Annotated in this window: 55 protein-coding genes, 1 tRNA gene and 4 pseudogenes (1 of these 60 only partly in view); 45 read left to right on the forward strand and 15 right to left on the reverse strand. The window is 52.3% G+C overall.

All coding sequences use genetic code 11. The annotated features are described in order from the left end of the window. The 6 genes from J5069_RS13100 to J5069_RS13125 all read left to right on the forward strand — a co-directional run. Window positions 1-534: the 3' portion of an ABC transporter permease gene (locus J5069_RS13100; protein ID WP_195313864.1), read on the forward strand. The gene continues 240 nt to the left of window position 1, outside the view; 534 of the gene's 774 nt are visible here — the last part of the coding sequence; the start codon falls outside the window, past its left edge; its stop codon occupies window positions 532-534. Beyond that, a complete protein-coding gene (locus J5069_RS13105; RefSeq protein ID WP_264644289.1) occupies window positions 534-1,319 on the forward strand; it encodes an ABC transporter ATP-binding protein in 786 nt (261 codons plus the stop codon). The genes J5069_RS13100 and J5069_RS13105 overlap by 1 nt, the downstream gene beginning before the upstream one ends. Window positions 1,320-1,493: 174 nt before the next feature. Continuing rightward, entirely contained in the window at window positions 1,494-3,038 is a 1,545-nt protein-coding gene (hutH, locus tag J5069_RS13110; RefSeq protein WP_264644290.1) for a histidine ammonia-lyase, read from the forward strand. Window positions 3,039-3,083: 45 nt separating this feature from the next. After that, window positions 3,084-4,772 carry a urocanate hydratase gene (gene hutU, locus J5069_RS13115; protein WP_264644291.1) on the forward strand — a complete coding sequence of 563 codons (1,689 nt, stop codon included), beginning with the start codon at window positions 3,084-3,086 and terminating at the stop codon, window positions 4,770-4,772. Window positions 4,773-4,795: 23 nt separating this feature from the next. Further along, complete coding sequence (hisC, locus tag J5069_RS13120; protein WP_264644292.1) at window positions 4,796-5,908, forward strand: histidinol-phosphate transaminase; 1,113 nt, start codon at window positions 4,796-4,798, stop codon at window positions 5,906-5,908. Window positions 5,909-5,949: 41 nt separating this feature from the next. Next, complete coding sequence (locus J5069_RS13125) at window positions 5,950-7,032, forward strand: iron-containing alcohol dehydrogenase family protein (RefSeq protein ID WP_264644293.1); 1,083 nt, start codon at window positions 5,950-5,952, stop codon at window positions 7,030-7,032. Between the two features lie 34 nt (window positions 7,033-7,066). On the opposite strand, the gene J5069_RS13130 is transcribed toward J5069_RS13125, so the two are convergent. Together J5069_RS13130 and J5069_RS13135 are read right to left on the reverse strand one after the other, a co-directional pair. Then, window positions 7,067-7,702: a two component system response regulator gene (locus tag J5069_RS13130; protein WP_264644294.1), complete on the reverse strand. Its 636-nt coding sequence runs from the start codon at window positions 7,700-7,702 to the stop codon at window positions 7,067-7,069. A 30-nt stretch (window positions 7,703-7,732) separates the two neighbouring features. Then, complete coding sequence (locus J5069_RS13135) at window positions 7,733-10,495, reverse strand: two component system sensor kinase (protein WP_264644295.1); 2,763 nt, start codon at window positions 10,493-10,495, stop codon at window positions 7,733-7,735. Between the two features lie 179 nt (window positions 10,496-10,674). Between J5069_RS13135 and J5069_RS13140 the strand changes: the two genes are divergently transcribed. The 27 genes from J5069_RS13140 to J5069_RS13270 all read left to right on the forward strand — a co-directional run bounded on the left by J5069_RS13140 (window position 10,675) and on the right by J5069_RS13270 (window position 30,231). Beyond that, window positions 10,675-11,127, forward strand: coding sequence for a pathogenicity island protein (locus tag J5069_RS13140; RefSeq protein ID WP_264644296.1), 453 nt, complete (start codon window positions 10,675-10,677; stop codon window positions 11,125-11,127). Continuing rightward, entirely contained in the window at window positions 11,114-12,589 is a 1,476-nt protein-coding gene (locus J5069_RS13145; protein ID WP_264644297.1) for an EscC/YscC/HrcC family type III secretion system outer membrane ring protein, read from the forward strand. Before J5069_RS13140 ends, J5069_RS13145 begins: the two co-directional genes overlap by 14 nt. Before the next feature lie 7 nt (window positions 12,590-12,596). After that, window positions 12,597-13,784 (forward strand): type III secretion system inner membrane ring subunit SctD, encoded by a 1,188-nt coding sequence (sctD, locus tag J5069_RS13150; protein WP_264644298.1) that lies wholly within the window; start codon window positions 12,597-12,599, stop codon window positions 13,782-13,784. 11 nt (window positions 13,785-13,795) lie between these two features. After that, entirely contained in the window at window positions 13,796-14,038 is a 243-nt protein-coding gene (locus J5069_RS13155) for an EscE/YscE/SsaE family type III secretion system needle protein co-chaperone (protein WP_264628848.1), read from the forward strand. 57 nt (window positions 14,039-14,095) lie between these two features. After that, on the forward strand, window positions 14,096-14,359 hold the full coding sequence (locus J5069_RS13160) for a hypothetical protein (RefSeq protein WP_264628847.1): 264 nt from the start codon (window positions 14,096-14,098) through the stop codon (window positions 14,357-14,359). Between the two features lie 40 nt (window positions 14,360-14,399). Next, window positions 14,400-15,002 carry a hypothetical protein gene (locus J5069_RS13165; protein WP_264644299.1) on the forward strand — a complete coding sequence of 201 codons (603 nt, stop codon included), beginning with the start codon at window positions 14,400-14,402 and terminating at the stop codon, window positions 15,000-15,002. After that, the gene (gene sscA / locus J5069_RS13170; RefSeq protein ID WP_264644300.1) at window positions 14,999-15,463 is read left to right on the forward strand and encodes a CesD/SycD/LcrH family type III secretion system chaperone SscA; all 465 of its coding nucleotides are present in this window, start codon (window positions 14,999-15,001) and stop codon (window positions 15,461-15,463) included. The genes J5069_RS13165 and sscA overlap by 4 nt, the downstream gene beginning before the upstream one ends. Beyond that, a complete protein-coding gene (gene sctE, locus J5069_RS13175; protein ID WP_264644301.1) occupies window positions 15,456-16,895 on the forward strand; it encodes a type III secretion system translocon subunit SctE in 1,440 nt (479 codons plus the stop codon). The genes sscA and sctE overlap by 8 nt, the downstream gene beginning before the upstream one ends. 9 nt (window positions 16,896-16,904) lie before the next feature. After that, the gene (locus J5069_RS13180) at window positions 16,905-17,582 is read left to right on the forward strand and encodes a type III secretion system effector protein (protein WP_264644302.1); all 678 of its coding nucleotides are present in this window, start codon (window positions 16,905-16,907) and stop codon (window positions 17,580-17,582) included. Further along, window positions 17,582-18,016 carry a secreted effector protein gene (locus J5069_RS13185; protein WP_264644303.1) on the forward strand — a complete coding sequence of 145 codons (435 nt, stop codon included), beginning with the start codon at window positions 17,582-17,584 and terminating at the stop codon, window positions 18,014-18,016. The genes J5069_RS13180 and J5069_RS13185 overlap by 1 nt, the downstream gene beginning before the upstream one ends. A 115-nt stretch (window positions 18,017-18,131) precedes the next feature. After that, entirely contained in the window at window positions 18,132-18,347 is a 216-nt protein-coding gene (gene sctF, locus J5069_RS13190) for a type III secretion system needle filament subunit SctF (RefSeq protein WP_264628777.1), read from the forward strand. Next, window positions 18,344-18,595, forward strand: a complete 252-nt coding sequence (locus J5069_RS13195) for an EscG/YscG/SsaH family type III secretion system needle protein co-chaperone (RefSeq protein WP_264644304.1) — start codon at window positions 18,344-18,346, stop codon at window positions 18,593-18,595. Before sctF ends, J5069_RS13195 begins: the two co-directional genes overlap by 4 nt. Window positions 18,596-18,638: 43 nt before the next feature. Beyond that, a complete protein-coding gene (sctI, locus tag J5069_RS13200; protein ID WP_264644305.1) occupies window positions 18,639-18,908 on the forward strand; it encodes a type III secretion system inner rod subunit SctI in 270 nt (89 codons plus the stop codon). Next, window positions 18,905-19,657 carry an EscJ/YscJ/HrcJ family type III secretion inner membrane ring protein SsaJ gene (gene ssaJ / locus J5069_RS13205; protein ID WP_264644306.1) on the forward strand — a complete coding sequence of 251 codons (753 nt, stop codon included), beginning with the start codon at window positions 18,905-18,907 and terminating at the stop codon, window positions 19,655-19,657. The genes sctI and ssaJ overlap by 4 nt, the downstream gene beginning before the upstream one ends. Beyond that, window positions 19,612-20,226 (forward strand): type III secretion system domain-containing protein, encoded by a 615-nt coding sequence (locus J5069_RS13210; RefSeq protein ID WP_264644307.1) that lies wholly within the window; start codon window positions 19,612-19,614, stop codon window positions 20,224-20,226. Before ssaJ ends, J5069_RS13210 begins: the two co-directional genes overlap by 46 nt. Further along, entirely contained in the window at window positions 20,202-20,900 is a 699-nt protein-coding gene (locus J5069_RS13215) for an HrpE/YscL family type III secretion apparatus protein (protein WP_264644308.1), read from the forward strand. Before J5069_RS13210 ends, J5069_RS13215 begins: the two co-directional genes overlap by 25 nt. Continuing rightward, window positions 20,887-21,891, forward strand: coding sequence for a SepL/TyeA/HrpJ family type III secretion system gatekeeper (locus J5069_RS13220; RefSeq protein WP_264644309.1), 1,005 nt, complete (start codon window positions 20,887-20,889; stop codon window positions 21,889-21,891). The genes J5069_RS13215 and J5069_RS13220 overlap by 14 nt, the downstream gene beginning before the upstream one ends. Window positions 21,892-21,947: 56 nt before the next feature. After that, window positions 21,948-22,316, forward strand: coding sequence for a type III secretion system protein SsaM (locus tag J5069_RS13225; protein WP_264644310.1), 369 nt, complete (start codon window positions 21,948-21,950; stop codon window positions 22,314-22,316). After that, window positions 22,301-24,361, forward strand: coding sequence for an EscV/YscV/HrcV family type III secretion system export apparatus protein (locus J5069_RS13230; protein ID WP_413542230.1), 2,061 nt, complete (start codon window positions 22,301-22,303; stop codon window positions 24,359-24,361). Before J5069_RS13225 ends, J5069_RS13230 begins: the two co-directional genes overlap by 16 nt. Further along, window positions 24,348-25,673 carry a FliI/YscN family ATPase gene (locus tag J5069_RS13235; RefSeq protein WP_413542231.1) on the forward strand — a complete coding sequence of 442 codons (1,326 nt, stop codon included), beginning with the start codon at window positions 24,348-24,350 and terminating at the stop codon, window positions 25,671-25,673. Before J5069_RS13230 ends, J5069_RS13235 begins: the two co-directional genes overlap by 14 nt. Next, complete coding sequence (locus J5069_RS13240; RefSeq protein ID WP_264644311.1) at window positions 25,622-26,053, forward strand: hypothetical protein; 432 nt, start codon at window positions 25,622-25,624, stop codon at window positions 26,051-26,053. The genes J5069_RS13235 and J5069_RS13240 overlap by 52 nt, the downstream gene beginning before the upstream one ends. Window positions 26,054-26,063: 10 nt before the next feature. Next, window positions 26,064-26,465 carry a hypothetical protein gene (locus J5069_RS13245; protein ID WP_264644312.1) on the forward strand — a complete coding sequence of 134 codons (402 nt, stop codon included), beginning with the start codon at window positions 26,064-26,066 and terminating at the stop codon, window positions 26,463-26,465. Then, window positions 26,413-27,390, forward strand: a complete 978-nt coding sequence (locus J5069_RS13250; RefSeq protein WP_264644313.1) for a YscQ/HrcQ family type III secretion apparatus protein — start codon at window positions 26,413-26,415, stop codon at window positions 27,388-27,390. Before J5069_RS13245 ends, J5069_RS13250 begins: the two co-directional genes overlap by 53 nt. Before the next feature lie 94 nt (window positions 27,391-27,484). After that, window positions 27,485-28,132, forward strand: coding sequence for a type III secretion system export apparatus subunit SctR (gene sctR / locus J5069_RS13255; RefSeq protein WP_264644314.1), 648 nt, complete (start codon window positions 27,485-27,487; stop codon window positions 28,130-28,132). Beyond that, a complete protein-coding gene (locus J5069_RS13260) occupies window positions 28,129-28,395 on the forward strand; it encodes an EscS/YscS/HrcS family type III secretion system export apparatus protein (RefSeq protein WP_264644315.1) in 267 nt (88 codons plus the stop codon). Before sctR ends, J5069_RS13260 begins: the two co-directional genes overlap by 4 nt. After that, complete coding sequence (locus J5069_RS13265; RefSeq protein WP_264644316.1) at window positions 28,392-29,165, forward strand: EscT/YscT/HrcT family type III secretion system export apparatus protein; 774 nt, start codon at window positions 28,392-28,394, stop codon at window positions 29,163-29,165. The genes J5069_RS13260 and J5069_RS13265 overlap by 4 nt, the downstream gene beginning before the upstream one ends. Then, the gene (locus tag J5069_RS13270) at window positions 29,158-30,231 is read left to right on the forward strand and encodes an EscU/YscU/HrcU family type III secretion system export apparatus switch protein (protein WP_264644317.1); all 1,074 of its coding nucleotides are present in this window, start codon (window positions 29,158-29,160) and stop codon (window positions 30,229-30,231) included. The genes J5069_RS13265 and J5069_RS13270 overlap by 8 nt, the downstream gene beginning before the upstream one ends. A 100-nt stretch (window positions 30,232-30,331) precedes the next feature. On the opposite strand, the gene J5069_RS13275 is transcribed toward J5069_RS13270, so the two are convergent. The 3 genes from J5069_RS13275 to murP form a co-directional block, all read right to left on the reverse strand. Then, window positions 30,332-30,664, reverse strand: coding sequence for a hypothetical protein (locus J5069_RS13275; RefSeq protein ID WP_264644318.1), 333 nt, complete (start codon window positions 30,662-30,664; stop codon window positions 30,332-30,334). 83 nt (window positions 30,665-30,747) lie between these two features. Further along, a complete protein-coding gene (locus J5069_RS13280) occupies window positions 30,748-32,415 on the reverse strand; it encodes a methyl-accepting chemotaxis protein (protein ID WP_264644319.1) in 1,668 nt (555 codons plus the stop codon). 670 nt (window positions 32,416-33,085) lie between these two features. Then, the gene (gene murP, locus J5069_RS13285; RefSeq protein WP_264644320.1) at window positions 33,086-34,537 is read right to left on the reverse strand and encodes a PTS N-acetylmuramic acid transporter subunit IIBC; all 1,452 of its coding nucleotides are present in this window, start codon (window positions 34,535-34,537) and stop codon (window positions 33,086-33,088) included. A 136-nt stretch (window positions 34,538-34,673) separates the two neighbouring features. Between murP and J5069_RS13290 the strand changes: the two genes are divergently transcribed. Next, window positions 34,674-35,612: a cation diffusion facilitator family transporter gene (locus J5069_RS13290; protein WP_264627560.1), complete on the forward strand. Its 939-nt coding sequence runs from the start codon at window positions 34,674-34,676 to the stop codon at window positions 35,610-35,612. A gap of 156 nt (window positions 35,613-35,768) precedes the next feature. Beyond that, window positions 35,769-36,140, forward strand: coding sequence for a hypothetical protein (locus J5069_RS13295; protein ID WP_264627557.1), 372 nt, complete (start codon window positions 35,769-35,771; stop codon window positions 36,138-36,140). A 66-nt stretch (window positions 36,141-36,206) separates the two neighbouring features. Here the strand turns inward: J5069_RS13295 and J5069_RS13300 are convergent, their stop codons facing one another. Together J5069_RS13300 and J5069_RS13305 are read right to left on the reverse strand one after the other, a co-directional pair. Then, the gene (locus J5069_RS13300) at window positions 36,207-36,815 is read right to left on the reverse strand and encodes an ATP-dependent Clp protease proteolytic subunit (RefSeq protein WP_264644321.1); all 609 of its coding nucleotides are present in this window, start codon (window positions 36,813-36,815) and stop codon (window positions 36,207-36,209) included. Window positions 36,816-36,906: 91 nt separating this feature from the next. After that, a pseudogene (locus J5069_RS13305) lies at window positions 36,907-37,110 on the reverse strand (EthD domain-containing protein); the annotation flags it as partial. A gap of 622 nt (window positions 37,111-37,732) precedes the next feature. Between J5069_RS13305 and J5069_RS13310 the strand changes: the two are divergent. Next, window positions 37,733-39,457, forward strand: a complete 1,725-nt coding sequence (locus tag J5069_RS13310) for an ATP-binding cassette domain-containing protein (protein WP_264644322.1) — start codon at window positions 37,733-37,735, stop codon at window positions 39,455-39,457. An 87-nt stretch (window positions 39,458-39,544) separates the two neighbouring features. On the opposite strand, the gene J5069_RS13315 is transcribed toward J5069_RS13310, so the two are convergent. Continuing rightward, window positions 39,545-39,943, reverse strand: a complete 399-nt coding sequence (locus J5069_RS13315; protein WP_264644323.1) for a helix-turn-helix domain-containing protein — start codon at window positions 39,941-39,943, stop codon at window positions 39,545-39,547. 974 nt (window positions 39,944-40,917) lie between these two features. Here J5069_RS13315 and J5069_RS24225 point away from each other — a divergent pair. Beyond that, window positions 40,918-42,264 (forward strand): SbcC/MukB-like Walker B domain-containing protein, encoded by a 1,347-nt coding sequence (locus tag J5069_RS24225; RefSeq protein WP_319801679.1) that lies wholly within the window; start codon window positions 40,918-40,920, stop codon window positions 42,262-42,264. Window position 42,265: 1 nt separating this feature from the next. Continuing rightward, window positions 42,266-43,401, forward strand: a pseudogene (locus J5069_RS24230) (Wadjet anti-phage system protein JetD domain-containing protein). On the opposite strand, the pseudogene J5069_RS13335 reads toward J5069_RS24230, so the two are convergent. Beyond that, a pseudogene (locus J5069_RS13335) lies at window positions 43,379-43,618 on the reverse strand (transposase domain-containing protein); the annotation flags it as partial. The pseudogenes J5069_RS24230 and J5069_RS13335 sit on opposite strands and share 23 nt — an antisense overlap. Before the next feature lie 243 nt (window positions 43,619-43,861). On the opposite strand from J5069_RS13335, the gene abiEi reads away from it, so the two are divergent. Continuing rightward, entirely contained in the window at window positions 43,862-44,407 is a 546-nt protein-coding gene (abiEi, locus tag J5069_RS13340; protein WP_264644385.1) for a type IV toxin-antitoxin system AbiEi family antitoxin, read from the forward strand. After that, complete coding sequence (locus J5069_RS13345) at window positions 44,391-45,308, forward strand: nucleotidyl transferase AbiEii/AbiGii toxin family protein (RefSeq protein WP_264644326.1); 918 nt, start codon at window positions 44,391-44,393, stop codon at window positions 45,306-45,308. The genes abiEi and J5069_RS13345 overlap by 17 nt, the downstream gene beginning before the upstream one ends. Before the next feature lie 32 nt (window positions 45,309-45,340). Here the strand turns inward: J5069_RS13345 and J5069_RS13350 are convergent. Both J5069_RS13350 and J5069_RS13355 read right to left on the reverse strand, forming a co-directional pair. Then, window positions 45,341-45,541, reverse strand: a pseudogene (locus J5069_RS13350) (Arm DNA-binding domain-containing protein); the annotation flags it as partial. A 171-nt stretch (window positions 45,542-45,712) separates the two neighbouring features. Then, window positions 45,713-45,788 (reverse strand) — tRNA-Phe (locus tag J5069_RS13355). 647 nt (window positions 45,789-46,435) lie between these two features. Between J5069_RS13355 and J5069_RS13360 the strand changes: the two genes are divergently transcribed. After that, on the forward strand, window positions 46,436-48,589 hold the full coding sequence (locus tag J5069_RS13360; protein WP_264644327.1) for an ornithine decarboxylase: 2,154 nt from the start codon (window positions 46,436-46,438) through the stop codon (window positions 48,587-48,589). 53 nt (window positions 48,590-48,642) lie between these two features. Here the strand turns inward: J5069_RS13360 and ansP are convergent, their stop codons facing one another. After that, window positions 48,643-50,109, reverse strand: coding sequence for an L-asparagine permease (gene ansP, locus J5069_RS13365; protein ID WP_264644328.1), 1,467 nt, complete (start codon window positions 50,107-50,109; stop codon window positions 48,643-48,645). A gap of 333 nt (window positions 50,110-50,442) precedes the next feature. Between ansP and J5069_RS13370 the strand changes: the two genes are divergently transcribed. Further along, window positions 50,443-51,480: an alpha/beta hydrolase family protein gene (locus J5069_RS13370; protein ID WP_264644329.1), complete on the forward strand. Its 1,038-nt coding sequence runs from the start codon at window positions 50,443-50,445 to the stop codon at window positions 51,478-51,480. Window positions 51,481-51,532: 52 nt separating this feature from the next. Here the strand turns inward: J5069_RS13370 and mltC are convergent, their stop codons facing one another. The 3 genes from mltC to mutY all read right to left on the reverse strand — a co-directional run bounded on the left by mltC (window position 51,533) and on the right by mutY (window position 54,081). After that, on the reverse strand, window positions 51,533-52,606 hold the full coding sequence (mltC, locus tag J5069_RS13375; RefSeq protein ID WP_264644330.1) for a membrane-bound lytic murein transglycosylase MltC: 1,074 nt from the start codon (window positions 52,604-52,606) through the stop codon (window positions 51,533-51,535). A 90-nt stretch (window positions 52,607-52,696) separates the two neighbouring features. Continuing rightward, complete coding sequence (locus J5069_RS13380) at window positions 52,697-52,969, reverse strand: oxidative damage protection protein (RefSeq protein ID WP_264644331.1); 273 nt, start codon at window positions 52,967-52,969, stop codon at window positions 52,697-52,699. Window positions 52,970-52,998: 29 nt separating this feature from the next. Continuing rightward, on the reverse strand, window positions 52,999-54,081 hold the full coding sequence (gene mutY / locus J5069_RS13385) for an A/G-specific adenine glycosylase (RefSeq protein WP_264644332.1): 1,083 nt from the start codon (window positions 54,079-54,081) through the stop codon (window positions 52,999-53,001). 169 nt (window positions 54,082-54,250) lie between these two features. Between mutY and trmB the strand changes: the two genes are divergently transcribed. Genes trmB through J5069_RS13400 form a run of 3 tightly spaced genes read left to right on the forward strand, consistent with a single transcriptional unit; the run spans window position 54,251 to window position 56,055 of the window. Beyond that, window positions 54,251-54,970 carry a tRNA (guanosine(46)-N7)-methyltransferase TrmB gene (gene trmB / locus J5069_RS13390; RefSeq protein WP_264644333.1) on the forward strand — a complete coding sequence of 240 codons (720 nt, stop codon included), beginning with the start codon at window positions 54,251-54,253 and terminating at the stop codon, window positions 54,968-54,970. Beyond that, window positions 54,970-55,317, forward strand: coding sequence for a YggL family protein (locus tag J5069_RS13395; RefSeq protein ID WP_264644334.1), 348 nt, complete (start codon window positions 54,970-54,972; stop codon window positions 55,315-55,317). Before trmB ends, J5069_RS13395 begins: the two co-directional genes overlap by 1 nt. 24 nt (window positions 55,318-55,341) lie before the next feature. After that, complete coding sequence (locus J5069_RS13400) at window positions 55,342-56,055, forward strand: DUF2884 domain-containing protein (protein WP_264644335.1); 714 nt, start codon at window positions 55,342-55,344, stop codon at window positions 56,053-56,055. Window positions 56,056-56,228 lie beyond the last annotated feature (173 nt).

Here is a 56,228-nt window from a genome sequence, read left to right on the forward strand (position 1 = left end):
ATCGGTGTCCCGCTCGGTATTCTGATGGGCGCGTACAAGCTGTGCGAGGCATTTTTCGAACCCTTTGTGTCGTTTTGCCGCTATTTACCCGCATCTGCGTTTATCCCTCTGTTGATCCTGTGGGCAGGCATCGGTGAGATGCAGAAGATTCTGGTGATCTTTATTGGCTCCTTCTTTCAAATCGTGTTGATGGTGGCGGTAGCGGTCGGGGCTGCGCGTCGCGATCTGGTGGAAGCGGCCTACACGCTGGGATGCAGCAACGGTAGCGTGGTGCGACGCGTGCTGATCCCCGGTGCGGCACCGGAAATTGCCGAGCTGCTGCGGCTGGTGCTCGGGTGGGCGTGGACTTACGTGATTGTTGCTGAGCTGATTGGCTCATCGAGTGGTATCGGCCACATGATTGTGGACAGTCAGGCACTGCTGAATACCGGACAGATCATCTTTGGCATTATCGTCATCGGGGTGATTGGCCTGCTGTCGGATTTTCTGTTCAAGGCGATGAACCGACGCCTGTTTTCCTGGAGCTTATTGTAATGTCCTACAGCAAAGTAGCGGTACGTCAGGTCGAGCGCATCTTTACCGGCCCGCGCGGCGAACAGACTCAGGCGCTGTTGCCCGTCGATTATCAGGTACAGGAAAACGACTTCATCACCATTCTCGGGCCGTCCGGATGCGGTAAATCCACCCTGTTGCGCATCATCGCCGGGTTGGATTCGCCGACCAGCGGCGAAGTGTGGCTCGATGGCGCGCTGGTGGAAGGGCCGGGCGCGGATCGCGGAATGGTGTTTCAAAGCTATACGCTGTTTCCCTGGCTGACGGTGGCGCAAAACATCTGCTTTGGTTTGCAGGAGCGCGGCATCAGCAAGGCGCAGCAGCAGGAGCGTTGTGACTACTACATTCATCAGGTTGGCCTGAAAGGCTTTGAGCATCACTATCCGCGCCAGCTTTCTGGCGGCATGCAGCAACGTACCGCGATTGCGCGTGCACTGGCAAACGATCCCAAAGTATTGCTGATGGATGAACCTTTTGGCGCGCTGGATAACCAAACGCGCGTCATGATGCAGGAACTTTTACTTTCGGTGTGGGAAGCGTCACGAAAGACGGTGATGTTTGTCACGCACGATATTGATGAAGCTATCTTTATGGGTAACCGAGTAGCGATTTTTAGTGCTCGCCCGGGACGCATCAAAACCGAAGTGGCGGTTGCCTTTGACGGGCATCGTGATTACACCCTGAAAACCTCGCCGGAATTTATGGCGCTCAAAGCGCGGGTGACCGAAGAGATACGTGCCGAAACGCTCCAGGCGTTGGCGCATTAGAAACTTCCGTCATTCCCGCGAAGGCGGGAATCTCTTGCAGGTGAAACGCGTTTCTTCTGGCAGAGATCCCCGGCTTTCGCCGAGGATGACGAGGGGTAAAGTGATTTTATAAGCAACTTCGAAACGCCCATGGCGTTTTTACTTCAGCTTAACTTGTCTATACAGGAATAGATTATGACAACAACACCCCTGTCGATTTGCCTCACTCCCGGCGCGGTCGATCTGGCGACGCTGCGGGCGATTTATCACGGTGGCGTCACGCTGACGCTCGCCGAAGAGGCCTGGGCTGATGTGGATGCCGCGTGCCAGCAGGTGGCGGATATCGTGCGGCAGAATCGGGTGGTCTATGGCATCAATACCGGGTTTGGCAAGCTGGTAAGCACCTCCATTCCGGCCGACCGTCTGGCGGAGTTGCAACGCAACCTGGTGCTGTCGCACAGCGTCGGCGTGGGTGAACTGCTGCCTGATAACGTGCTGCGTCTGGTGATGGCAACCAAAGTGGTCAGTCTGGCGCGGGGCCATTCCGGCGTGCGCCGTCAGGTGATAGAAACCTTGCTGACGTTGTTTAATGCGGGCGTGATGCCGTGCGTGCCGGAAAAAGGCTCGGTAGGGGCCTCGGGTGATTTGGCTCCGTTGGCCCATATGTCGCTGATGCTGCTGGGAGAAGGGCAGGTCAAAATCAATGGTGCACTGCTACCGGCACGAGAAGGGCTGGCGCTGGCTGGCGTCGAGCCGCTGGTGCTGGGGCCGAAAGAAGGGTTGGCGCTGCTCAACGGGACGCAAGTTTCCACCTCGCTTGCTCTGCGCGGCCTGTTTGGCGCAGAGCAGGTGCTTGGGGCCGGTCTGGTTGCCGGTGCACTGTCGCTGGAGGCTATTCGCGGTTCGGCCAAACCATTTGATTCGCGTATCCATAAAGCGCGCGGCCAACTGGGTCAGATTGCGGTGGCAGCGGCGATGGATACGCTGCTCAAAGGCAGCGGCATCATGGATTCGCATATTCACTGTGGCCGGGTGCAGGATCCCTATTCCATTCGTTGTATTCCGCAAGTGATGGGGGCCTGTCTGGATAACCTGACGCATGCGGCGCGCATTCTGCAAATTGAAGCCAACGCGGCGTCTGACAACCCGCTGGTGTTTACCGACAACGGTGATGTGATTTCTGGCGGTAACTTCCATGCCGAACCGGTGGCATTCGCCGCTGACATTATTGCTCTTGCCGTCGCGGAAATTGGCGCGATTTCTGAACGCCGTTTGGCGCTGTTGCTGGATACTGGACTGTCGGCACTGCCGCCCTTCCTGGTGGCTGAAGGCGGCGTGAACTCTGGCTTTATGATAGCCCAAGTGACTGCTGCCGCCTTGGCATCGGAAAACAAATCGCTGGCACACCCCGGCAGCGTTGACAGCCTGCCGACCTCCGCCAATCAGGAAGATCACGTCTCGATGGCTACTTACGCGGCCCGTCGTTTAGGTGCGATGTGTGACAACACGGCGGCCGTGGTGGGTATTGAGGCTATGGCGGCCGCGCAGGGTATCGAATTCCACCGCCCGTTACGCAGTTCCACCTTGCTGGAACAAGAGTTGGCGCGCATTCGTCAGGCGGTGACTTTCCTCGATAAAGACCGCTATCTGGCACCGGATATCGCCGCCATGTGTCGCTGGGCAAGCCAGGCCGAGTGGCCGGAACAGGTGGCTGCATTGCTGCCTTCTCGCGCCCAGTGATCTGACAGGCTACGGACATTAACCGAATATCAAAGGAACAGCATTATGACCTCATCTGTAGAACAGACGGGTGCGCGTGAAGTGAGAGCACCCCGCGGCAGTGAACTGCATTGTGAAAACTGGCTGATCGAAGCGGCGTACCGCATGATCCAGAATAACCTGGATCCGGACGTGGCCGAGCGGCCCGAAGATCTGGTGGTGTACGGTGGGATTGGCAAGGCAGCGCGTAACTGGGCCTGCTTTGACGCGATTTTAGCCTCTCTGCGCGCCCTCAAAGGGGATGAAACGCTGTTGGTGCAGTCCGGTAAACCGGTGGGGGTGTTCCGTACCCATGAAAACGCGCCGCGCGTGCTGATCGCCAACTCGAATCTGGTGCCGCACTGGGCCAACTGGGATCACTTCAATAAGCTGGACCGTGACGGATTGATGATGTACGGCCAGATGACAGCGGGTTCATGGATCTACATCGGCGCGCAGGGCATTGTGCAGGGAACCTACGAAACCTTCGCCGAAGCAGGACAGCAGCACTACAACGGCGATTTGCGCGGGCGTTGGATCCTGACTGCCGGCTTGGGCGGCATGGGCGGTGCGCAGCCGCTGGCGGGGGTGCTGGCCGGTGCCAGCGTGCTGGCGATCGAGTGCCAGGAGTCTCGTATCGATTTTCGCCTGCGCACACGTTATCTCGATTACAAAGCTACCGATCTGGATGAGGCGCTGGCGATGATCGATGAAGCGTGCAAAGCGGGACGCGCCATTTCTGTGGGCCTGCTGGGTAACGCGGCGGACGTGGTGCCGGAGCTGGTGAAACGCGCCAAGGCCGGTGGTATGCGTCCGGATATCGTGACCGATCAAACCTCGGCGCACGATCCGATTAACGGCTATCTGCCGCAAGGGTGGGACGTGGCGCACTGGACAGAGATGCGCACCCGCGATCCGAAGGCGGTAGAAAAGGCAGCCAAAGCCTCAATGGCGGTGCATGTGCAGGCGATGCTGGAATTCCACCATATGGGCATCCCGACAGTGGATTACGGTAACAACATCCGCCAGATGGCGCTGGAACAGGGCGTGGCTAACGCGTTCGATTTCCCCGGTTTTGTACCTGCCTATATTCGCCCGTTGTTCTGCCAGGGCAAAGGCCCGTTCCGTTGGGTGGCGCTGTCTGGCGACCCGGAGGATATCGCGCGTACCGATGCCAAGCTTAAAGCACTGTTTCCCGAGAATACGTCGTTACACCGCTGGCTCGACATGGCGCAAGAGCGCATCGCCTTCCAGGGATTACCGGCGCGCATTTGCTGGCTGGGATTGGGCGAGCGCCATCTGGCCGGGCTGGCTTTCAATGAAATGGTGCGCAATGGTGAGCTGAAAGCGCCGATTGTGATTGGCCGCGATCATCTGGATTGCGGATCGGTTGCCTCACCCAATCGGGAAACCGAAGCGATGCGTGATGGCTCGGATGCGGTATCCGACTGGCCGCTGCTCAATGCGTTGTTAAACACGGCGGGTGGCGCAACCTGGGTCAGCCTGCATCACGGCGGTGGCGTTGGCATGGGCTTCTCACAGCATGCGGGCACGGTGATCGTGTGTGACGGCAGCGAACAGGCCGATGAGCGTCTGGCGCGCGTGCTGTGGAACGATCCGGCTACGGGCGTGATGCGCCACGCGGATGCGGGCTATGAGAGTGCTATCGCGTGTGCTGCACAGCATGGGTTGAACTTGCCGATGGTGAAGGGTTAACCGAGCGCGCCGCTGAGGTCATCATGAAACAAACGATTGAACGACTGGCGCGGCGCGAAGCCCGCCAACTGGGGCGCTATAACGCCGGATTGTCTGACGATGCGGTGCGCCAGCGTTTTGCTGTGACGGATATTGCCCGCCTTGCCAGCAATGAAAATCCGCTCGGCATGAGTCCGTTAGCCGACGCGGCGCTGCGGGCAGAGGTGACGCGCACCGCCTGTTATCCCGATCCGGCCAGTCTCCAATTGCGTGCGGTGATTGCCGCGCGCACCGGGGTGACGTCGGAGCAGGTGGTGATGGGCAACGGCTCGGAAAACCTGCTGGAAATGCTGTGTCTGGCTTTTCTCAATCCGGGCGATCGGGTTGTCACGCTGGTGCCCTCTTTTGGCCTGCATCACCTGTATCCCAAAATGTTAGGGGCAGAGGTGACGCTGGTACCGGTGAATGCGCAAATGGAATACGACCTGGATGCCTGGGCGCAGGCGCTGTCACAACCGGCCAAAATGGTGGTGTTCAGTAATCCCTCCAACCCCGTGGGCTGCATGTTGGGGCGTGAAGGGTTTGAACGCCTGATTGCCATGACGCCGCCGGACTGCGTGTTGGTGATCGACGAGGCTTACTACGAGTATTGCGCTGCACACCCTGATTATCCCGATAGCCTCTCCGTACTACGTCAGCAGACGCGACCGTGGATTGTGTTGCGCACCTTTTCCAAGGCATACGGTCTGGCTGGCCTGCGCGTGGGGTATGGTTTGGCGTGTCACGCTGAGATGGTGGAACTGCTCGATCGCGTGCGCACGCCGTTCAATATCAATCGTATGGCGCAGGCTGCGGCGCAGGCGGCACTGCTGGATGTGGCGCATGTGGCTCGCAGCGTCACGCATGTCACGCAGCAGCGCGCCTGGCTCAGAGAGCAACTGCACGCCCTGGGATGGTGTGTGGCGCCGTCGCAGGCCAATTTCCTGTTTGTGAATGTCGGGCAGGATAGCGCTGCACTGGCTGAGCGTTTACTGCATTTTGGGGTGATTGTGAAGCCCTGGCTGGAAGCCGGATACACTCAATGGATCCGGATCTCGGTGGGATCAGAGGCCGCCAACCAACAGTGTATCGCGGCGTTGCGCCAGTGTGCGCAGTAATCCCTGCGTCGGCCAATTGACAGAATATTCATGGAGATAACATGCAACAGGTCTACTTTCCCGCGCGCGTGGTACGCGGCGCGGGCGCGATTAACCAGTTGGGCACCCTAGCCGCTGCGCTGGGTAAACGTGCTGTGGTTTTGGGTGGCAAGACTGCGCTGGAGGGGACATCAGCCCTGATTGATGCACAACTGGCAGCTGTCGGGGTGGTCAAATGCGCTGATGTCTGGTACGGCGGCGAGTGCAGCGAAACACAGATTTTACGTTTGGCACAAGCAGTACGAACCCATGCTGCCGATGTGATTATCGCCGTGGGCGGTGGGAAGGCATTGGATACCGGCAAAGCCGTCGGGCTGGAAACTTCCCGCCCGGTTATCACCCTGCCGACGATTGCAGCGACCTGTGCCGCGGTGACGCCGCTGACGATCCGCTATCATGATGACGGTCACTTTCGCGATCTGTACCCTCTGCCGGTGGCACCCGCCGCGGTGATTATTGATTCCGATATTCTTGCCACAGCGCCGCTGCGCTGGCTGGCGGCGGGGCTGGGCGATACGCTGGCAAAATGGTATGAACTGCGTGCCATTAGCGGTGATAGAGATGTCACTGGTTTTGGTGCGTCCTCCATGGCAAACAGCCAGCTCTGTTATCAACAGATTGCCCGGTTTGGTGCCGCCGCCTGTGATGCAGTGCGGCAACGGCAGGCAACACCGGCGTTGGATCAGGTGCTTGATGCCGTCTTCTTGTTTGCCGGGTTGACCTCGTTGATGAGCAATGGCGCTCATGCGGCGGCAGCCCATGCGCTCTACGAGGGCTTTACCGTGTGCGATAAAACGCGTGCTTACGGCCATGGTCTGTTGGTGGGATTTGGCAATCTTTGTTTGCTGGCTCTGGAAGGGCGTAGCGATGAGGAATTGCTTGAGGCCATTGCGTTGGCGAAGGCGTGTGCCATTCCGACATCACTGGCAGCGATTGCACCAACCCTAACCCCTGAGGAAAACGCAGCCATCGTCAACGCGGCCGTGACGGCACCGGATATGGGCAATATGCCCCATGTCGTTACCTGTGAGACGCTACGCGAGGCTATTCATCGCGTAGAACGTCTGGTTATTAGCGCCTGTTAACAGGCGCGATAAAGCATGACCTGGTATAAAAAACTCAATCAGTTAGCCCTAAGCGCCTCGAGCAATTAAGCAACTCTGTCACTTTATGTACATTGAGCTTTTTCATAATGTTCAGTCGATGGGTTTCGACCGTTTTAACGCTGATGCACAGTTGTTCGCCGATAAGGCGGTTGGTGTAGCTGTTGGCAATAAGTCTCAGAATTTGCCGTTCACGCGGTGTCAGCAACTCCGGGCTGTCCCCTTCGGTGTTCAGGGCGGAGTTGATGGCATCTCGGTTGAGTGCCGGGTCGATATACCGTTTTCTGACGGCCATGGTCTGGATTGCCGCCAATAATGTCTTTTGGCTACTGTTTTTCAATACGTATCCCATGGCACCTGCCGACAGGGTGCGTATTGCCATAAACTCCTCGTTGTGTGCGGTGTAGGCGAGGATCGCCATTTTAGACCAGCGCGAACAGAGCTGCGGGATAAGATCCAGCCCATTGATACCCGGTAATCCCAGATCGAGGATCACAATATCAGGTTCGTGCAGGCGGCAGGCGTTATAGACCTCAAGGCCATTTTCAGTGTGCGCAATAATACGAAAGCGCGGATAGGGCACCAGCAAATTGATAATGCCGTTTATGATCAACTCGTGATCGTCCACCAGCAAAATTTTATGATCGTTCATTTTCCATTCCTCTCAACAAAACATTGTCCTTTACGATGAGCACTTCAAACGTAAAGCGACATCCAGCGTAAGACGCAGTTCTGCAATTTCCGCTTTGGACAATGGCAGCCCACGTTTAACGCGGTTCTCCATATCGATCACATCGCACAGCAATGGACCGAGACCAGCCTGCCCGATGCATCCTTTTAGGGTATGCAACAGCGTGATAGTTTTTTTCTGATCGCTTGAATTTTGTTCAATGCTCGACAGCAACACGCGAAGTGAACGACGAATTTTTCGTCGCATGGTGGGGTGAGTGATATCAATGATGGCCTTGTCCATCAGATTATCTTGTTCTTGCAGATCAATTTCTCGCTGGAGCTGATATTCGGCGGCGATGCTGATGCCATCGGCCAAATGCGCCAGCGTGACGGGTTTGGTCAGGTAGTGGTGCATACCGGCCTGCTTGCAACGAAAAATTTCTTCCGATGCGGTATTGGCTGACAGTGCCATGATGGCGCATTCTGGATCCTGATTCTTGCTGTCTTGACGCCACTGCCGGGTGCAGGCCAGGCCATCCATCTCCGGCATGCAGACATCCATCAGCACCAGATCAAAACGTTGCTGTCTCCCACACGCCAGGGCTTCTCGGCCATTACAGGCGGTAGTGACGTCTTGCCCGAGCAGGGTCAGCATGGCACCAATGATGTCGCGGTTTATTGTCGCGTCATCGACCAGCAGGATGTGCAAGCGCCAGGGTTGAACCGGGATAACCGCCTTGTCGGTATCGGTGATGCCTGACGTTATCTGAGCGGCCAGCGTGTAGAGTTTGCCAGGCAGAAAGCCAAGCTCGTCGGCACACAGGGCATTGTCATGCGCGGCGGGATGGCATGTCAGTCCCCACTCGCTCAGTTGCCGGTGCAGCGCCAACGGCGCGGCGATTTCGCCGCTTAATGGCGTCGTCGTGCCGTGTTTGCCGAGCGGCAGCATAAAAGAGATGCAGGTGCCGAGCCCTACCGAGCTGTTGAGATCCAGCCAGCCCCCCATCATCCGGGCCAGATTCGAGGCAATCGCCAGCCCAAGCCCGGTACCCTGAATGTTTGCCTGGCTTTGAAAGAAGGGGGTGAAAACCGCATCGCGATCGGCAGAGGCAATGCCTTTGCCACTGTCGCAGACGGCAAATATCAGCGTGTTGTCGTTGCGTGTGACGCTGAGCGTTATCCCTCCATTTTCCGTAAATTTGACCGCATTTCCCAGCAGGTTCACCAGAATTTGCCGTACGCGTGTCGCGTCCATATCGATAAGCAAGGGCACATCACCGCTGACCGTGGTGCGCAGCATCAATCCTTTGCTTTTTCCCGGTCCCTGAATGGTATACATCGCGCGATCGATCAACGGAAGCAGCGCTGTCTGCTCAACGTGCAGCGAGATTTGTCCTGACTCTATACGCGAGAAATCCAACAGATTGTTAATGATATCCAGCAATGAGAGGGTGCAAAGCCGGGCCGTTTCCGCCAGATGGCTCTGCTTGGCGCACAGCGGGGTGAGTTGGAGAAGCTCCAGCGCGCCCAGTGAACCGCTAAGCGGCGTGCGCAGTTCATGACTGATGGTTGTCAGATGGCTGCTTTTGCGTTTGTTGGCCTGTTCTGCCTGCTGCTTGGCGATAATCAACTCGCGCGTGCGCTCAACCACGGTATTTTCCAGGTTGTCATGCTGCGTGCGCAGATCGTTCAACAGCCGATTGTAAGCCTGAGCAATGCTGCCGAGTTCATCCTGACGGTTTTCCGGCAGACGCAGTGACAGCGGTGCCCGTTTAGTCTTATTGATGATATCAACAAAGTCCTGCAACGGGCGGGCCAGATGACGATGGAGCAGGCCCAATAGCATCAGTGCAAGCAGGACTAACGTCGCCAATGCGAAAGGCAACTGGCTGATGACGATAGACAGCGCGCGATTGATGATATCCCGGGTTGGATACAGGATAACCTGCTGCCAACCGGGCCCTTTCAACTGGGTGCGCAACACCAGATAGCCGGGAATTTCCTGCCAGCCGTCATGCAGCGTTACGTCGTTGAACCGCGTTTGTAATGCGTGACCGTGCTTCTCATCGAGCTGGGAAAAAGGCAGGATGTGATTTTGCTTATCCAGCCAGAGGCTGATATCGCTGCCGGAGAACAGTTGGCCGTACGAGAGCACATCGCTGAGTTTTACTGAAAGCCCGGCGAGCGTACCCTGTGCGCTGGTGGCCGCAACAGAGACGCTCCAGCCCACGCCCTCGGTGTACTTGGGTTCGCCCCAGTGCATATTGTGGTTGACGGGGCTGCCTAGTAATTCCGTTAACTCAGTGCGTCGACGAGAAAAATAGTCGGAGGCGTGCTCGCGAGGGGGCAGCAGCGAGATGCCATAGCGGCTATCCAGCACAAAGCTGTCGAGATAATAGGTTTGCCCGGCCGTACCGTAAACCTGGATAAAGCTGCGATCCTGCTCTTGAACTGCTTTGGGGATACACGCGCTGGTATCAATCGGTAAGTAACAGCTTTCACTTTTGTCGACAACGGCCGTGTCTGCGGCTCCGCTGTGGTACAGAAGGTAACGGTGTGCCAATATCTGCGCATCCCGTTCTGCACCTTCAAAACGGTGATTGGTTAACGTGGCCCGAAGGGTGGAAAAGTGCGTTAGATTTTCAATTAAATAATGTTTTTCCTGGTTGAGTGAGGCGTAGGTCGCAGCAAAAACAGAAACCAGCCAGATAATAAATAAGCACAGTGATATAAATAATGTCGGTTTACTCACCAATGAGCGTTTTCTTTTCATTGTCATACCCGAGAATGGTGTCTAAATGAAATTGCCCCTGTGGGCGAATGAATTCACATCTGTCGGTTTTCTCTAACACGGTAATTTTCACTAAAACTATAATAGGCTTTAGCGCCGTGATTGTTTTAATTTGTAAATATATATAACGTCTCCGTAAGTAAAAATCAGGTATTAGGTTGATGTCTAAGATTCTCATTGCGTTTGAGAATAAGATTATCCCACGGAGGTTGTTCTACATGCTTGATTTACTAAAAAGTATCCCCTTGATTCAGGATATATCCATGCCTAATAGTAAAGGAGAAATCGCGATGAAAATAGCGGATCTTCCTGCGAAAGGCTATTCATGCAATCTCTCTTGGATTCTGGCAATTTATCTCGTTGACTCTTGTGATTTATCATTAGAAACATTGTGTTATGTTTCATGTCTGCTGGGGGGACATCATGATATTCACGATTTTTCCTGCTACTTCTCCGATGAGAAAAGTTGGCTGTGTTGTGTCTACGATAAGAAAATCTCTGCCGAAGTAATGGCACGTGAAATAGAGATACATCTGGCGCTAACACGTTATTTTCGATACCTCATTTTGAGTAAACAGCACCCATGCCAGGTAAAAGAATATGAAGCTATATAAAATCGCCCATTTGGTTTTGTTTTTTTTCTGTTCGGTTTCTTATGCCGAAAACTTACCGTGGAAGGGCAATGATTTTTCACTGAGAGCACAAAATATGTCGCTTTCTTATCTGTTGAAGGATCTCGCGGAAAACTATTACACATCAACGAATATCGATCCGGCGATTGTACAAAATTTCAGCGGTGTTATCTTGCCCGGACCGCCGGTGAATATCCTGTGTAGGCTGATGAGCCAATATAATCTGGTTTCTTATTACGATGGCAATACGCTGTTTATTTACCCCGCGCAGCGTCTATCACGCCATCTTGTAACACTTAATGTGCTATCCGCCACGCGTTTTGCAGCAAATTTACGCAGACTGAATGTTCCTGAAGATCGAAGCTGTGTCATTTACCCGGTGTTGAATGAACATGCGCTGGAAATCAGCGGAGTACCTGCGTGTCTGGCGCGCGTAACGCAACTGGCAACCTCCCTTGATGCGGATATCAGCAAACGTCAGGATGACGCGGTGAGCGTGGTGGTATATCCGTTGAAATATGCCACGGCGATGGATGACCACTATCAATACCGCGATCAGACTGTTGTGGTGCCCGGTATTGTCAGCGTGCTGCGTGATATGACGCGTGGCGGCACGCCTGCGCCAGCCAACAATACCGCTGCGACTCAGGGACTACCGATGTTTTCTGCGGACCCGCGCCAGAATGCGGTCATCGTGCGCGATCGCAGCGCCAACATGGCGGGGTATCGTCAACTGATTACCCAGTTGGATCAACGGCCTCAAATGATCGAAATATCCGTGACCATCATTGATGTGGATGCCGGTGATATCAGCCAGTTGGGCATTGACTGGAGTGCGGCGACCTCTATCGGTGGCGGCATGCTCAGCTTCAACAATACCGGGGGGAGTCTGGACAGCGGATTCTCCAGCGTGATCAAAGACACGCCGCACTTTATGGTGCGCCTTAGTGCGCTGGAAAAGAACTCGCGAGCCTATGTGCTATCGCAGCCTTCAGTGGTGACGCTCAACAATATTCAGGCGGTGTTGGATAAAAACGTCACCTTCTACACCAAGCTTGAGGGCGACAAGGTCGCCAAACTGGAGTCCGTAACGACCGGATCGCTACTGCGCGTTACGCCTCGGCTGTTAGAGCAGAATGGTAAGCAAAATATCATGTTGAACCTGAATATTCAGGATGGGCAACAAAGCGAACCCATCAGCCAGGATGAACCTCTGCCCGGCGTTCAAAATGCGGAAATTGCTTCACAAGCCATGTTGCAGGCGGGGCAGAGCCTGTTGTTGGGCGGGTTCAAACAGGATAAGCAGATACAGTCGGAAAAGAAAATCCCCTTGTTAGGCAGCATCCCTGTGCTTGGCCATCTGTTCAGCACCAAAACCAATCAAATGCATAGCGTTATTCGCTTGTTCCTGATCAAGGCATCCGTTGCCAATAGACAACAGTGAAAAGCGTATGGAAAACACGTGGAAGATCCGCCTGTTAGGCGGGGTATTGCATGGACGGGAAGTGTGGCTATCGGAAGGTCGACTCTCTATTGGTGAGCGGGAATGCGATCTGTGCATCCCTTTGCGGGCCGCAAGTCGCATCGAACTGACGATCGCTGACGGGCAACTCTATGTCAACGCGGAAAAGGTGTCGGTGCGGGTAAATGGCCGCCGCCATGCACAGCAGCATCCGTTACCGTTGCAGGGCGTCTTGGAGGCGGCAGGGTTGGCGATGGCATTTGGGCCGCAGCACGCAGATCTTGCTGGTTGTTGCTTGCCGGTTCGCCGGTTTTCAAGCGGCTGGGTGCTGGTGCCAGGCATGCTTATGCTGATCGTTGCCCTACTGTTTTTCTCCGTGGAATGGGCCCCGTCACCCTCGACGGCGGCACCTGTAACGGTGGACGCGCTGTTGCAGCAGACCGGGTTGACGCAGCTCGTGGCGCAATGGCAGCAGGATGGCGTGCTGCATCTGTCCGGGTATTGCGAATCGAGCGATACGTTGACGCCATTGTGGGTTGCGCTGCAATCCCACGATATTCGTTACCAGGATAACGTGATTTGCGCCGATCAACTGGTCCGGAACGTGAAAGATGTGCTGATTCAGGCGGGATACACCCAGGCTCAGGTTGTCAGCCGGGGGCAGGGCAACGTTGCGATCGATGCGGATATTCATATGGGAGAGCAGTGGGCGGCGGTTCAGCCGCTGTTGGCCGACATTCCGGGATTACGGCATTGGCAGATAGAAAACGCCTACGACGAGATCGCGAATGCGCTGATCGGCGCGCTGCTACAGCAAGGGTTAGCCGGCAAGGTGAATCTGACGAGTGCGGGGCCGCGTTTCATCTTAAGCGGCGTGTTGAACGCGCAGGATAAGCAGACTTTGACGCAACTGATGCAGGAGATGCGAGCGAGCTATCCAAGCGTGGCGCTGAGCTATCAGGATGTTCCCCTATCCAGTGAGTTTTCCAGGCAGTTGCCAGCGCCTGTCACTGGCATTGTTCATAGCCGTCGCGGCGATTATCTGGTGCTGGGTAATGGCGATACCTTGTCCATCGGCAGCCGATTGGCCGATGGCAGTGCGGTTGTGGCTATCAGTGATAGCGCAGTGACGTTCAGACAAGGGCGTACGCTGATTACGCTTCCATTCAATTTTTAAAGGGAAACTCGATGGCGACGCTGACGGCATTGGAAGATCGTATACAGGGCTCGGCTGACGATGCCCAAAAGGCATTGCTGGAGCTGCGTGCCGCCCGTCATCGATTAACCTGTGCCATGACGAAACCCATTACGCCAGAACAATATCAGCACTTTGCCTTATTGCTGGAAGCGGTGATACAGAGCGAAGATATTATCAAGATCATTTACTTTCGTTATCACAATACAGCGCTAGAGGCTGGGTTAAGTCAGTAGAGAATACCCATCGACCTATCAACGGCTGAGCTATTCGTGAACGATGAGAGGTGCAACATGTCAGGCAATATACAGAGTCAGTTTAAAAAGTTCGAAGTAGAGTATGAACGTTTATTAAAATGTTTTTCCGAATTTGAAAAGATCAAAAGCGAACTGACCTCCGCAGGTCATACCGTTTCTCCTCATGATGCACAGGCGGTAAAACCGCTGGGTATCCACCACATGAACATTATTGCGGAAAATGCAAAAAAAGATTTGAAAGCATTAACTATCTCCTTGAAAAAAATCGAGACGCATATTAAGCACAGCGTCAATAAATAATGTTCATATCTACACTATTTTATATTCCAGGAGGTTTATAATGGAGACTACGCCAGTTTCTTCATTGCCAGACATTAATTCTACTGTACTTGAAGACAAAGAAAGACGTGTCAGAAATACCACTCAAGAAAAGACGCCTCGCTATGGGACTGCCGATAATATTTTCGCCTATGCCTATGAAATAATGCTGTTGTTGCAGGATGTGCAGTCTTCCCGCGCCTATGCCCAATTCAATGATATTCAAAATGCATCCAATCGAGCCCGGGATACCCAGGAAAAGGCAAACCAGATGGATGAAGCCATTGCGGCGGCATCAAAAGGCGATGGCAACGCCAAGGAAGCAGTGCCTGCCGACGTTATCGAGTATATGAAGACACACGGTATCCAGGTGGATGGCAAGTCGATAGAGGACTATATCAAACAGCACGCGGGGGCTGACGGTAAATTGGACAAGGGCAGCCTCCAGGCCGTTAAAGCGGCATTGGATAACAGCGCGGGCCGCGACAGCGATCTCTCCTCTCAGGCGCAACTGACGATTCAAAAAGCGATACAGATGCTTAACGCTGCCATTTCGCAGGCGACTAACCTGGTCAGCAAATGGGGTGAAATTCTGCAAATGATCACCCAAAAGACCTATTCATGACGCAAGACGACAGTCTGACCATGCTGCAATTTTTGCGTCGCGGTGGCGCGATGCGCATGTTGCTGAAAAAAGAGGTAAGCGTCGAACTGGACACCCTTTTTCGCTATGCCAGACAGTTATCCAACGCCGGGGATTATCGCGCAGCGGCCAACCTGTTACGGATATTGACCGCTTACGACGATTGGTCTTTTGACTACTGGTATCAACTTGGGGCGACGTGCCATGCGGCGCACGCCTGGTCAGATGCACTCTATGCCTATGGTCGGGCAGCGAAAATTAACGTATCGGCCGCACAGGTACCTTGTGCCGCTGGGGAGTGTTTTCTGGCCTGCAATGAGAAAGCATTGGCACGCAAAGCCTTTAAGGCCGCCTTGCTGATTTGCGGTGAACATCGGTCATTACAGGCGATACGCCGTCAAGCGGAGCAAGGACTATCTCGAACAGGAGAGCCTGATGGATAGTGTACAAGCCAGAGCGGGGATGCATTACCCGCTACCCTATGATGATGGTGAAGAGATGCTCGTCTCTTCGTCAATGAAGCAAACCACACACCCAACACGCGCTGTTGTTGGCCTGCACGATAGGCAAGACGATGCAGGAAAGAACGCGGAAACTGAACGTCAACCGAGGGCCGCGGCGCAGTCGGTGAGCGCGCCGCAGGCAGAGGCTGCCTGGCAACGGCTGCTGGCGGCTGGGTATACCGGCTCCGCCTCGGCCTCGCTGCAAGAGGTCATGAACATGGACCCGCTGCTGTTGTCGATGCTGGTGACGCAGCAGGTGATGAGTGTGTCCAGCAGCAACGCACTGGCGCTTTGTGAACAGTTGAACCGTGCCACAGAGCTGCAAACTTTCCTTCGCAATAAGCAGGTTGAGAAATACCAGGAGCAGATCAACAAGTCGATTGAACAGGCGAATCAGGTGCGTAAATCCGCGCTGTGTAGCGCCGTGTTTGATTGGATAAGCAGCGCCATTGAGATTGGTATCGGCGTGTTAAAACTGGTTGAAGCCGTGGCAACGGCAGATCCACTCGCTTTTGCTGCTGGTATCGCTTACTGCTCGGCAGGGGCTGCCGGAATCGTAAAAGGCGGCGCTGAGTTTGCTTTGGGGTTGGGGGCAAATAAAGCCGATTGTGAAGCGATTATTCACGCGGCAGGTTCGGTACAGAGCACGTGCGAATACGTCGCGATGGGATTGGATATTCTGCAAATCTGCCGTGGTATCTACGTGGCTCGCGGTTTGATCTCTGCGGCAGAAAAGGAGATGGGCAGCGGCGCGGGTAAAACGCTGGTGGAGGCAGCAAGCCAAAATAGCGGTGAGGTGGGTCAGCAGATCAAACAGATTGCTGAAAACACGGCTAAAGGCTTTGTCACTGAGCTCGAAGCCAGGTTGGAGGGGAACGCCAGTCAGTATTTGGCACGCACCATGGGCCGCAGTGCCACCGCTCAGGGAATTGAACAGCTTGTAGAAAAAACGTTGGAAAGCGCCCTCAAAAATGTGGCGACAGAGGTGTTGGAAAAGGGCGCTGCCGCCGCGGAAAAAGCGTTGCGTAAACGTTTTATGGTCTCGTTAGGCAAAGCGCTAGCCTCCGGCATCATTAAAAATGTCACCTTTCCCTGGTTAACCACGGCGCGCTTGGCGCTAAGCGGTGGGCAAAAAATAACATCGGGTGTTGCCCAATGGAAAGCCGCTGATTTGCGCAAAGAAATTGAAGAATTAATCGTTATGCAACGCATTAACGATATTAAAGATAATTGGACGCAGGAGCGTAAAAAAGATCAGGAAAAACAGCTTGGCGATTATTTGCAACAGAGTGGCACCGCCGTGAGCAACGCGACTTCAATAATGGAAGATTACGGTACGGTATTGGCCAAAATTGCCTGTAACCGTGCCTGAGGATATGTTATGAGCCAAAATACGCTTATGAATCAAAATACTCTTTCGATAGACGTATTTCCTGTCAACGTCACTCCAGGCCACCTTTCCTCTGTCTTATCACCAAAGATGGATGGTGTAATGGCAGCCAAGGAAAAGACCGGTAGTGATGCAGATTTAAATGACTTTTTCGCGATGTTTGATCAACTGTGGGGAACACTATTAAATCTTGCCCGGCGTTTGCGTGACGTGATGCGAATGTATAACGAAAAGAAGCAGATATTAGGGTGGGGGCTTGAAATGAATGCGCTTTCCACCAGTTTAAACGCGATAGAACATAGTTTCACGGCGGCAAAGAGTAACGCATTAGGCACCTGTTTGAGCGGCTTAATGCAGTGTACGGGCGCGCTGACGGGCGGAATAATGGGGGAAATCAGCGGCGCTGGCGCCAGAGAGCTCACTTCGATGGGATTCAACGGTTCGGGATCGATAGCCAACGGGCTCTGTTCCTTTGAAGCGGCGACGGAAAACCGTGAAGCAGAAATAGAGCGGGCGCAGGCGGATTTTCAAAGTAAAAACGCACAATCCTACATCCGAAATCTCGACGATATTGTGCAAAAGGCGGTCGAGGTCATGCAGCAGATGATGGAAATGGGCCGCAAGATGGTCGAGGTGTTCAGCCAGACGCTTCATTCCCTTGCGAAGTAATGATGGAACGGCTGGAGGCACTTTTTAGCAGGCAGTTGCAAGCGGTGGGATTAGCGCCGCAGCCGGCGTTTTTGCCCGGGTGCGGACTACGCCTCGGGCAGCACATTACGTTGCTTCCCTATCGCCTTGTTTTTCGTGTTCAAAACCACGCGCTGCTTATCTGTAGTTTAACCCGGTTGCCCGATTGCGCCTCACAACCTGCGTCATTACTGCTGTTATGGCGGCTGTTGCACGTGGCGTTGTCTGCGGTTTCTGAGTTGAAGCATATCCGTATGTTAGTGATAACCGACGTCCTGCCCCAGAGGGTGGCGCTCCAGCGCCAAAAGCTGGTGCGCCGACTGTGTAAAAAAGGCGCGGTAACGCGATCTTTTGACGGCGAGCGTTGGTTAGAAATCGGCATAGATCAGATTTTTCGTGGAAAAGTCTGTGGTTAGGTTAAACACCGGATAGGCGCTGTGGCGGGTTAAAACCATAGTAGATACCAGCCAGCAACGTAGCAGGCAAGCAGCTATCTCAGGCAATAAGCCGACATTCTACCGGAGGGTGACGATGGATGTTCAACAACTCATCGATACGCTGTCCCGCTTGGCAAACCAGGCAGGGCAAGCCGTCAAAGACAAAATGAACGGCGAAGATTTAACCAATCCCGACGCCATGCTCAAGGCGCAGTTTGCCGTGCAGCAGTATTCCACTTTTATCAACTATGAAAGCGCGATGATCAATACCATCAAAAATCTGCTCAGCGGGATTATCTCGAAGATATGAGCGTACTGACGTCTGCTGAACGACGGCTATTGCTTGAAGCCGCATTCGCTGGGGTTAATCACGGCTTGTTGCGTCAAGTGCGAGCGATAGTGCCGGTGGTACCGAGTCTGGTGACCGATAGCGACGCTTGTGCGGTGTGCACTGCCGTCCTGCTATTGGGGCTGAATGCGCCGGAAGAGGCGAAACGCGTATTGCAACACGTGAATACGCCGGACGCAGACGTGGTCAAGCACTGCTTTTCATTATGAGTTTTTCACCGTGATTACGAGGTACCCCATGGAGATAACACCCATGACGCTTTCTCAGAAGATATCGCCAGATAGCCGTTGTGACAGCATTGATGCGGTGTCTGCGATGGATGCACCGGACAGTCAGGCGGCGCAGACCTTCAAGCAGATGCTGTATGCCGGAACGGTATCCGGCGCGGTAGAAACCTTATCACCGGAGCAGATGTTGCAGCAGCAGGCGAAGATCTTGACGTTGAGCGTCGGCGTCGATCTTGGCGCTAAGGTCGCCGGTTCTGCGGCGCAAACGGTCAACAAACTGGCCAATATGACATGAACGCATTGCGCTGTCTGGGGATGGCAATACTGGTTCTTATGCTGGCGGGCTGTCGTGTCGAACTCTACAACGGCCTGTCTCAGAGTGATGCCAACCAGATGTTGGCGATCCTTATGAACAACAACATTGATGCAGATAAGCAACCTTCGCCGGACGGTGGGGTAACGCTGCGCGTCGAGCAATCCCGGTTTATTGATGCCGTTGAAGTGCTGCGCATGGACGGCTTCCCGCGCAAGCGTTACACCACGGTAGAAACCATGTTTCCACCTAACCAGTTGGTGGTTTCTCCCCGGGAAGAGCAGCAGAAGATTCTGTATCTCACCGAGCAGCACATTGAAGAGATGCTCAGCCAAATGGATGGCGTTGTGCAAGCGTCTGTCGCGATAGCGTCCCATCCTCCCAGTGACGACGTCGCCACCCGTTCTGGTGATACCACTTCGGTGGCTGTCTACATTAAATTTTCCCCACGGGTGAACCTGGAAGCGTTTCGTGTACAAATCAAGAGCCTGATTGAAAAAGCGATACCCGGTGTCCAGTACGATCAAATCAGCATTTTGATGCAGCCTGCTGGCTATCGCGCTCGGGTGGCTCCGCCGCCGAAATCCGTTGAAGAGAGAGCGATCCTGAAATGGCTATCCCGTTATCGACAACATGTGATGTTAACGCTGATTTTACTGGCTTCGGTGCTGTTGATACTGGCGGCGTGGCGTGTGTTTCAGCGGACGAGTCCAGCAGACCGGATGCGTTGATCCTGCTGCTGCACCGCTCGGTCTGGCAGCCCGCCCGTTATGCGCACCCTGACTGGTTTGCCTTGTTAGGGTTTCATCGCAATCAGCGGTGGCGTTATGGTGAGTCTCCGGTTTTAGACAGCGCACTGAACCGCGCGTTACGAGCGCGGCGTGGCGGGATTTGTCTGCCGGGGCGGCTTAATGAACGTCAGCGCCGTTTGGCCATGCTGGCACCGAACATGCCGAAATATGCGCTGGCGCTTGGGCTGCTGACGCTGGCGTGCGGTGATTACTTTCTGCTGCCTGATTATCGTCACGCGCTTCGTCGCTGGCTGGATAACGATCTGATCTGGCATCTGTTTGGCATGTGTGACAACAAACGCCCTGCCTTATTTTCACCGGAACAGGTGATCGACGCGGCGAATCGCATCGGTATCGCCATGCTTTACCGTGCTGCAAGGGTGGAACCCGTGCTCCAGGCGCTGTTGATACAGCTGCCGCCGCTCAGGCAAGCGTTGTATCCCGTGACGTCTCTGACCACGATGAATTTACTGGAGCGTATGCTATGCCGCTGTGCCGACTCCCGTTGATTGAGCTTGATGGGCAACTTCCCGATTTCCCCGTGATTCCTGCTGAAAGGCTAAACACCCAACTGGCTTATGCCCACACTCTGCGCGATGCCCACCAAGAGGCCGCAACCATCGTGAAAGCGGCGAGCCGTAAGGCAGAACACATGATACGTCAGGCGCGCAAAGCGCAGCGCCAGATACAGAATGAGGCTTATGCCGAGTTTTCTCGCCGTCAGCAGGAGATCCTTACTCGCTGCGAGAATCAATGGTTGGCGCGCCACGTTGTGGCGCTGTGTGAGGCGGCCTCGGTGGAACAGTGCGTGGTGCAGGCGGTCACGTCACGTATCCGCCTGGCTATGCGGAACGTATTGAGCGCCTGGTTTTCTCAACAGCCGGTTGATGACCTGCTGTGCGACCGTTTGTCGCAGCAGGTGGCACAGCTGGCGGCGGCGGGGTGTACCACGTTGCAGATTCATCCCGAGCGAGAGGCCAGAATGCGCGAGGCCTTCGGGGAGCGGTTAGCGATAGCCTGCAACCCGCAGTTGGCTGTGGATGAAGCCGTTCTGACATCTTCACAGCTCAGCGTTTCTTTTTCGCTCAGCAGACATTTTCAGCAGGTGTTGGCATGGATAGATACCGAGAACGAGCTCGGCATCCATCAACGGGAGGTAAGGCGTGACGATGAAAATGCCTGAATATCAGAATCTGGCAGGCCAGGCTTTATCCACAAACAATGATCCCCATCAGGCACACTCCCTGCCGCGTAATGAATACAACCTGCCGCTGACAGACATGGCGTTGGAAGAAATTGCAGACGAATCGCTGGATTCAACGCTGGCAGAGATGAGTTTGCTGCTTTCTGGTCGAATGCGCGATGAAAAGCGGCTGGCATCGTCAGAACGGCAGCTACGTAGACAACAAGAGCTAATTGCACTGATGCAACGTTTGCATGAGCAAGAAGGCGGCCTTCCAACGTTTCTCGCCTCCTCGGCTGAGAATAACAGCGAGGCGCTGGAGGGGCTGCGGCGTATTTTTACGATTGCTCAACACCTTGCATCAACGGCATTGGATGAAAAGCGGAAAAAGGCGCTGAATGCGCAGTTGGCCCAGCTTATTGAAGAAAACGCGTATGAAACTGCACTCTTTGGCCTGATGGAGCTCGGCACCGTCAGCAAGGCGGTGCTGGCACCCATTGGTCGCTTATTCCAGCGCGCGATGGATGAACAAGACATATCGTTATCGGAATGGTTTAAACGCATCCTGGACTGGTCCGATCGCCAGCGTCGGCTGCGCGTCCTGTTGCAAATGGCGGCGTTTGAACTCTCACTGTCTGTCGGGGGTGCTCAGCAAGCCAGGTTGGCGACGGTACTGGTTCGCCTGCGGCGCTTGTTGCTGTTTCTGGGCCTGGAACAGGAGTGTGAAGAACAGGAAAAGCGTTATCCATTACCTGCCGATTCACTCCTGACCTTGTTGATTGATATTACACAGGAAAGCTGGCTGTTTGAGGATTGGCTTATCGCACGAATTTCCTCGTTGACGCCCAGCGCAACGGTATTCAAGCACATCGTGCGTTATCTGGATGTGCAATTCAGAGTGATGCCGGATGCGTGTTTTAGCGATGAAGATCAGCGAGAAAGCATTCTTACCGTACTGCAAAAACTGAAGGGTAATCAGGTGTTGTCTTGATTTCTCCTCCTTGTCTTCTCTGGGATTCTGTTACCGGACGTGAGAGGAAAGACATCATGACATTAGATCTGTTCATCGAAAGAAACATCCAGCGCTTTATACAGTTGGCCGAGCTGGCGGAACAACCGCCCTCTGCCGAAATGCAATGGGTCGATCGAGGATTTCAAACCTTCCTCACCTTTCGTCAGGGACGCATGCATATCAGCCAATGTCTGCTGGATCCTTGGTGTGATAATGCGTTACTGGTTCTTGCACTGCAACGTGCCCATCCCGCCTGGTTTGCGGGTATTCCTCAGCGTGTTTTCACGCTACGTCAAGGCATGGTGATCAGCTGTGCCCCAATGGCAGACAGCGTGGCGGAACAATGGCTATGGTTGCACCGTCGCCAGCGAACATTTCTGGAAAAATTATGCAAACCAACGTGATGAAAAAAGATAGCGTCCAACGCTGGTTGCAAATGTGCGCCGGCAGGCAAGATATTATTCTCGCCTTGGTGATGCTCATGGCGATTGTCATGATTACCCTGCCGTTGCCTACGTTTGTGGTGGATATTCTGATCGCCATTAATCTGACTTTTTCCATCATCCTGCTGCTGTTTGCCATTTACATCAACGATCCGCTGGAACTGTCGGTGTTCCCCTCACTGTTGCTGATTACCACGCTTTACCGGCTGTCGCTGACCATCAGCACCTCGCGACTGGTGCTGTTGCAGCACGATGCGGGCGATATCATCGACGCGTTTGGTCGCTTTATGGTGGGGGGGAACTTGACGGTGGGGCTGGTAATTTTCGCCATCATCACCATCGTGCAATTTATCGTCATCACCAAGGGCACGGAGCGCGTGGCCGAGGTAAGCGCCCGATTTTCTCTCGATGGCATGCCGGGCAAGCAGATGAGTATCGATGGCGATCTGCGCGCTGGGGTGATCGATGCCGATCAGGCGCGCCAATTGCGTCTGCACGTGCAGCATGAAAGCCGTTTTCTTGGCGCGATGGACGGTGCCATGAAGTTTGTGAAAGGGGATGCCATCGCCGGTATTATTGTCGTGCTGGTGAATATTCTGGGTGGCATTACCATTGCCGTGGTGCAATACGGCATGTCGCTCGGGGATGCGGTGCAAACCTACAGCGTGCTCTCCATCGGTGACGGCCTGTGCGGACAGATCCCCTCTCTGCTGATTTCGCTCAGTGCCGGTATTATCGTCACCCGCGTACCGGGTGAGAAACGGCAAAATCTGGGGCGTGAGCTGAGCGCGCAATTAGGGAAACAGCCTCAGGCGCTGATCCTCGCAGCGGTGGTGATGTTACTGTTTGCCGTCATTCCCGGCTTCCCGTTTATCTACTTTTTCATTATGGCGGTGCTTACCGCATTGCCCTGTGCGCTGCTGTGGTATCGCGCCCGGCATCCGCAGTCGGTATCCGCGCCGCAGGGCAGCGCAGATGACGATCTGATGGTGCCGGGCGCACAGCCTCTGACGCTGCGTCTTGCACCGAGCCTGCATTCAGAGTCTCTTTCACTGGAGATTGATGCCCTGCGCAAAACCCTGTTTGACACCGTGGGTGTCCCCCTGCCGGATGTCTCCATCATCGTTGATGCTTCAATGACGGAGAACAGTATGGCGGTGCTGGTCTATCAGGAGTCCGTGTTCTCGCTGACGCTCCCCCTGGCAGCATCCTGCATGATGTTCACCGCATTGGATGCGTCCGCTGCTACGCCAGAGGCACAGGTGTTGCCGCAGGGAATGGGGCAGATCGCATGGCTGTCTGCGGCTGAGGGACAACGTGCGCAACAGGCGGGGCAAACGGTGTATACCGGTGACCAGTGCCTTGTTGCGTTGTTGCACAAGGTGTTGGTGAACCATATGGCAGAGTTTATCGGGGTGCAAGAAGCGCGCTACCTGATGGATGCGATGGAGAAACGCTATGCCGAGTTGGTGAAAGAGCTACAGCGGCAGATGCCCATCAACAAAATTGCCGAGGTGCTCCAGCGATTGGTTTCGGAGCGTGTCTCTATCCGTGATTTGCGTCTGGTGTTCGGCACGCTGATTGAGTGGGCACCGCGGGAAAAAGATGTCCAGATGCTAACGGAATATGTTCGCATCGCGTTGCGACGCCATATTTTACATCGCCTGATGCCAGAAGGAACGCCGCTACGCGTGCTGCGCATTGGGGAGGAGATGGAGAATGTGATTCGTGAGTCTATTCGGCAGACAGCAATGGGCACCTATACCGCATTGAGCCATGCACAGTGTGCGCAGATATTGCAGTTGATTGCCGAGGCACAAACGGCCCACGGTGAGTTTGTGATTGTCACCTCGGTGGATGTGCGTCGTTTCCTGCGTAAGGTCATAGAGCAACAACACGCTGACATTGCGGTGCTGTCGTGGCAGGAAGTGGGGGAGCACTGCCTTATCCAGGTGGTGCACAGTATTGACCTGGACCCCGAGCACTTACGCGATGATGAAGACTGAGTTTTCCTCTCTGGTGGATGCGGTGAGTCAACGGCTGGCATTGTGCGGTGAGCCGCCGGATGGCATCGACATGACGGGACAGGTGCTGCACATCAGCGCCACCTTATTGAAAGTGCGTTTGCCCGGCGTGTTTATGGGTGAACTTTGCCAGATTTTACCCGGCGGCACCTTGGCCGAGGTGGTTGCGGTAGACGGCGATGATGCGCTGTTATCTCCCTTCGCCAGCACCGTTGGTCTGTTTTGCGGCCAGAAGGTGCGGCCGCTCAGACGACGCCAGCAGGTTCCGGTCGGCGATGCGTTGCTGGGCCGGGTCGTTGATGGCCTTGGGCTGATGCTGGATGGCAATGAGACGTGGCCGGGGCCGTGGCGCGATTTTGACGCGCCCCCTCCGGCGGCGCTGGTCCGTGGGATTATCGAACACCCGGTGCTAACCGGCGTGCGGGCGATAGACAGCTTACTCACCTGCGGTGAGGGGCAACGTATAGGGATTTTCGCGGCGGCGGGCGTGGGGAAAAGCACCTTGCTTTCCATGCTGTGCCACGGCGCAGACTGCGAGGTGATCGTTCTGGCGCTTATCGGCGAGCGTGGCCGCGAGGTGCGGGAATTTTTAGAGCATTCACTGGACGAGGAGACACGACGTCGCTGTGTCGTCGTTGTCGCCACCTCCGACAGGCCGCCGCTGGAGCGCATGCGCGCGCTGTATGTGGCGACTACCATTGCCGAGTCGTTTCGCGATCGGGGCAAACGCGTATTGTTGATGGCAGACTCACTGACGCGCTACGCCCGCGCCGCGCGGGAAATCGCCATCGAGGCGGGTGAGCGTGCGGTTGCAGGCAGCTATCCCCCCAGCGTGTTTGCCGCGCTGCCGCGTTTGCTGGAGCGCAGTGGCAACGGGCGCTGTGGCAGCATTACCGCGTTCTACACCGTGCTGGTGGAGGGAGACGATATGAATGAGCCGCTGGCGGATGAGGTGCGTTCGCTGCTTGATGGGCACATCGTTCTATCGCGACAGCTGGCCGAGGCGGCGCATTTCCCGGCGATTGATGTGCTCGCCAGCGTGAGCCGCACCATGCCGAATGTCACCAGCCAGATGCACCTGTCGCTGGCCCATCAGGTACGCCGTTTGCTCAGCGTATATCGCGATGTCGAGTTGCTGGTACGGGTAGGAGAGTATCAGCAGGGTGAGGATCCGCTCGCCGATCTGGCGGTTGAAAAGCACGCGGCGATCAATGCGTTTTTACAACAGCAGGAGAATGAACCATGTCATCGCGATCTGTTACTGCAACGGCTAAGTGCGCTGGTCACGCCATGACGCTGCGGGCGTTATTGGCTATCAAGCAGCGTCGGGAAATCGCCTTGCGCCGACAACTGGCACAGCAACGTTCTCAACTTCGTCAACTGGAACAGGATATCTACACCTGTTCGACCCATCGCGCGTTGCTGGCAGAAAAACGAAACGCCTGGCTGGGCTGGTCCGGCACGCGCATCAGCGATGAACTGCTGGCGCATAAACAGACACTGATGGCACTGCGCGATGAGGATCAGCAGTGGATGGCTAACCAGATAGCGTTGTCTGAGGAGCAGCGAGCCGTATTGGCCCAGCAATACGCGATAAGGCAAGCGCTGAATGTTGTCATGAAAAAAAAGGAAAAACTGCACAGTGTGCTCAACGATACAGGCTGTAGACGATGAGCCGCTATCCATGAGTACCACACGCATTGAAGGGAGTCTGTGGCACACGCTGCCGGAACAGGAGGCGATCGACGCGGAAACCGCGATGGACGCTCAGAAATTTATGCAACTGATAGCCCAAAAGGCAACGCATTGCGCCTCTTCTCCGCTTTCACCGCATGCGCATCGCCGGCAGCGTTATCGCATGGTGACTGGCAATGGGGAAGCGATCCTGTGTGAGGTCAGCGAGCAAGCCGGTGAACTTTATCTTTGTATTCAGGTGTCTCAGCGCGAGCTGTTCGACACGTTGAGCCTTATTTCATCCTGGCTCTGCGCCCGTTTGCGCGAGGCAGGACATGCCGTTGTACTGGAGGTTGACTATGTTGAGGACGACCCGGGAAGCGTGGAGCCTGGCACAGCATCTGCCTCCTGAGGGCGTGACCGCGGGTGAATTGCATCTCGGCTTACAAACCTGGACCCGCGCTCAAACCGGGGTAGTCATTGCGCTCTCTTTTGCGCAGGGCGCAGCGGTGAGCCACGTTTGGCTGGAGGATGCCGGGTGGCGGGCACTGTGCGAGCAAATGCTGGGCACTGCTGAGGTGGCAACGGTGGATACGCTATTGCTTGAGGACATCGCGCAGTGGGCGTTGTCGCCGTTGCTGGCACAGTGCCAGGCCAGCATGGTGCGGCAGAATGCGGCACCACGCCCTTGTAGCATTCTGCCCGAACAATGGGACATCGTCGTTACCTGGCAGGTGGAACAGGTTGCCTTTCAGGCTGTGCTGTTTGGCAATACCGACGTTGGTTTTAAGCACCTGCATGCGTTGATCGTGCCTGATGACATCCCCACCGGCCCATTGCCGCCATTGCAGTGTGCGCTTTATGCCGGGGAGTGTGAGCTGCCGCTTTCTGCTTTGCAGCGGCTGACGTTGGGGGACGGGATCGCGATACAGGCGTATGGCGATCTGCGTGCAGGACATTTCGTTTTATCGCCGCTGCTGGGGCTGGCGGCGTATGTCCAGATAAACGGAGATAACACGATGCACTGTAGAGCGTTAGGCGCTGAACTCGAAAACCGCGCGATTGACATACCAGATCAACCCATCGGCGCAGAATCCATGTCGGTGGATCTTGCGGCGCTGCCGCAAAAACTGTTGGTTGAAGTGGGCCTGGTCACACTGACACTGGGATCGCTGCGAACGTTACAGGTGGGCGATACGGTGGCGGTGAATACCGAGTTCTCTCCAGAAGTAACATTGAAGTTGAATGGACGTGCCATCGGCAAAGGTGCGCTGATTGGCTGCGGCGACCGCTTTTTGGTGCAAATCCGGCAATGGTATCTCACCGCACAAGATTGAACGCGGGTGCGGTAAAGATAGGGTGAATGCCGGGTAGGTGCGTCTGGTTTAGCCGAGGTATAAGGGGGCGTGAACCCTACACTGTGGATATAACATGTCACTACCTGACTCTCCCTGGCAGTTAATTGCGCTGCTGTTTGTGCTCTCGCTGCTGCCGCTGATTATCGTTATGGGGACCTCGTTTCTCAAACTGGCGGTGGTCTTTTCCATCTTGCGTAATGCGTTGGGGATCCAGCAGGTGCCGCCGAATATGGCGCTGTATGGCCTTGCGCTGGTGCTCTCGCTGTTTATCATGGCGCCGACGCTGCTGGCGGTAAAGGCGCAGTGGCATCCGGTTGCCGTTGAGGGCGAGCCCGCCTGGATGAGCGGTTGGGACAGTCAGGCGCTAACGCCCTATCGCCACTTTCTGATTAAAAACACTGAAGATAAGCAGGTGCATTATTTTCAGAACCTGATTGCGAAAACCTGGCCGGAAGAGGCGCGTCGTGCGGTGAAGGACGACTCTTTACTCATTTTGCTGCCTGCATTCACGGTCAGCCAATTGACCCAGGCGTTTCGTATCGGCTTATTAATTTATTTGCCGTTTCTCGCCATTGATCTGCTGGTGTCCAATATCCTGCTGGCGATGGGGATGATGATGGTCTCTCCCATGACCATCGCCTTACCGTTCAAACTGCTGATTTTTCTCTTGGCCGGCGGCTGGGATCTGATCCTTTCCCAGTTAGTGCAGAGTTTCGTATGAATGAAGCCACTCTGACGCACCTGATGACCCAACTGTTGTGGATCGTCTTGCTGACCTCATTGCCGATCATTGTTGTCGCGTGTGTGGTGGGCGTATTGGTCAGCTTGTTGCAAGCGCTGACGCAGATACAGGATCAGACCCTACAGTTCATGATCAAACTGCTGGCCGTGGCGCTGATGCTGATGGCTACCTATCACTGGCTTGGCGGCATCCTGCTGGGATATACGCGCCAGGTGTTCATGCAAATAAGTGCGCATGCATGAATCTGGCGCTTAACGAAGAGATTGTGCATCTGGCGTTCCTCATGATGCGTCCACTGGGGATGACCTTGCTGTTTCCGCTGTTGCAGGCAGGAAACCTGGGGTCGCCGTTAGTGAGAAATGCGGTGTTAATGGCGATCGCATTGCCCATGATGGCGGTGGTGCCTGTGCCCCAGGATATCGGCGAGGGGTGGACATGGTTGAGCTATATCCCCGGTGAGTTGCTGATCGGGCTGGTGTTGGGCTTCTGCGGTGCGATTCCTTTTTGGGCCGTGGATATGGCGGGGTTTATTATCGATTCACTGCGTGGTGCAACCATGAGTGCGGTATTCAACCCCGCGATGTCCGTCCAGTCTTCACTTTTTGGTTTGTTGTTCAGCCAGTTTCTCTGTGCGCTGTTTTTTATTAGCGGCGGCATCAATTTGCACCTGAGCGTGCTGTATGACTCTTACCATTACCTCCCCCCCGGCAATACGCTGGCGTTTAATCAGCCCTTGCTGGATTTTATCAAGGTGGAATGGCAGGCGCTCTATCAACTGTGTTTAAGCTTCTCCTTACCGGCCGTGTTGGTGATGGTATTGGCGGATATGGCGCTGGGGTTGTTGAATCGCTCGGCGCAGCAGTTAAACGTGTTCTTTCTGGCTATGCCCATCAAAAGCCTGCTGGTATTGCTGCTGCTGATCGTGTCACTACCGTATGCGCTGCATCACTATCTGATGGAAAGTGAACGTCTCTACCAGCATGTTGGCGAGTGGTTTGCTCACCATGAGTGAGAAAACGGAGCAGCCCACCCGCAAAAGGCGGCAGGATGGTGAAAAAGAGGGCCAGGTGATCAAAAGCGTTGAGCTGACCTCCGGTGCACAACTGCTCGCCTTATTTCTCTTTTTTCATTTTTTTACTGATGTGCTGGTACAAAACATCACCTTGTTAATCCAGGAATCTCTGCGCGTTATCAATGCCCCTTTCTCCTATGCGCTGGGCACCGTTGCACGCGCGCTGGTAAAAGAGTGCGCGCTGGTGCTGCTCTATCTCGGGGCGATGGTAAGCGTTGCCACCGTTTTCAGCGTGCTGATTCAAATAGGTTTTGTGGTTGCCAGTAAGGCAGTGGGTTTTAAGGGGAGCAAACTTAACCCGGTGAACAATCTTAAACAGATTGTTTCCTGGCGCAGCGTGGTTGAACTCCTCAAATCCTGTTTGAAAGTGGTGCTGTTGTGCGTGATTTTTCTCTTGCTGTTCTATGCCTATGCGTCGACGTTTCGCGCATTGCCCTATTGTGACCCTCACTGTGCGTTACCCACTTTTTCCGCCATTATGCGTTTTATGTGGCTTGGCATGCTGGGCTTTTATCTGGTATTGGCGGTGGCGGATTACAGCTATCAGCGTTTTCATACGTTGAAGCAGCAGCGCATGAGCAAGGAGGATATCAAACAGGAAAACAAGAACAGGGAAGGCGATCCTCATATTAAACAGCGGCGTCGCGCGCTACAGCGCGAAGTGCAGAGCGGCAGCCTGGCACAAAACGTCAGGCAATCGGCGGTGATTGTGCGCAATCCGACGCATTTGGTGGTTTGCTTGGGATACGATCCCGAGACGATGCCCGTACCGCGCGTGTTGGAGAAAGGCAGGGATGCCATGGCGCAACACATTGTCGAGTTGGCGCAACGTGAGGCCATTCCGATGGTAGAGAACATCCCCCTGGCGCGTACGCTGTTTTATGATGTGAAGCGCGGCGAACGTATCCCTGATGCGCTGTTCGAACCCGTTGCCGCGCTGCTGCGTATCGTCTTGCAGATCGATTACGCCTCTCGCGAGAAGGCCGGTGGTGAGGAGCACAACTGACAGGCAAAAAAAAGACCGGGCCAAGGTACGGTGCCGGTCAAAGCGCAAAGAGAACCATAATGGAGTTGTGCTCTTTGCAAAGTCGATAAATACCGCGCGCTTACTGACTGTCAGCGTGCGTGTTGAATCCCTGGTGTAGGCCACAATTGGTCAAGAGATTTTCATACAGCCTTATTCCGATAAGCAGGCTGGTGTATTTGTTGTATAACGCGTCATGGTGCGTCTTGAGATAAGTAGAAAATGACTCTTCAGCCAGCAACCTGTTGATTTTCAGATAGCTGATTTTCAGGTGATTACAGTTGTTGATGTACACATCCAACGAGTGATACTTTTTTTGCATCATCTGCGAAAGCAGGGCCGTAATCTGCTCAAGCTCCGATAAGAACGTATCGTAATCGGTCAATATTTTCTGACGCTCTCCATGACTATCCATATCTTTTTCTTATATTTATCGTTGTATCGGGTTTTACCATAGCGTCCTGAAAGCCAGACTGTCAGGACGCGGTGCACTGTGTATCAGAAGCTTGTCCAATCGGACGTGTTTTTCTCTGTTGATCGAGATGCCGTCGGTAACATGGCGACGGGCGTTGAAGCCTGTGCCACTCTCAGCGATGACGGTGCGGTGGCATAACCAGCAACGTTGAAGACGGACACTTCTCTGACAAGCTGATCGGCTTGCTCTTTGAGACTTTGTGCCGCGGCAGCAGATTCCTCTACCAGCGCTGCGTTCTGTTGGGTGGTCTGGTCCATTTGGCTGACGGCGATCCCTACCTGTTCAACCCCGGTCGATTGCTCTGCGCTGGCGGAGCTTATCTCAGCCACGGTGTCGGTTAACTGGCGAATGGACGTGACAACCTGTTGCATCGTTTCCCCTGCCTTATTCACCAGTGAAGAGCCTTGCCCAACCCGCTCAACGCTTGCGGTAATCAGGCTTTTAATCTCCTTCGCGGCGTCTGCACTTCGCTGTGCCAGATTACGAACTTCTCCCGCCACCACGGCGAATCCACGCCCTTGTTCCCCTGCGCGGGCGGCTTCAACGGCGGCGTTGAGTGCCAATATATTGGTCTGGAACGCAATGCTATCGATAACGTTGATGATATCGGCAATGCTGCGTGAGCTCTCGTTGATGGACTTCATGGTCTCCACCACATCATCCACGACATGGCCGCCTTGCTGCGCTACCGAGCTCGCATTTTGCGCCAATACATTTGCCTGACGAGCGTTATCCGCATTATTTTTCACCGTCATCCCCAACTGCGTCATGGTTGATGAGGTCTCTTCCAGCGCACTTGCCTGCTCTTCTGTACGCGACGACAGATCGGCGTTGCCTTGGGCTATCTGCATGCTGGCGGTGGCCACGCTTTCGGCGTTGTTTCTGACGCTGACAACCATCCGCGTCAGTGCTGCCTGCATCTCCTTCATTGCCTCCAGAAGTTGGCCGATTTCATCGTGACTGTCTGCCACTATCGAACCACTGAGATCGCCGACACTGATACGCTTTGCAGAAGAAAGCGCCATGGCTAATGGGGTTGTGACGCTGCGCGTTAAGCGCCAGGCAATCAGGCACCCTACTAGCGTTGAGATAATTGACAGCAGCAACATCCAGTACAAGGCTTTGGTAATATAATCCTTGGTGATTTGCTTTGCGGTATCCACATAGGCTTCTTGTAATTCGGTAAACTCAGTAAGTTTACTAAAATAAATGCCTTGAATGTTGGCTATTTCACCAAAGACTAATGCTGTTGCCTCATCATCCCTATCTTCCATGGCATAGTTAACGGCTTTATTAATATGGATGCTGTATTCTTTTCTAATCTCAGCGAGTTGATTAAAGAAATCTCTGCCTTCCTTGGTATTGACCATTACATCAAGTTTTTTATATGTCTCACTCGCGGTGTTGGTGGTTTTGGCGATAATCTCTTTGAGGTTTTGTTTTTCTTTGGTCTGCTGTTCAGGAAGTAGAATAATGTCACGCAGAGTGCGTATGTTGGTGTTAAGGATATCCTGGATGTCACGTAACATATCCACCTTCACCATCCGATCCTCAGTGATTTCCTCAAGTTCAATTTCAATGTTCTTTATGAAAAAATAACTGAGTGAGGATAATGATAGCGTTAATATGATTAACACACCAAACCCTGAAAAAAGCCGATTGCCAATGCTCATATTTTTAAAAAAATTCATGCCAATTCCATCTGTTCTATTTATTTAATAACGTATTTTCCTACGATGATTATCTGACAGATTACCCACGAATTCCTTGCGAGGTGGGTAATGTTTCATTTAATTACAATAGGTTCCCTGGATGTTCGCAAATTCCTGATTACCGATGCATGTAGCAAGACACTAGTATAAGAAATCTGTTTGGCTATAAGCCGGAAAACATTTTTTCCATCTAAGATGAATACGGTTTTGAACCACTTATCACCTTACTGCATTTAGCTATATGTTAATTTAATGTTGTTTTTGCGCTTGTTGACATTATCCAGATATCAACGCGAAGCACGGAGTGTTGTATAGTCTCACGCTATTATAAACACAAGATCGATCGAAAAAAAACGATCGTTAAACCGTTTAATTTTTCTTATTCGATCGGTTTTTTCTATCAAGAAAATAAAAATGAATCGATTCAGCTTTGACAATCATTAAGTTAAATTAATAATTTAGAGTGCTAATTATTTCATAATGTTGTTTAGCCGAAAAAATAAGATCGCTAGTCTCGAGTTCTCAAAAGACGTCAGATAATGAGGAGAGGAGGGCGATAGCGGGCTTTTTAATTGCTTGTACTTTCATGATAGTACAATACCCCTCTCCCGACAATAACTCTTGAGCGAAGAGAGGGGCAGATAACGCATCAGGTTAAATCAACATTTTTGCTGGCGAATAACCAGGTTAAAATAAACCCAGTAATATAAGAGATGATAAGGCCAGCAATATAAATGGCCATGCCGACAAAAATGCCCTGTGCCGATGTCATCAACGGGATGGAGACCAAACCGGAGGGACCGAACACCGTATTCAGGCCGATCGGCAATCCCATCCAGGCCACCGTACCAATAAAGAAACCGCCCATGGCACCACCGCAACAGGCGGTCACAAAAGGTTTCAGACGTGGCAGCGTAACGCCATAAATCAGCGGTTCACCAATGCCCAACAGACCTGGGAAAATGGCCCCTTTGATTTGCGTACGTAACAGAGAACCTTTATCAGCGCGAACAAAAAGGGCCAGCGCTGCCCCGACTTGCCCGGCGCCTGCCATGGCGAGAATGGGAAACAGGGAGTTGAAGCCTTGTGCATCCATTAACGCGAAATAGACCGGCACAAAACCCTGGTGGATGCCGAAAACCACCGCAATCAGAAATAAGCCTGCCAAAATGGCGCTGCCAAACGGGTTGCCGTTTAAGTGCAGGAACAGCCATGACATGCCTTTAAATAGTTCGCCACCGATGGGCATGATAACGACAAAGGTTACCGCGCCGGTAATCAGCAACGTCAGGGGGGCGGTGAGGATCATATCAAGGTTGTCAGGCATGATGCGGCGCACCTGCTTTTCTACCCAGGCACCCAGCATACACGCCAGTAATACGCCGATAATATTTCCGCGCGGGTCGATGGCCAGACCAAAAAAATTCGACATCCCGGCGTAATAGCCGGTAGTGCCTTCCGGCACGTAGCGCAAGATAAACAGGGAAGCAATGATTGCACCATTGACCCCCGTTCCGCCAAAAGCCTTCTGGGTATTAAAACCAATCAGGATGCTAAGGAAAGTAAACAAACCAATGCTAAACACTTTCATGTAAGCAATCAGGCTTTTTAACCAGGCGGCCTGCGCGACACCTTCTACTACCAGCGTTTGCTGTAATAAGGTGGCAATTCCCAGTAATAAACCTGCCGCAATAAAGCCTGGAATAAGCGGCGTGAAAATCGTGGCAAACTTGGTTAGAAAGTTGTGTACTGCGCTTTTCTGCTTGGCTTTTATCTGCTGTTTGTTTTGGCTTGCCAATTGACGTAAATCGGGCGCTGTTTCACCCGTGGCTGCCGCTGGGGAAGGGGTAATCAGTAGCGCATTCATCATCTCACTGGCGGTTTGCGCTTTACCGGGGCCAAGAATGACCTGCAACTGATCGTCGCCATTTACCACTCCCAGGACGCCAGGTATTTTTTTCAGCGCGTCTAGCGCGATTAATTGGCGATCCTTTAACGTAAGTCGCAGCCGGGTCATGCAGTTACCGCAGAGAATGATATTCTCTCTTCCGCCGATGAGATGTAAAATCTCTTCGACCATCGAAACGGTTATTTTTGCCATGATTATCGTTATATCTCCTGCAATGTTAGGGGGCTAGCGGCCCAAACATCGAGCCAAAAGAGAGTGTTGTATACTTGACGGTGAGTCACGTTCTGGTTTTCCATCGCAACGCTCATTTGTGGATAAGACTATGACAATGATAACGGCAACTCCCCCCAAAAATCATGCGTCACACAGCACCGAGATAGAGCAGAAAGTCCTTAAACGTTCAATTTTATGCACCTTTTTTATTGCAAGTGCGGGGATCGTTGTTGGCCTGGTTTGCGGATCAATATCGATTATTTTTGACGGCATGTTTTCCATCCTGGATGCCGGAATGTGTTCGCTCTCTTTATTAGTCTCTCGACTGTTGGGGCAGCCCCATAGTCGTCGATTCCAATTCGGGTTCTGGCATGTTGAACCGATGGTTCTGGCATTTAATGGTTGCCTGTTGGTTATTCTGTGTTTATATGCCTTTGTTAATGCCATCAAAGGGATCATTGACGGCGGGCGCGAATTAGAACTTGGCTGGGCTATCGCCTATGCGATTACTATCAGCACCTTTTGTTTTGTGCTCTACTTCACACAGCGTCGACTGAACAAAAAAATCAAATCAGAACTGATCGCGCTGGATACTAAAAGCTGGCTAATGTCTGCCTGTATCAGTAGCGCTTTGTTATTTGCTTTTATAATTTCCTGGTTGATGGAGGGCACTCGCTACGAATACCTTACTGTTTATGCCGATCCTCTCGCACTGGCGGTTCTGACCTTACTATTAATTCCCGTCCCGGTGAAAACGGTTCTGTCCGCCGTTCGGGAAATTCTACAAATGACGCCGGACAGCCTCGACTGTAAAATTGAATCTATCATGGCACAGTTAACGCTGGAATATGGTTTTCTGGATTATTCAAACTATGCGACGCGTATCGGGCGTGGCTTATTTGTTGAAATCCATATTGTCATTCCCGAGAGTATGGCAAACAGCGGTGTGCGAAAATTTGATAAGATTCGCGATGACATTGCGCAATCCATCGGCGAAGATGGCCCCCATCGTTGGTTGACCATCTCCTTCACGCAAGATGCCAAATGGCTGTAGTAGGGCGAATCGGGGGGAAGGGGGACGATGGTTGCCGCCAGTAAACCGGTTGCGTGGTAGTAATACCTTATCGTGGACGCTGCTATCCCGGTTATCGGCATAGGGGCAGTCCAAAGTATCAGTAGGGTGTTTTTCATTGTGGAGAGGGATAACCAGATGTTTAAAGCAGGTTTTATCACTGGCGCTATTTTGCTGTTTTGTCAATTTCCCGCTCAGGCGGCAACCGACTGGCAAGTGGGTGATTTTGTCCGCCAAACTCACCGTTGGGATGAAAAATCAAACCGCTTTCTGTCGGGAGCGGCTGAAGGGGAAGGTGACGGTTGCTGGCAGATTACTGCCACCACGCCAGAAAGCATCACCATGAAACTGATAAGTGGCGTTTTTAAACCCTGGTGGACGGATAAACCCATCGCGCTTGGCGAAGTCGATGATTGGTTTGATAGCGGCGTTTACAAAGAGGCGAATCCTACTATGCCTCCGTTGTCTGAAATTAAAGCAACGTTTTCTACCGTCGCTTCTTGTCGTTAATGCGGCTTCTGGGGATTCAGTGTTGGTCGACGATCGCGACTGAATCCTCCAGAAATAAACAAAGGCTTAATCCAGATTTAGCTCGCCGTAGGTTTTCACCACGCGGGAAATAATTCCGTAATCGATCGCTTCTTGGGTGTTCATCCAGTAATTGCGATCGGTATCCTGTTTCACTTTCTCGACAGGCTGGCCGGTGGCATCGGCAATCAGATGGTTGACGCGATCGAGCATCCTGATGATTTCTTTGGCTTCGATTTCAATATCGCTAGCCTGGCCGCGCACGCCGCCCAAAGGTTGGTGGATCATAAAGCGGGTATTCGGCAGCGCGTAACGGTGATCTTTTTTAGCCGCAAGGAAAATGGTGGTGCCGGCGCTGGCAACCCAGCCGGTGCCAATAATATGGACTTCCGGTTTGATGAACTTAATCATGTCATGGATGGTGTCTGCCGCCTCAACGTGTCCCCCCTGACTATTAATATAGATTTTTATCGGCGCATCGCTGATGCTTTGCAACAGTAGAAGCTGGGTAACGACCTTCTCGGTCAGCGCCTGATTCACTTCACCGGAGATAATGATCGAGCGCGCATCCAGCAGCTTTTGCTGCATGAGGGAGCTTGTATTGGCGGAGTCCGCTTCTTTCTTATCGTCCTGTTCTTTACTGGTAATAAATTGCATGCTGTGCTTTCCTTTTCTGATGATAGCGCTAAGCATAGTCCACGAAAGGCTAAGCGGAAATAACAAGTTGTTATCTTCATTCATGGGTTTTTTACCCGGCAATCACACACCGTTCTTCGCCATACCAGAGTTGTGAATGTGCTAAATCTACGAATTTACGCTCATCCTCAATAAGCTCCTGAAGCGCGCGTAAGCCGTTCTCTGTTTTCCGGGCTGCAAGATGCGACTCCATATCGTCCCACCATAGCTCGGTACAGCCATCAAAGTCGACAGAGTCTGTATTCCTGGTGCGCTGAAGTGCGTGCGGGCGCTACTCCCTGTGACACCTTGAAAATCAAAATACGGGAACAGCTTGTGTTGATCGATTGTCAGGTTGACGCTTTGGGGCAGAGCCGGGAATTGCTGAAAGGGTTGCTTAATGGATAATGCAGAGAAAGCCTTCCTTAGAATAAGTCATTAAAGGAGGGAAGGGGCCCAATAAAGAAGTACTATCTGGCAACGACTAACTGATCGGGTGTGAGTTCTCCGACCGGGCGTTGTCCTCACTATTACTGAGTAAAATTAGTGAGGGCAATACCTGATACATACAACAACAATGAATTTTTATTTCATATAATTTTAACTTAATTATATAGCTATGATCTGACTCAAGCGAACAGTGACACGCATATGTGTTTTACATATATGCAAATGATAATAATGGAATAACTATATATTCTATTGACTTGCTGCAAAAAAAAGGCAAGTGTTAATAAGGAATCAAATTGCAGGTATTTACCAATGTTAGAATAATAAGGGAAGGTGTTTATAATGGGAAGAAAAGATATGAGTTAATTTTCGAGGATACGAGAGGGATAAGCATAGATGCTATTTGCATAATTGAGAATTGTTAATGAGTGAGTAAAGGGATAACTTCAGTGAATGATCTTGTTACGGCGATAAAAAAACAAAAAATCAGATTTATCATGGTGTTGGCTCTCATCTTGCTAGTGAAGATCTCATCAACACTACCCGCTATTATTTTAGGGAGAATTGTGGATGAATTTACCTTTATAGGGCATGAGAATGGATATCATACATTAGCACAATATCTTGTTCTTTTTGCTTTTATAGGGGTTTTTAATGCGGTTTTTTCTCCTTTGCAAATAACCTTTCTGACAAGATTTGTACAGAATACGCTTTGTTTTTTCTCTATAAATTGGATAGGAGAAATTTTTAAAAAGGACTTTGAGATTTTTAGCTCTCTGAATATAGGGAAATTAATAAAATCAATCGAAAGAGGTATTCTTGCTTACGAAAAAATCATAACATATTTCTTTAGTGTGTTATTACCGTTGATCATCGAACTCATCATTCTAAGCGCTTGGTTGATAAAAATTTCCAATTTTTACTTTTTAATTTTCATCTTTTCTTTTTCATCAATATATTTATATATCACGCATAAAATAATAAAGTGGAGAAGGAGGCATATAGATCAGCTCAATGAGATAGAGGATGAACAAACAGGCGTACTATCCAATACGTTATTGGCGGCAAAAAGCATTAAACTTGAACAAGCGTACGATTCTGCGCTAAAACCCTTAAACGCCATGTTGGAAGAATATGCGAAGAGTGCTATCAGGGTTAGCTTTTCGGGTTCTCTTTTAGTATCAGCGAAAATATTGTTTCTTACCATTACGACTTCTGCCATCATTGTATATGGCATCATGAGTGGCTATTTTTTATCTGAATCGATAACTGCTGGAGAGTTTGTATCATTGTTCACACTATCAACGATGCTATTGAATGATTTTTTTTCAATTGCTGAATCATATAGAGTGGGTGATCAGTTTTTTTCTGATAAAAAGAGCTTCGAAAAAGTATTATCATTCAGAACTTTTAAGGGAAATAAAAAAAGAAGGATCGATTTAAATAAGAGTGGTCACTCTATTGTTGTTAAACCTTTTATTTATAGTAGATATGGCGAGGTGGTATTAACGATTGAGGATGACGTTGTCATAAACTCAAAGGATAAAATAGCCATTATTGGCCCCAGTGGTTCTGGGAAAACAACCTTTTTAGAATTAATTGTTGGGGTTGATAAAAATAAAGAAGGTGTTAAGGTTTTTCTTGATGAGATATTACTCGATGATATTGTAGAGGAAGACCATTTGTCTGTTATTCGCTATGCTCCTCAACAACCCAAGTTCACTGTTGGACCTGTCAAAGAGGCGGTTTTTTTTGGTAAGGTATTACCAACGAATGTTAAGGACTATTTTAGTTCTCTTTCTATTGAATATATTTGGAGTGGAGATAAAGTTATTGATCATGACGCTAATGGGATTTCTGGAGGGGAAAGTAAAAAACTTTCTATTTTACGTATCCTTTGCAATCCAGGGAAGTTCAATTTCTTCGATGAGCCGACATCATCTGTGGATACCAAAGGGGCTGAAGGAATATGGCATTTTCTCATGCAACATCTCAAACAATATGCTGTGATTTGCGTTACCCATGATCTGAGTATTTTGAATCGGTTTGATAAAGTTATTGTCATAGATAAAGGAAAGATTGTCGCTCATGGGGCTTGGGATTCTATCTCAAAACACGCGAATGTTATCGATACTCTGACTAGATTAGAGGAAGAAAATAATGTGGCATCGTAATAAAAAAGGGTAATAACCCCAGTATCTCCCAGAGATACTTCTGCTCACGATAAGTATATTGATGATGGGGTAAGTCTTTTTATATGGTCATCTCCTTTGCCCCATATAGGTGCGAGGAGTACTCCCAGTCATATTCTTAAAAAAGGTGGTGAAAGCACTATCACTGGAAAATGCTAGAAAACTATCCACTTCAGAAATCGGTTGTGCTTCGGCTAATAATTCAATCGCCTTAAACAGTCGCCATTGTTGGCGCCATTGCTGATAGTTGAGCCCTGTTTCTTTCATCATAATGCGACTGATAGTTTTTGCGGTTGCTCCAGTGTTAACGGCTAGCGTTTGTAGGGGTGGTGGCATTTCCATATCACTCAAACAACGTAAACGTCGATCTTTTGGTAGTGGCAGAATTGTTGGTTCGCGTTGGGTACTATTAATTTCATCCTTACACACAGCCCAAATATGGGCTGCTGCGCCGTATCGCCAGTTCATTGAAAAATCTGCAAAAGCAATACGCTCTACTTAACGATTGTATGCAGCGCTATCTCCAGGTCGGTGGCGCCAATATTGATGAACTGAACGCGCGTATCAAGGACTGGCAAAAAACGCTCGGCAGTCGAGAGACTCTGGCACGCCAGTATCAACAGCTGACCCGCAATCTTGGACTGCCGCCTGATCTGAGCCAACCACAGCTGGAGGAGAATCAGCATGAAGCCGAGGCCCGATGTGAGCAGTTTGCCGATGATATAAAGCTGAAGCAGGAAGAGGTGTATCAAAAAGGCGCGCTCAGCCATCGCATTACCGAAGAACTTCTGGAACGGGAAACCGAATGCGCCGAGATCGCGCGTCGTCCGGATTCTAACCTTCCCGCGCATTATCAGGCATTTCGCAGCGAGCTGGCAAAAGCGCTGAACGTTGATGAGTCTGAACTGCCTTTCGTCGCTGAACTGATACAGGTTAAACAGGAAGAGGCGCAATGGCGTGGTGCGATTGAGCGTGCAGTCGGGAGTAACAGGCTGCGCATTCTTGTTGCGCCTGAATCTGCACAGGAAGCTCTGCACTGGGTAAACCAACGCAACAACCGTCTGCATGTGCGGCTACTGGAAGTCAAAGTACCGCACTCGCCCGTCGGGTTTTTGGTGGATGGCTTTACCCGCAAGCTGTTGTGGAAAGATCATCCGTGGCGAGAGGTTGTCAAAGCATTACTGGCAGAAAGCGACAGGCATTGTGTTGACAGCCCTGAACAACTGCGTGACACACCTCATGCTATGACGGTTCAGGGGTTAATGTCTGGGAAACAGCGTTTTTATGACAAGCAGGATCAGAAACGCCTTGATGAAGACTGGCTAACGGGATTCGATAACCGCGATCGCCTGAACTTCCTTGCCAAAGAAATTGCCGCGCTTCAGGAGCAGGTTAAAACTGCAAATGCGGCATTAGAGTTTGCGAAAGGCGAGGTAGGGCTTTTGCAAAATCAGGCCATTTTATTCCAGAAAATACAACAAATTGATTTCGATAGCATTGATGTTCCCGGCGCAAAGAGCCAACTGGAGGCGCTCAAGGAGCGCTTGGAGAATCTGATCCGCCCGAATTCTGACGCCAGTATAGCGAAAGCAAAACTTGATGAGGCTCAAACTGTTGAATCTGAACTCGATAAGCAGCTCAGAGCCGCCAATAAAGTCACTAACCGGCTGGATACCGAGCTCACCTCAGCCCGGGCCGCAGAACGTAAGGCCCAGCAAACCGCGCAACAAGGTATGCAGGATGAAGAGCGAGAGTTGTGCGCGTCACATTTTCCTGTGGCGACTCTGGAGCAACTGCCTGACATTCGTGATCTGGAACGTCAGCATGAGCGGGGAATTCAGCAAGAAATTGAGGGGGTCAAAGGTGAACTGCATCGACTGAACATTGAGTTGACCAAACGTATGTCTGAAGCCAAACGTGTGGATACCGGGGCGCTGGTTGAGGCTGGGGCTGATTTGGATGATATTCCTGTCTATTTACAGCGTTTGCAGGAACTGACAGAAGAAGCCCTGCCGGAAAAGCTTAACCGGTTCCTTGACTATCTGAATCGTTCATCTGACGACGGCGTAACGCAACTGCTCAGCCATATCGATCATGAGGTGTTGGTGATTGAAGCACGACTCAGCGAACTCAATGAAACCATGTTCAGGGTCGATTTTCAGCCGGATCGCTACCTGCGTTTGGATACCAAAAAAGTTGTCCATGAAAGTCTGCGCACGCTTGAAAAAGCGCAACGTCAGCTAAATGCCGCCCGGTTTGTTGATGATAACGGCGAGAGCCATTATAAGGCTTTGCAGGTGCTGGTGGCGCAACTGCGGGATGCCTGTGAACGCAATCGAACATTGGGGGCGAAGGCGCTGCTGGATCCCCGTTTTCGTCTGGAGTTCGCCGTATCGGTGATGGATCGTCAGAGCGGAAATGTGATTGAGTCACGTACCGGCTCGCAGGGCGGTAGCGGCGGAGAAAAGGAGATTATCGCGTCTTACGTGTTGACCGCATCACTTAGCTATGCGCTTTGTCCTGCGGGGAGCCGTTATCCGCTTTTCGGCACCATTATCCTTGATGAAGCCTTCTCCCGCAGCTCTCATGCTGTGGCGGGTAGGATCATTGCCGCGCTTAGAGAATTTGGCTTACATGCGGTATTTATCACCCCTAATAAGGAAATGCGCCTGCTGCGTGACCATACCCGGTCGGCGATTGTCGTACATCGGCGCGGTCAGGATTCAAATATGGCTTCGCTGAGCTGGGAAGAGCTTGAACAACACTACCAGCGACGGGAGAATGCGTAGAATGTATTCTCCTGATGAACTGCGAGAAAAGCTTGCCCGGCAGTGGGATAACGCCAAACTTCGGGCAGAGCGCTTACTTCCACCCGCTAACTGGCCGCTCTGCCTGCCCATTGGCAAACCTTCCGCGAAAATATTCGCAGAACAGGCTCAGCGCGTTTTACAACACGTGCAGTTATGGCGGCAAGTCGCAGTTGGGCGTGTTGAATGGGAAGAGGTCAGTTATCGGGCGAGCGACGGACCGATATCAATGCCGTTACGCTGGATCATGAATGGCCCTTCTGACTGGATCAGCGCAGCGGCAGATGCGACTGTGAGTCGGGAATTTCACTTGCTGGAGAGAATTATTGAGCAGGTTGATCCCATTTTTCATCCGCTGTTGGTCAGCCATCGTTCGCTCTGGCGGCACAAAGGCCCGCAGGACATCATCAGCGCCGCCAGGCAGAGCCTGGCTGTGCAAAAGGACTGCCGTTAAGGCTGCTTTCCGGGCAAAGGGTGGATACCAAATTTATCGAGAATAATATTTCATTATTAACCCGACTGCTGGACGTGCGTTTTTCCGGCGAAGCCAGCGAGCAGGGATTAACCACCTTTCTTGATGCTTTTGATGAGTCCAGCCACTGGGTTCTGGTTGTGCCACTATCGCCGGGCTTGCTTCCTTTTAAAAAATGCCGGGTGACGACGGCGGAACTGTTGGAAACGACATTGCCCGCGTCGCGTGTGCTGGTGATTGAAAATGAACAGTGTCTGCATCAACTTCCTGCGTTATCTGACACTATCGCGATTTTAGGGTGCGGCCTTGACGTGCAATGGTTATCCAGCTCTGTCCTGGATGAAAAGCGCGTTGCCTATTGGGGGGACATGGATAGCTGGGGGCTACTGATGCTGGCGAGAGCCAGGCGCTGTCGTCCGACGCTTGATGGCCTGCTCATGAACCGTGAGTTGTTTGAGCAATATGCTAGCCATAGCGCCGTTCCTGAACCGGTAAAAGCACAGGAAGCAATACCCGATGGTTTGCTGAATGAAGAGGCCGATCTTTATCGCTACTTAACCCACTTATCGCGTGGTCGTCTGGAGCAGGAATTTTTGCCTGTGGGGATAGTTGAAGAGGCGCTTGTTAGGTGGGGAAACGATATTTAAGGAAGTCATGTTTGTTAATCGGCCAGTCAGCGATGATGCCGAGCACCTGTTTGAGGTAACGCTCTGGATCTATCCCGTTCAGCCGGCATGTGCCTATCAGGCCATACAACAACGCACCGCGTTCACCGCCATGATCGGAACCGAAGAACAGCCAGTTTTTTCGCCCCAGATTCACCAGCCGCAGCGCATTCTCGGCGATGTTGTTATCCACCTCTGCCTGAAATGTATTCATGCATGGAACGCCAAACTGATAGCAGATATTCGGTACCTTGACTCTTGTAGTTTGGCTAAATCCTGGCTTTATGGGTTTGGGATATACGTTGCATTGAATATGCGAGCGAAATGTATTTAAGTAAACATGAATACTATCTTTAAGTGGTTTTCATGCAAACTTGACGCGTTGTTCCCATTCAAGTATACGTTAATGACACAGATGTGTGGCTTTTATGTGGACTTGATGATGGACAGAATGACAGCTATTGAGCGCTTAAACGCATTCGATAACAGCGGGCGTTATGTCTTTACCTCCCGCGATTTAGCCAAAATTTTCCATGACGATAGCACCAGAGCGTTCAATGCCGGGCTTAATCGGCTGGTGAAAGATGGCATTCTCATCCGCGCCATTCGTGGCGTGTACGTCTATGACCATGCCAAAAGCAAAGATGCCTATACGCTTGAACGCATCGTGTTAGCGCTGCGTCGGGGAGAGTATAACTATCTTAGCCTAGAATCAGCGTTATCAGCATATGGCGTGATTTCCCAAATCCCAATTGGCCGAATTACCGTAATGACGACGGGGCGTTCAGAAGAGCATAAAACGCCGTTCGGCGTGATCGAGTTCACCCACACCAAGCGGCCACCAGAGCAAATTTTACAGGACACTTATTTTGGTGATTCCCCGTTGCGGCAGGCGACGAAGAAAACCGCCGTAAGGGACTTACGCCGTGTCGGGCGCAATACGCATCTGATCGATGAGTCGGAGCTATACCATGAATCAGAAAGTTAACTTTGCCGAACTGGTCAGCAAAGCCATGGCATCCGCTGAACGGGAAGGCTTGCGCAACGTGGTGGAAAAAGAACTTTTACACTACGACATTCTCTATTGTCTGGATAATGCAGGGTTGTTGCAAAACCTGACGTTTCAGGGCGGTACATCCTTAAGGTTGTGTTACGGCGGTAATCGATTCAGCGAGGATCTGGATTTTGCCGGAGGTGTAGCATTTTCCGGTGCGGATTTAAAGAACATAAAAATCTGCATTGAGGATTATATAGGGGAGCGGTACGGCTTACAGGTCAGCGTAAAAGAGCCTAATGAATTGCGTTATGAGCCGGGTTATGAGGACATTCGCATCGATAAATGGCAGGTGTCCATCACCACTGCGCCAGAAAGACGTGATATGCCAAAGCAACGCATTAAGATTGAGGTTGCGAATATTCCTGCCTACACAAGAGTACCCATGGCGCTAACGCGCAACTATGCTGTTTTACCCGATGGGTACGCTGATACGTTGGTGATGTGCGAAACGCTTAATGAAGTGATGTGTGACAAGCTCATCGCCCTCGTCGCCACAACAAAATACATTCGCTATCGTGATATTTGGGATTTACCGTGGTTGCTCCAGCAGAACGCCTCTTATGATGTTGATCTGATCCGCCAGAAAATACAGGACTACCGCATACCAAATTATAATGAGTTGTTAGCGCATCGGCTACAGCATATAGAGCAGAGTGTAGGTGATGGGCGTTTCGATGCGGAAATGCGCCGATTTCTGCCCCCAACGGTCTTTGACAGAACGTTGGGGCGTGGAGAATTCATCGGCTATTTGATCAATAGATTAAAAACGCTCTTGGGCGCATTACAGCAGGATTTAAACGGAGTTCGCGGAGAAAAAACGTTCCTCATGTGAGCACCTTTCTGCATTTGAATGATTCAACGACATTGCTCCTGGAGGGCTGCTGCCAATGAAATCAACGGGTAAGCGCCAAAGGCGAGGCGGTTCTCTTTACGGTCGAAGGTATAGCGGAAATACCACCGCTTAGCACCATGAGTAGATATCGTTAGATAAAGCCCTAACGCATCGGTGAGCTTGTATGATTTTTCTAGGTTTTTGGCTGAGCGGATCTTGCTATCAGTCAACATGGGCGGGTCACTCCGTTCATCGAACTGAATGACCCGTAATTTGACCCACTTTTTTCCGGATACCTAGGGATAACTAAGAATGCATCGGGAAAGATTTTTATGCCACTTTGGTTGCATTACAAACACATAGGGATTTATAGGAACGCATAGGGAGGCATAAAAAAGGAGAAGTGGTGCCCGGACTCGGAATCGAACCAAGGACACGGGGATTTTCAATCCCCTGCTCTACCGACTGAGCTATCCGGGCAACGGGGCGCATTAAACCGTATTGGGTCATTGCCGTCAATGAGTTTATATCACATTCCCGTACGAATGCTGTGAATTCGAGCAGTAACGTGCGTTTTTGCAGCAAAAATGGTTTTCTGGGGTTGATAACCTGCCAGGCAAACGTTTTCTTATTCGGCGCAATCGCTGTTGGGCGTATTGTGTTTGCAAAAAAACCGTGCCACTATGACGCCGTTTTTTACTCCCCATTCACGAGCGGTTAAAGAGGGCGCCACTATGTCAGATTCATTGTGCAAGGTGCAGGCTGTACGCGCCGGGCTGTCGATGATACCTGCCTGTGGGTTCGGTTTCCGCTTGTCTGCATTCTCGCGATTATCCTCCTTCACCATGCGGTGAGGCGTTCAAATGCTCACTGTTAGGCATGAGTAAGAACAGCGCATCGCTCTGATTTTACTGATGTCTATCGGACGGGGCTGGATCCAGTTTCTCCTTACGTGTTAAGCCGTATAGGCAAAAAGCGGTATTTGTCAGTCGCACCGTCTGGTCTTGTCATAAGATTAATGTATATCTGTTTTACTATGCGGATATGCCATCTAGGCCTGACAGTGATGACGCTTTACACGGTGCCTTTGCGCCACTACTCATCCTTAAGCGTTTGGGTTTGGTTACATGAAACAGTTAAAAATTGCAGCGAACGCGACGGTTGCGGGCCGTCTTCATACCCAGCGAGAAATTGTCTCCCTGAGTCAAACCGACTTTACTGATGTGGCAGCCGTAGTCGTTTCTCTTGACGAGGCGCGATGTGGAGTGTTGTCGCTGTTGCAGCACACCGGTTTCGGTATTCCGGCGTTCGTGGTGAACGAGCCTTGGTATTCAGCACAGGAAGCTTTGCCGCCTGGCAGCAACTGGTTGCGCGTGGACGGTGCGGGTGAGCATGCTCCGCTGCTGGAGAAAGCCGCAGCGGATTACCAGGCAGGGCTATTGCCGCCGTTTTTCGATACGCTGTCCAAATATGTTGGCATGCGCAATTCCACCTTCGCCTGTCCGGGGCATCAGGGCGGCCAATTTTTTCGCAAGCACCCCACCGGACGCCAATTCTTTGAGTTCTATGGCGAAACGCTCTTCCGTTCCGATATCTGCAATGCGGATGTGAAACTGGGCGATCTGCTGATTCACGAAGGGGCGGCGAAAAAAGCGCAGAAGTTTGCGGCCAAAGTGTTTAATGCCGACAAAACCTACTTTGTACTCAACGGCACCTCGTCAGCCAATAAAGTAGTGACCAACGCGTTGCTGACGCCGGGCGATTTGGTGTTGTTCGATCGCAATAACCATAAATCCAACCACCATGGCGCGCTGATTCAAGCCGGTGCAACGCCAATCTACCTCGAGACGGCACGAAATCCGTTTGGCTTTATTGGCGGAGTGGATGCGCACTGTTTTGATGAAGCTTATCTGCGCGGTTTGATTCGGGAAGAGGCTCCGCATCGCGCGGATGCACCGCGTCCGTTCCGGCTGGCGGTGATCCAGCTCGGCACTTACGATGGCACCATTTATAACGCCCGTCAGGTGGTGGATAGCATCGGACATCTGTGTGATTACATTCTGTTTGACTCTGCCTGGGTGGGCTACGAGCAGTTTATCCCGATGATGGAACAGTGCTCGCCGCTGTTGCTGGAGCTGAATGAGAACGATCCGGGCATCTTTGTTACCCAATCGGTTCACAAGCAGCAGGCGGGCTTTTCGCAAACCTCTCAGATCCACAAAAAAGACACGCATATCAAAGGACAAAAGCGGTTTTGCAACCATAAGCGCTTTAACCACGCTTTTATGCTGCATGCTTCGACCAGCCCTTTTTATCCGCTGTTTGCCGCGCTCGATGTTAATGCAAAAATGCACGAAGGCAGCAGTGGTCGTCGCTTGTGGCTCGAATGCGTCAAGCAGGGCATCGATACTCGTAAGCAACTGCTGGCTCGCTGTTCGTTGATCAAACCCTTTGTTCCGGATCTGATCGACGGTGTGCCGTGGCAGGATCACGCCACGGACGACATTGCGCAGGATGTCCGTTTCTTCAATTTCGAGCCCGGAGCAGCGTGGCATGCCTTTGAGGGATATGCGCAAGGCCAGTACGTTATCGATCCGTGCAAACTGTTGCTGACTACACCGGGTATTGATGCCAGCAGCGGTGAATATACCGATTTCGGCATTCCAGCCACCATTTTGGCCAACTACCTGCGTGAGCATGGCATCATCCCGGAGAAAAGCGATCTTAACTCGATCCTGTTTCTGCTGACGCCTGCGGAAGACAGCGCCAAGCTGTCGCATCTGGTGGAGGCGCTGGTGCGTTTTGAGACGCTGATTGCACGCGATGCGCCGTTAAGCGAAGTGCTGCCGAATCTCTATCACAAATACGAACAGCGCTACTCCGGCTATACGCTGCGCCAACTGTGTCAGGAAATGCATAACTTCTATGTAAGCCATAACGTGCAATATTTACAAAAAGCCATGTTCCGCAAAGCGACTTTGCCGCGTGCCGTGATGCTGCCGCAGGCGGCAAACAATGCCTTTGTGCGTGGGGATGTGGATTTGATCCCACTGGCCGAGGCTGAAGGTCGTATCGCGGCAGAGGGGGCACTTCCTTATCCGCCGGGCGTGCTGTGTGTGGTGCCGGGAGAAATTTGGGGCGGGGCGGTGCTGCGCTACTTCCTGGCGTTAGAAGAAGGCATTAACCGGATGCCGGGCTTCTCACCGGAGTTGCAAGGTGTCTACAGCGTTGAGCAGGAAGATGGCGCTAAGCGCCTGTGCGCCCATGTGATTCAGGAATAACCGTTATTAATGGTATTAGCGGTGCGAGGGGTAAAACCCTCGCGCCGTTTTTTTTATTCGGTTGCAGACGCGGGTGTTGCCGCGATTTCGCCATTAGCCGCAGCGCGACGCTTTTTCAGCCCGTACCATCCCACAATCAGCAAGATAGCCAGCACCGGAGTGGAAGCAATGGTCCAGGTGCCGTTCGGGTAGTCAAACGCCATCAGCACCACCACGCCCAGCAAGAACACTAGCGTCATCCAGGAGGTAAACGGTGCGCCGGGCATCTTGAATGAAACCGGCTCAGCTTTACCCTGTTTGATGGCCTGACGCAGCTTCATCTGGCATAAAATAATGAATGCCCAGGAACAGATGATGCCGATAGAGGCCATATTCAGCACAATCTCAAACACCTGTGACGGCACAATATAGTTAAGGAATACCCCAACGATATGGATCGCCACCGTCACCATAATGCCGGTATAGGGAACCGACTGCGCGCTCATTTTCGACAGGAAGTGCGGCGCTGAGCCACCCTGTGACAGTGAGCGCAGAATGCGTCCGGTCGAGTAGAGGCCGGAATTCAGGCTGGATAATGCTGCGGTAAGCACCACCACGTTCATCACATCACCCATGTAGGGCACGCCCAGCTTGCTAAAGAAGGTGACAAATGGGCTTTGCCCGGCCTGATAGGCGTTCCACGGCAGCAGACACACCAGCAACACAATAGAGCCCACGTAAAACAGGGCGATACGCCAGATAACGCTGTTAACGGCTTTAGGCAGAATGCGCCGGGCGTCTTTGGCTTCACCGGCGGCAGTGCCGATGATTTCGATACCGGCGAAGGCAAAGATCACGCCCTGAACCAGCACCAATGCGGGCAATAATCCGTGGGGGAACAGGCCGCCGTTATCACTGATCAGATGAAAACCGGTTGGGTTGCCCGCGACAGGGTGACCGCTTGCCAGAAACACCGTCCCGACAATCAGAAACAGCGAAATGGCCGCTACCTTGATCAAGGCAAACCAGAATTCCATCTCGGCGAACCATTTCACGCCAATCAGGTTCATGGTAGTAACAATGGAGAGCGCACCCAAAGCCAGCACCCACTGCGGCACATCGGCAAACGTTCCCCAGTAGTGCATATAGAGCGCAACCGCCGTGATATCCACAATGCCGGTCATCGCCCAGTTAAGGAAGTACATCCAGCCCGCCAGATACGAGCCTTTTTCGCCGAGAAATTCTCGCGCATAAGAGACAAAACTGCCGCTGGAGGGGCGATGAACAATCAACTCACCGAGTGCACGCAAGATAAAGAAAGAGAAGATACCGCAGGTCAGGTACACCAGCGCCAGTGAAGGGCCTGCCAGTTGCAGGCGAGCTCCTGCGCCTAAAAACAGTCCGGTACCGATAGAGCCGCCAATGGCAATCATCTGTACGTGGCGTTTGCTGATGCTTTTTTGATAACCTTTTTCGTGGGAGTCGAGCCAGCGCGCTTTGCTGGTCTGACGCGTCACATCTGTTGTGTTGTTGTGTGTCATGCTCTGTTTGTGTTCCTGCTGGTCTCTCATGCCTGATGGCGTTTGGTATGACGTTGCGGTCATGCAGGTGCGCGGTGTGCTACTCCTCGCTCCGCAGTCATAACCCTTTGTTATGTTTGTTTCGGGCAGCGATGCTACCCTTTCTCGCCTGTGCTGGCAAAAAAAGTGTTGGGATTGTGTGCAATGGTATGGAGTGCAATGACATTGTGCTGCATGGGAAGTGATGCGCCGCTGCCCAAGCATCGAAATTAACAGCACATTGGCGGCGTTCACTTTCTTATTTCGGCTATTTGCTGGCACAATTTGTCCGCTTTCTAACAGGAGGAACGAAAGATGGTATGGCGTACTGGTTTTTTGCTCGGAGCAGGGCTGCTCTGTGCAACGGCATTGGCTTCTCCCCAAGTGGGATTTCGTCAATTCAACCTGACAAATGATGTTCCCGAACGCGCGCTTAATGTTGTAGTGCTTTATCCTGCTGCACAGAGTGAGATACCGGTTAAATCGGTAGGGGACAATTCGGCTTTTGTCGGTGTCGCTGTGCAAGAAAATGCTCAACCAGCGCACGGTATGCATCCCTTTATTGCGCTCTCACATGGGTTTGGCGGCAATTGGCGTAATCAACTCTGGTTGGCGCACGCGCTGGCGCAACAAGGTTATATTGTTGCTGCCACTGACCATCCCGGTACCACGTCAATGATGATGAATAAGGCGATTGCAGCCAAACTTTGGTTACGGCCAGATGATGTTCGTCGAGTGATTTCAGCCATTCAAAACAAACAGAACGTCGTTGGGACTATTGCGTCAGGAAAGATGGCCGTTATTGGTCATTCACTCGGGGGATGGACGGCTATGGAACTGGCCGGAGGGCGCTTTGATACCCAACAGTTTGAAACCGATTGTCAAACGCATACTGAGCTGGCTTCTTGTATCGTGTATCAGAAAATGGGGATACCCCAAGAAGCGCAAGCGAATACCCTGTTAGGGCAACCAGCGCGAGATGCGCGTGTGACCGCTGTTGTCTCATTAGATTTAGGATTGGCGCGTGGCTTCACTTCGCAAAGTCTGTCGGCTATTAATATCCCAGTATTGGTTATCAGTGCTGGGCAGCCGGATCCGCAGTTACCTGCCACGCTCGAGTCCTATTCTATGGCGCAGAAAATGCCCCAGCGACAGACCCATTATTTGGAGGTGAATGACGCTTCACATTTTAGTTTCATGCAGTTGTGTAAGCCGGGGGCGATAGAACTGCTCGAACATGAGCAACCGGGAGAGGGCATCATCTGCGTTGACGGAAACAAGCGATCTCGTGAACAAATACACCATCAGATAATTGCAACCATCAGCGATTTTCTGAATAAAGCCTGGCATTAACCTTATGTACCTCTGGCGTACCAATACGCCAGAGGTAAGTGCAACATCCCGATTAACGGCGATAGTTTTTCTGCGTCGAGTTGACCTTGTAGAGATAGCGCCGCGATTCGGATGACGGGTGCTTGGTGGTCAAGGTATCGTAGACTTCGCCCGGTGACATCTGGTTGATGAGGCTAAAGGCCCTGTCTTTGTCGCTGGAGAATACGCGCAGCACGCTGCCTGCCCCACCGTTGTACGCCGTAATCACGGCATAGCGGCGTGAGGTTGGGTTCTCGATACCACCCAGGTAGGTGTTTTTCAGAATAGCCAGATAGGCCACGCCGGTGTCGATGTTATTCTCAGGATCGAACAGGTAGCTGCGGCTAGGCTGCCCCCATTTCCCCTTGCTCTTGAACACGTCACGTCCGGCGCTGTGCTGCACCACCTGCATCAGCCCCAATGCATCAGAACGGCTCACCGCGTAAGGGTTGAAGCTGGATTCGGTTTGCATGATTGCCAGAATCAGCGATTCTTCGATGCCATAGCGCGCGGAGGCCTGACGAATCAACGGCAGGTATTTATGCGCACGCTTGTCCAAGTGGTTTGGTACCAGTTGGAAGGTGACAGACCAGATCACATGCAGCCCAGAGGTCCGTTTCTGCAAGCGGTTTTGCAGCAGGTAATCGGCAAAGCTGGCGGCGCGGCCTTCCCAACGAATCGGCTGTCCGGTGTTGTCTAACACCTGACCGTATAGCATCGGCTCACGGCTAATCTGTATGTCATTGGCATCCGAATAGAGATCGGTGTTGCTGGCGTTGTCACCCATCAGCAATGTGGTGATGATCGCCTGACGCAAGCTCGGCGCGTAATTGGTTGCTGATATGGTTTCAATGGTAATCGTACCGGCATCGAAGTTGATGTGACTACGGGTTTGATATTGATCGGTGTATTTAACGTAGTCTTTCGGGCCGGCAATCAGCACTTCGTTCATGCCCCAGATATTCTCGATGTTGTGGGCGAACTGCCCCATCAGAATGTCAAAGGCGTTGGTATCCTTGATGAATTCTTCATTATTGAGATCGCCGCGCTTGCCGGAACAGGAGATCAGCAAGGGCGCAACGAGCAACAACGCTAGCAATTTCTTCATAAATGATTCGTTATAAGTATCTTGTTATCAACGGTTCATTAGCAACGCGGTGCCAGTATAAAGAGACAATAGGGCCGTAAGGCCCTGACGTTATGCGCTAGGCGGGGTAAAGCCTTCAATATGCACATCTTTCCCTTCAAACAGGAACTTAACCATCTCTTGTTCCAGCAGTTTACGGTGCTCCACGTTCATCATGTTGAGCTTTTTCTCGTTGATCAGCATGGTCTGCTTGGTCTGCCATTGCGCCCACGCCTCTTTCGAAATTTCCTGATAGATGCGTTTGCCCAGTTCTCCCGGATAAAGCTGAAAATCTTGCCCTTCGGCTTCACGTTGTAAAAAAGTACAAAAAATGCTTCTGCTCATGCTGATTCCTCTTGGATAACGCGTGCGGGTCAGATCAAACTGCCGCCGGAGTGTTGCGTTAACATGCGTAATAGTCGATCCACCGGTGCAGCCAGCCCGACAGCGGGCGGTTGCGCTAAGTTATACCAGAGACCGGTTTTTTCCTCCATGCAAGCATTGTGCAAAGCGCGAGGAATGTCAGTGGGTAATGCGAGCCAGAGCGGAACAATATCCAGATGGAAATGGCTAAAGGTGTGGCGAAACGACACCAGTTGCTGCACGTCTGTGATTTTCAGACCACGTTGTTGCAGCCAAGGTTCCACATCATCCTGCGTGTTGAACTGCGGAAAGCAAAACAATCCCCCCCACAGCCCGGTCGCAGGGCGCTGTTGCAGCCATACGTCATTGCCCCGTTGCAGCAATAGAAACCAGGCACTTTTTTCCGGTAACGTCTGCTTCGGTTTTCTACCCGGATAGTTGGCCCAGCTGTGATTGGCATAAGCCATGCAACCGTTGCTCAGCGGGCAAAGTTCGCATTTCGGGCGGCTGCGGGTGCACACCATTGCGCCCAAATCCATCATCGCCTGATTAAACTGACTAACACCCACAGCGGGCGTGACCTGCTCGCTATGGGACCAGAGCTGGTGTTCAACCTCTTTTTTACCCGGCCAGCCAGCTACCGCGTAGCAGCGTGCTAGCACGCGTTTGACATTGCCATCAAGAATCGGGTGATGCTGACCGAGAGAAAGGGACAGCACCGCGCCTGCGGTAGAACGCCCGACACCCGGCAGCGCGCAGACGGCGTCCAACGTGGTCGGAAACTCACCGCCATGCTGGTCCACGATGGTCTGCGCGGCTTTATGCAGGTTGCGCGCACGCGCGTAATAACCCAGCCCGGTCCACAGGTGCAGCACCTCATCCAAGGGGGCTGCCGCCAGGGAGCGAACATCAGGAAAGCGTGCGATAAAACGTTGAAAATAAGGAATGACCGTGGTGACCTGCGTCTGCTGTAACATGATCTCGGAAAGCCAGACGGTATATGGCGTTTTCTCTTGTTGCCACGGCAGTGTCTTGCGGCCATAGCGCTCATACCATGCCAACACCTGCTGCGCGAACGGCTGCGCTTGCATCATAAAAAAGCCACTCTCTTGCCGGGGGAAAAGTCTGACAGCGATTCCAGCACAGAGTTAATGTGCTGTAAACCGGAACTTTCCGAGGTATCCCCCTTGCCAAACCGCGGTATCCTTGCATAATGCGCCTTTCTTTAGGCGAATTTGAACAGGCCATCGGCACACGTTTTCTATGATCAATAACGTCATTTCACCGGAATTTGATGAGGATGGGCGTCCGCTGCGCCGTATTCGCAGTTTTGTGCGCCGTCAGGGGCGTTTAACCAATGGACAACAGCAGGCGCTGGATAACTACTGGCCCGTAATGGGGGTAGAGTATCAGGCGCAAGCGCTCGATTTTTCCGTGCTTTTCGGTCGCGAAGCGCCGACGGTGCTGGAGATCGGGTTTGGCATGGGGGCGTCGTTGGTCACCATGGCACAGCAACACCCTGAGCAGAATTTTTTAGGGATTGAGGTGCATCTTCCCGGCGTCGGTGCCTGCCTGGCTGCCGCGCAGGAAGCCAATCTGAGTAATCTGCGTGTGATGTGCCATGATGCGGTGGAAGTGCTGGAGCAGATGATTCCCGATGGGTCACTGGCCATGGTACAGCTCTTTTTCCCTGACCCTTGGCACAAAGCGCGCCATAATAAACGTCGTATTGTACAAAAAGCGTTTGCGGAGCGGGTGCTGCGCAAGCTGGCGAGTGGTGGCGTGTTTCATATGGCGACAGACTGGGAGCCTTATGCGGAACATATGCTGGAAGTCATGCGCGATGTGGCTGGATACCGTAATCTTTCCGCCACACAGGACTATGTTCCTCGCCCATCGTCTCGCCCGTTAACCAAGTTTGAAGCGCGCGGCCAGCGGTTAGGCCACGGAGTATGGGATCTTATGTTTGAGAGGATAAAATAATGGCACAACAACGCAGTCGTCGTTTGCGCAAAAAGTTACACATTGATGAGTTTCAGGAACTGGGCTTTTCGGTAAGCTGGCGTTTCGCTGAGGGCACGTCGGTAGAAATCATCGATGCGACTCTGGACAAGTTTGTTGACGATGTGATTGATCCGGCGGGCCTGGCATTTGAAGGCAGCGGTTATCTGCAATGGGAAGGCTTGATCTGCTTGCAGAAGACGGGCCATTGCACCGATGCGCACCGTGAGCAGGTCGCTGCCTGGCTGAAAGCGCAGCAATTGCAAGACGTTAAAGTCAGTGAACTGTTCGATATCTGGTGGGATCTGCCGGAAAATCTGCTCTCCTGATTCTGTCATTTATAGGAAGACGACATGTTGCGATCGGTAATGCTTTCTCTGCTGGCTTTGTTGTCCTGGCAGGCGCAGGCGGCGTATCAATGTGAAGTGAATCCGCAGGATGATATCTTCATCACACCGCAACAGGTGCAGGTGGTTGGTGCGAGTGGCAATCTGGTGATTTCGCCGCAGGGCGATGTCACGCGCAACCAGACGGCGTTAACGCTTACTGCGACACAGCGTCAGCAGGCGAAAGCGTATCAAGCGGATTTGCGTCAGCAACTGCCGTGGATTGAGCAGGGTGCACAAGCGCATCTGGAAAAAGCGCGTGTGGCGCTGGACGGCGTCATCGCTAAGGAGCTGGGGAGTGACAGCAATGTGCGCACCCGGCTGGTTTCGTTGGATACCCAACTCAAGCAGCAGATGGCGCGCATTCTCGAGCCGCGTAGCGATGGCATTGCGTTTCATCACCAGGCCGTCAAACAGGTGGAGCAGGATGGTCGCCAGTTGGTGCAGCAAGCGCTTGGCGGCGTGTTGCAAGACAGCCTGAACGAGATGGGCGTGAAGCAGCTTTCCGGTGGAGGCAATCCGTTGCAGGCGATGATGGGTAACCTTGGTAACCTGCAACAAGCGATTCAAACCGAGTGGAATAACCAGGAACTCACGTTTCAGCGCTTTGGCAAGGATGTGTGCCAGCGGGTTATTGCACTGGAAAACCAACGTAAGCAGTTGCTCAAATCCCTGCCGTAATCGTATCTACAGCGCCACTCTGGTGAAAACACCTATTTCGCCAGAGTGGCTTTTTTTATGCCCCCGCTTCATCCTCAAAATTGCTGGGTGGGGCTTCCAGTTGCTGATTGATAAGTCGGCTTAACGTATCTTGAAGCCGAAGGGTACTGGTGCCTCCTGGGCTGACGCTCTCA

This window comes from Candidatus Symbiopectobacterium sp. NZEC127, assembly GCF_025962675.1.
Lineage (GTDB): Bacteria > Pseudomonadota > Gammaproteobacteria > Enterobacterales > Enterobacteriaceae > Symbiopectobacterium.

What these genes read in the sequence shown, in the direction of transcription:
- J5069_RS13105 (WP_264644289.1), top strand. Translation starts at nt 534, where the DNA reads ATGTCCTACAGCAAAGTAGCGGTACGTCAGGTCGAGCGCATCTTTACC.
- hutH (WP_264644290.1), top strand. Translation starts at nt 1,494, where the DNA reads ATGACAACAACACCCCTGTCGATTTGCCTCACTCCCGGCGCGGTCGAT.
- hutU (WP_264644291.1), top strand. Translation starts at nt 3,084, where the DNA reads ATGACCTCATCTGTAGAACAGACGGGTGCGCGTGAAGTGAGAGCACCC.
- hisC (WP_264644292.1), top strand. Translation starts at nt 4,796, where the DNA reads ATGAAACAAACGATTGAACGACTGGCGCGGCGCGAAGCCCGCCAACTG.
- J5069_RS13125 (WP_264644293.1), top strand. Translation starts at nt 5,950, where the DNA reads ATGCAACAGGTCTACTTTCCCGCGCGCGTGGTACGCGGCGCGGGCGCG.
- J5069_RS13130 (WP_264644294.1), bottom strand. Translation starts at nt 7,702, where the DNA reads ATGAACGATCATAAAATTTTGCTGGTGGACGATCACGAGTTGATCATA.
- J5069_RS13135 (WP_264644295.1), bottom strand. Translation starts at nt 10,495, where the DNA reads ATGAAAAGAAAACGCTCATTGGTGAGTAAACCGACATTATTTATATCA.
- J5069_RS13140 (WP_264644296.1), top strand. Translation starts at nt 10,675, where the DNA reads ATGTCTAAGATTCTCATTGCGTTTGAGAATAAGATTATCCCACGGAGG.
- J5069_RS13145 (WP_264644297.1), top strand. Translation starts at nt 11,114, where the DNA reads ATGAAGCTATATAAAATCGCCCATTTGGTTTTGTTTTTTTTCTGTTCG.
- sctD (WP_264644298.1), top strand. Translation starts at nt 12,597, where the DNA reads ATGGAAAACACGTGGAAGATCCGCCTGTTAGGCGGGGTATTGCATGGA.
- J5069_RS13155 (WP_264628848.1), top strand. Translation starts at nt 13,796, where the DNA reads ATGGCGACGCTGACGGCATTGGAAGATCGTATACAGGGCTCGGCTGAC.
- J5069_RS13160 (WP_264628847.1), top strand. Translation starts at nt 14,096, where the DNA reads ATGTCAGGCAATATACAGAGTCAGTTTAAAAAGTTCGAAGTAGAGTAT.
- J5069_RS13165 (WP_264644299.1), top strand. Translation starts at nt 14,400, where the DNA reads ATGGAGACTACGCCAGTTTCTTCATTGCCAGACATTAATTCTACTGTA.
- sscA (WP_264644300.1), top strand. Translation starts at nt 14,999, where the DNA reads ATGACGCAAGACGACAGTCTGACCATGCTGCAATTTTTGCGTCGCGGT.
- sctE (WP_264644301.1), top strand. Translation starts at nt 15,456, where the DNA reads ATGGATAGTGTACAAGCCAGAGCGGGGATGCATTACCCGCTACCCTAT.
- J5069_RS13180 (WP_264644302.1), top strand. Translation starts at nt 16,905, where the DNA reads ATGAGCCAAAATACGCTTATGAATCAAAATACTCTTTCGATAGACGTA.
- J5069_RS13185 (WP_264644303.1), top strand. Translation starts at nt 17,582, where the DNA reads ATGATGGAACGGCTGGAGGCACTTTTTAGCAGGCAGTTGCAAGCGGTG.
- sctF (WP_264628777.1), top strand. Translation starts at nt 18,132, where the DNA reads ATGGATGTTCAACAACTCATCGATACGCTGTCCCGCTTGGCAAACCAG.
- J5069_RS13195 (WP_264644304.1), top strand. Translation starts at nt 18,344, where the DNA reads ATGAGCGTACTGACGTCTGCTGAACGACGGCTATTGCTTGAAGCCGCA.
- sctI (WP_264644305.1), top strand. Translation starts at nt 18,639, where the DNA reads ATGACGCTTTCTCAGAAGATATCGCCAGATAGCCGTTGTGACAGCATT.
- ssaJ (WP_264644306.1), top strand. Translation starts at nt 18,905, where the DNA reads ATGAACGCATTGCGCTGTCTGGGGATGGCAATACTGGTTCTTATGCTG.
- J5069_RS13215 (WP_264644308.1), top strand. Translation starts at nt 20,202, where the DNA reads ATGCCGCTGTGCCGACTCCCGTTGATTGAGCTTGATGGGCAACTTCCC.
- J5069_RS13220 (WP_264644309.1), top strand. Translation starts at nt 20,887, where the DNA reads ATGAAAATGCCTGAATATCAGAATCTGGCAGGCCAGGCTTTATCCACA.
- J5069_RS13225 (WP_264644310.1), top strand. Translation starts at nt 21,948, where the DNA reads ATGACATTAGATCTGTTCATCGAAAGAAACATCCAGCGCTTTATACAG.
- J5069_RS13230 (WP_413542230.1), top strand. Translation starts at nt 22,301, where the DNA reads ATGCAAACCAACGTGATGAAAAAAGATAGCGTCCAACGCTGGTTGCAA.
- J5069_RS13235 (WP_413542231.1), top strand. Translation starts at nt 24,348, where the DNA reads ATGATGAAGACTGAGTTTTCCTCTCTGGTGGATGCGGTGAGTCAACGG.
- J5069_RS13240 (WP_264644311.1), top strand. Translation starts at nt 25,622, where the DNA reads ATGTCATCGCGATCTGTTACTGCAACGGCTAAGTGCGCTGGTCACGCC.
- J5069_RS13245 (WP_264644312.1), top strand. Translation starts at nt 26,064, where the DNA reads ATGAGTACCACACGCATTGAAGGGAGTCTGTGGCACACGCTGCCGGAA.
- J5069_RS13250 (WP_264644313.1), top strand. Translation starts at nt 26,413, where the DNA reads ATGTTGAGGACGACCCGGGAAGCGTGGAGCCTGGCACAGCATCTGCCT.
- sctR (WP_264644314.1), top strand. Translation starts at nt 27,485, where the DNA reads ATGTCACTACCTGACTCTCCCTGGCAGTTAATTGCGCTGCTGTTTGTG.
- J5069_RS13260 (WP_264644315.1), top strand. Translation starts at nt 28,129, where the DNA reads ATGAATGAAGCCACTCTGACGCACCTGATGACCCAACTGTTGTGGATC.
- J5069_RS13265 (WP_264644316.1), top strand. Translation starts at nt 28,392, where the DNA reads ATGAATCTGGCGCTTAACGAAGAGATTGTGCATCTGGCGTTCCTCATG.
- J5069_RS13270 (WP_264644317.1), top strand. Translation starts at nt 29,158, where the DNA reads ATGAGTGAGAAAACGGAGCAGCCCACCCGCAAAAGGCGGCAGGATGGT.
- J5069_RS13275 (WP_264644318.1), bottom strand. Translation starts at nt 30,664, where the DNA reads ATGGATAGTCATGGAGAGCGTCAGAAAATATTGACCGATTACGATACG.
- J5069_RS13280 (WP_264644319.1), bottom strand. Translation starts at nt 32,415, where the DNA reads ATGAATTTTTTTAAAAATATGAGCATTGGCAATCGGCTTTTTTCAGGG.
- murP (WP_264644320.1), bottom strand. Translation starts at nt 34,537, where the DNA reads ATGGCAAAAATAACCGTTTCGATGGTCGAAGAGATTTTACATCTCATC.
- J5069_RS13290 (WP_264627560.1), top strand. Translation starts at nt 34,674, where the DNA reads ATGATAACGGCAACTCCCCCCAAAAATCATGCGTCACACAGCACCGAG.
- J5069_RS13295 (WP_264627557.1), top strand. Translation starts at nt 35,769, where the DNA reads ATGTTTAAAGCAGGTTTTATCACTGGCGCTATTTTGCTGTTTTGTCAA.
- J5069_RS13300 (WP_264644321.1), bottom strand. Translation starts at nt 36,815, where the DNA reads ATGCAATTTATTACCAGTAAAGAACAGGACGATAAGAAAGAAGCGGAC.
- J5069_RS13315 (WP_264644323.1), bottom strand. Translation starts at nt 39,943, where the DNA reads ATGAACTGGCGATACGGCGCAGCAGCCCATATTTGGGCTGTGTGTAAG.
- abiEi (WP_264644385.1), top strand. Translation starts at nt 43,862, where the DNA reads ATGGACAGAATGACAGCTATTGAGCGCTTAAACGCATTCGATAACAGC.
- J5069_RS13345 (WP_264644326.1), top strand. Translation starts at nt 44,391, where the DNA reads ATGAATCAGAAAGTTAACTTTGCCGAACTGGTCAGCAAAGCCATGGCA.
- J5069_RS13360 (WP_264644327.1), top strand. Translation starts at nt 46,436, where the DNA reads ATGAAACAGTTAAAAATTGCAGCGAACGCGACGGTTGCGGGCCGTCTT.
- ansP (WP_264644328.1), bottom strand. Translation starts at nt 50,109, where the DNA reads ATGACACACAACAACACAACAGATGTGACGCGTCAGACCAGCAAAGCG.
- J5069_RS13370 (WP_264644329.1), top strand. Translation starts at nt 50,443, where the DNA reads ATGGTATGGCGTACTGGTTTTTTGCTCGGAGCAGGGCTGCTCTGTGCA.
- mltC (WP_264644330.1), bottom strand. Translation starts at nt 52,606, where the DNA reads ATGAAGAAATTGCTAGCGTTGTTGCTCGTTGCGCCCTTGCTGATCTCC.
- J5069_RS13380 (WP_264644331.1), bottom strand. Translation starts at nt 52,969, where the DNA reads ATGAGCAGAAGCATTTTTTGTACTTTTTTACAACGTGAAGCCGAAGGG.
- mutY (WP_264644332.1), bottom strand. Translation starts at nt 54,081, where the DNA reads ATGATGCAAGCGCAGCCGTTCGCGCAGCAGGTGTTGGCATGGTATGAG.
- trmB (WP_264644333.1), top strand. Translation starts at nt 54,251, where the DNA reads ATGATCAATAACGTCATTTCACCGGAATTTGATGAGGATGGGCGTCCG.
- J5069_RS13395 (WP_264644334.1), top strand. Translation starts at nt 54,970, where the DNA reads ATGGCACAACAACGCAGTCGTCGTTTGCGCAAAAAGTTACACATTGAT.
- J5069_RS13400 (WP_264644335.1), top strand. Translation starts at nt 55,342, where the DNA reads ATGTTGCGATCGGTAATGCTTTCTCTGCTGGCTTTGTTGTCCTGGCAG.